Annotated in this window: 53 protein-coding genes, 5 pseudogenes and 1 CRISPR repeat array (1 of these 59 running past the window's edge); of the genes and pseudogenes, 49 read left to right on the top strand and 9 right to left on the bottom strand. The window is 41.9% G+C overall.

The genetic code is table 11. From position 1 onward, the window contains the following. The 11 genes from ODU37_RS06690 to ODU37_RS06640 form a co-directional block, all read left to right on the top strand. Positions 1 to 337, top strand: partial view of a HaeIII family restriction endonuclease gene (locus ODU37_RS06690; RefSeq protein ID WP_024393670.1) — the end only. 647 nt of this gene lie to the left of the window's left edge; 337 of the gene's 984 nt are visible here — the last part of the coding sequence; its start codon lies beyond the left edge, outside the window; the stop codon is at positions 335 to 337. 117 nt (positions 338 to 454) lie between these two features. Then, on the top strand, positions 455 to 940 hold the full coding sequence (locus ODU37_RS06685) for a prolyl-tRNA synthetase associated domain-containing protein (RefSeq protein ID WP_136581222.1): 486 nt from the start codon (positions 455 to 457) through the stop codon (positions 938 to 940). A 5-nt stretch (positions 941 to 945) separates the two neighbouring features. Further along, positions 946 to 1,350 carry a hypothetical protein gene (locus ODU37_RS06680; protein ID WP_248017635.1) on the top strand — a complete coding sequence of 135 codons (405 nt, stop codon included), beginning with the start codon at positions 946 to 948 and terminating at the stop codon, positions 1,348 to 1,350. A 255-nt stretch (positions 1,351 to 1,605) separates the two neighbouring features. Then, positions 1,606 to 3,267: a ribonuclease J gene (locus ODU37_RS06675; RefSeq protein ID WP_002935677.1), complete on the top strand. Its 1,662-nt coding sequence runs from the start codon at positions 1,606 to 1,608 to the stop codon at positions 3,265 to 3,267. 65 nt (positions 3,268 to 3,332) lie between these two features. Beyond that, positions 3,333 to 4,109, top strand: coding sequence for an alpha/beta hydrolase family protein (locus ODU37_RS06670; RefSeq protein WP_249562375.1), 777 nt, complete (start codon positions 3,333 to 3,335; stop codon positions 4,107 to 4,109). Between the two features lie 65 nt (positions 4,110 to 4,174). Next, positions 4,175 to 4,870 carry a M57 family metalloprotease gene (locus ODU37_RS06665; protein ID WP_249562374.1) on the top strand — a complete coding sequence of 232 codons (696 nt, stop codon included), beginning with the start codon at positions 4,175 to 4,177 and terminating at the stop codon, positions 4,868 to 4,870. Positions 4,871 to 4,880: 10 nt separating this feature from the next. Next, positions 4,881 to 5,246 carry a hypothetical protein gene (locus ODU37_RS06660; protein WP_105105617.1) on the top strand — a complete coding sequence of 122 codons (366 nt, stop codon included), beginning with the start codon at positions 4,881 to 4,883 and terminating at the stop codon, positions 5,244 to 5,246. 101 nt (positions 5,247 to 5,347) lie between these two features. Further along, positions 5,348 to 7,246 (top strand): ABC-F family ATP-binding cassette domain-containing protein, encoded by a 1,899-nt coding sequence (locus ODU37_RS06655; protein ID WP_105159018.1) that lies wholly within the window; start codon positions 5,348 to 5,350, stop codon positions 7,244 to 7,246. 8 nt (positions 7,247 to 7,254) lie between these two features. Continuing rightward, positions 7,255 to 7,584: a hypothetical protein gene (locus tag ODU37_RS06650; protein ID WP_002935667.1), complete on the top strand. Its 330-nt coding sequence runs from the start codon at positions 7,255 to 7,257 to the stop codon at positions 7,582 to 7,584. A gap of 6 nt (positions 7,585 to 7,590) precedes the next feature. Next, the gene (locus ODU37_RS06645; RefSeq protein WP_105158992.1) at positions 7,591 to 8,418 is read left to right on the top strand and encodes a putative RNA methyltransferase; all 828 of its coding nucleotides are present in this window, start codon (positions 7,591 to 7,593) and stop codon (positions 8,416 to 8,418) included. Between the two features lie 360 nt (positions 8,419 to 8,778). Beyond that, a complete protein-coding gene (locus ODU37_RS06640; RefSeq protein WP_105158993.1) occupies positions 8,779 to 9,495 on the top strand; it encodes a hypothetical protein in 717 nt (238 codons plus the stop codon). Positions 9,496 to 10,068: 573 nt separating this feature from the next. On the opposite strand, the gene gatD is transcribed toward ODU37_RS06640, so the two are convergent. Both gatD and murT read right to left on the bottom strand, forming a co-directional pair. Then, positions 10,069 to 10,854: a lipid II isoglutaminyl synthase subunit GatD gene (gene gatD / locus ODU37_RS06635; protein ID WP_024413341.1), complete on the bottom strand. Its 786-nt coding sequence runs from the start codon at positions 10,852 to 10,854 to the stop codon at positions 10,069 to 10,071. Then, positions 10,854 to 12,197 (bottom strand): lipid II isoglutaminyl synthase subunit MurT, encoded by a 1,344-nt coding sequence (gene murT, locus ODU37_RS06630; RefSeq protein ID WP_044691648.1) that lies wholly within the window; start codon positions 12,195 to 12,197, stop codon positions 10,854 to 10,856. The genes gatD and murT overlap by 1 nt, the downstream gene beginning before the upstream one ends. 181 nt (positions 12,198 to 12,378) lie before the next feature. Here murT and cdaA point away from each other — a divergent pair, with 181 nt between their 5' ends. The 13 genes and pseudogenes from cdaA to ODU37_RS06565 all read left to right on the top strand — a co-directional run bounded on the left by cdaA (position 12,379) and on the right by ODU37_RS06565 (position 25,540). Then, complete coding sequence (gene cdaA / locus ODU37_RS06625) at positions 12,379 to 13,233, top strand: diadenylate cyclase CdaA (RefSeq protein ID WP_249562373.1); 855 nt, start codon at positions 12,379 to 12,381, stop codon at positions 13,231 to 13,233. Then, positions 13,223 to 13,927, top strand: a complete 705-nt coding sequence (locus ODU37_RS06620; RefSeq protein WP_249562372.1) for a YbbR-like domain-containing protein — start codon at positions 13,223 to 13,225, stop codon at positions 13,925 to 13,927. Before cdaA ends, ODU37_RS06620 begins: the two co-directional genes overlap by 11 nt. 12 nt (positions 13,928 to 13,939) lie before the next feature. After that, the gene (gene glmM / locus ODU37_RS06615; RefSeq protein WP_249562371.1) at positions 13,940 to 15,292 is read left to right on the top strand and encodes a phosphoglucosamine mutase; all 1,353 of its coding nucleotides are present in this window, start codon (positions 13,940 to 13,942) and stop codon (positions 15,290 to 15,292) included. Positions 15,293 to 15,340: 48 nt separating this feature from the next. Next, the gene (locus tag ODU37_RS06610; RefSeq protein ID WP_249562370.1) at positions 15,341 to 16,885 is read left to right on the top strand and encodes an ABC-F family ATP-binding cassette domain-containing protein; all 1,545 of its coding nucleotides are present in this window, start codon (positions 15,341 to 15,343) and stop codon (positions 16,883 to 16,885) included. A gap of 212 nt (positions 16,886 to 17,097) precedes the next feature. After that, positions 17,098 to 17,760, top strand: a pseudogene (locus ODU37_RS06605) (class I SAM-dependent methyltransferase); the annotation flags it as partial. Between the two features lie 162 nt (positions 17,761 to 17,922). Next, positions 17,923 to 19,128 (top strand): serine/threonine transporter SstT, encoded by a 1,206-nt coding sequence (gene sstT / locus ODU37_RS06600; protein WP_024415177.1) that lies wholly within the window; start codon positions 17,923 to 17,925, stop codon positions 19,126 to 19,128. A 100-nt stretch (positions 19,129 to 19,228) separates the two neighbouring features. Further along, on the top strand, positions 19,229 to 20,629 hold the full coding sequence (gene pepV, locus ODU37_RS06595) for a dipeptidase PepV (protein ID WP_249562368.1): 1,401 nt from the start codon (positions 19,229 to 19,231) through the stop codon (positions 20,627 to 20,629). Positions 20,630 to 21,148: 519 nt separating this feature from the next. Continuing rightward, entirely contained in the window at positions 21,149 to 21,607 is a 459-nt protein-coding gene (locus ODU37_RS06590; RefSeq protein WP_105158996.1) for a GNAT family N-acetyltransferase, read from the top strand. Continuing rightward, a complete protein-coding gene (locus ODU37_RS06585; RefSeq protein ID WP_105140365.1) occupies positions 21,594 to 22,172 on the top strand; it encodes a uracil-DNA glycosylase family protein in 579 nt (192 codons plus the stop codon). Before ODU37_RS06590 ends, ODU37_RS06585 begins: the two co-directional genes overlap by 14 nt. Positions 22,173 to 22,243: 71 nt before the next feature. Further along, entirely contained in the window at positions 22,244 to 23,026 is a 783-nt protein-coding gene (locus ODU37_RS06580; RefSeq protein WP_044755340.1) for a YgcG family protein, read from the top strand. 71 nt (positions 23,027 to 23,097) lie between these two features. Then, a complete protein-coding gene (locus tag ODU37_RS06575) occupies positions 23,098 to 23,679 on the top strand; it encodes a LemA family protein (RefSeq protein ID WP_044755338.1) in 582 nt (193 codons plus the stop codon). 11 nt (positions 23,680 to 23,690) lie between these two features. Next, positions 23,691 to 25,160 carry a flotillin family protein gene (locus ODU37_RS06570; protein WP_024410620.1) on the top strand — a complete coding sequence of 490 codons (1,470 nt, stop codon included), beginning with the start codon at positions 23,691 to 23,693 and terminating at the stop codon, positions 25,158 to 25,160. Between the two features lie 71 nt (positions 25,161 to 25,231). Next, positions 25,232 to 25,540 carry a hypothetical protein gene (locus tag ODU37_RS06565; protein ID WP_192872559.1) on the top strand — a complete coding sequence of 103 codons (309 nt, stop codon included), beginning with the start codon at positions 25,232 to 25,234 and terminating at the stop codon, positions 25,538 to 25,540. Between the two features lie 121 nt (positions 25,541 to 25,661). Here the strand turns inward: ODU37_RS06565 and ODU37_RS06560 are convergent, their stop codons facing one another. The 3 genes from ODU37_RS06560 to mnmE all read right to left on the bottom strand — a co-directional run bounded on the left by ODU37_RS06560 (position 25,662) and on the right by mnmE (position 28,312). After that, positions 25,662 to 26,216, bottom strand: a complete 555-nt coding sequence (locus ODU37_RS06560) for a hypothetical protein (protein WP_398580440.1) — start codon at positions 26,214 to 26,216, stop codon at positions 25,662 to 25,664. Between the two features lie 9 nt (positions 26,217 to 26,225). Beyond that, entirely contained in the window at positions 26,226 to 26,735 is a 510-nt protein-coding gene (locus tag ODU37_RS06555; RefSeq protein WP_398580439.1) for a hypothetical protein, read from the bottom strand. 203 nt (positions 26,736 to 26,938) lie between these two features. After that, positions 26,939 to 28,312, bottom strand: coding sequence for a tRNA uridine-5-carboxymethylaminomethyl(34) synthesis GTPase MnmE (gene mnmE / locus ODU37_RS06550; RefSeq protein ID WP_105145306.1), 1,374 nt, complete (start codon positions 28,310 to 28,312; stop codon positions 26,939 to 26,941). A 142-nt stretch (positions 28,313 to 28,454) separates the two neighbouring features. On the opposite strand from mnmE, the gene cas3 reads away from it, so the two are divergent. The 13 genes from cas3 to ODU37_RS06485 all read left to right on the top strand — a co-directional run bounded on the left by cas3 (position 28,455) and on the right by ODU37_RS06485 (position 45,404). Next, on the top strand, positions 28,455 to 30,896 hold the full coding sequence (cas3, locus tag ODU37_RS06545; protein WP_238137144.1) for a CRISPR-associated helicase Cas3': 2,442 nt from the start codon (positions 28,455 to 28,457) through the stop codon (positions 30,894 to 30,896). 470 nt (positions 30,897 to 31,366) lie between these two features. Continuing rightward, positions 31,367 to 32,104, top strand: a complete 738-nt coding sequence (cas5c, locus tag ODU37_RS06540) for a type I-C CRISPR-associated protein Cas5c (protein WP_161942235.1) — start codon at positions 31,367 to 31,369, stop codon at positions 32,102 to 32,104. Continuing rightward, positions 32,104 to 33,996 carry a type I-C CRISPR-associated protein Cas8c/Csd1 gene (gene cas8c / locus ODU37_RS06535; protein WP_105105906.1) on the top strand — a complete coding sequence of 631 codons (1,893 nt, stop codon included), beginning with the start codon at positions 32,104 to 32,106 and terminating at the stop codon, positions 33,994 to 33,996. Before cas5c ends, cas8c begins: the two co-directional genes overlap by 1 nt. 3 nt (positions 33,997 to 33,999) lie before the next feature. Further along, the gene (cas7c, locus tag ODU37_RS06530) at positions 34,000 to 34,848 is read left to right on the top strand and encodes a type I-C CRISPR-associated protein Cas7/Csd2 (protein WP_105159000.1); all 849 of its coding nucleotides are present in this window, start codon (positions 34,000 to 34,002) and stop codon (positions 34,846 to 34,848) included. Between the two features lies 1 nt (position 34,849). Next, complete coding sequence (gene cas4, locus ODU37_RS06525) at positions 34,850 to 35,521, top strand: CRISPR-associated protein Cas4 (protein WP_105159001.1); 672 nt, start codon at positions 34,850 to 34,852, stop codon at positions 35,519 to 35,521. Then, positions 35,518 to 36,543, top strand: a complete 1,026-nt coding sequence (gene cas1c / locus ODU37_RS06520; RefSeq protein WP_105105909.1) for a type I-C CRISPR-associated endonuclease Cas1c — start codon at positions 35,518 to 35,520, stop codon at positions 36,541 to 36,543. Before cas4 ends, cas1c begins: the two co-directional genes overlap by 4 nt. Before the next feature lie 10 nt (positions 36,544 to 36,553). After that, the gene (gene cas2 / locus ODU37_RS06515) at positions 36,554 to 36,847 is read left to right on the top strand and encodes a CRISPR-associated endonuclease Cas2 (RefSeq protein WP_027972720.1); all 294 of its coding nucleotides are present in this window, start codon (positions 36,554 to 36,556) and stop codon (positions 36,845 to 36,847) included. Positions 36,848 to 36,992: 145 nt separating this feature from the next. Continuing rightward, positions 36,993 to 38,675: direct repeats of the CRISPR family, unit length 32 nt; unit sequence GTCGCACTCTTCACGAGTGCGTGGGTTGAAAT. A 148-nt stretch (positions 38,676 to 38,823) separates the two neighbouring features. Continuing rightward, positions 38,824 to 39,498 (top strand): ribose-5-phosphate isomerase RpiA, encoded by a 675-nt coding sequence (gene rpiA / locus ODU37_RS06510; RefSeq protein WP_105159002.1) that lies wholly within the window; start codon positions 38,824 to 38,826, stop codon positions 39,496 to 39,498. A gap of 328 nt (positions 39,499 to 39,826) precedes the next feature. After that, positions 39,827 to 41,038 (top strand): phosphopentomutase, encoded by a 1,212-nt coding sequence (locus tag ODU37_RS06505; RefSeq protein ID WP_012027384.1) that lies wholly within the window; start codon positions 39,827 to 39,829, stop codon positions 41,036 to 41,038. Next, positions 41,038 to 41,394 (top strand): arsenate reductase family protein, encoded by a 357-nt coding sequence (locus ODU37_RS06500; RefSeq protein WP_105159003.1) that lies wholly within the window; start codon positions 41,038 to 41,040, stop codon positions 41,392 to 41,394. The genes ODU37_RS06505 and ODU37_RS06500 overlap by 1 nt, the downstream gene beginning before the upstream one ends. 11 nt (positions 41,395 to 41,405) lie before the next feature. Next, on the top strand, positions 41,406 to 42,215 hold the full coding sequence (locus ODU37_RS06495; protein WP_014638303.1) for a purine-nucleoside phosphorylase: 810 nt from the start codon (positions 41,406 to 41,408) through the stop codon (positions 42,213 to 42,215). A gap of 32 nt (positions 42,216 to 42,247) precedes the next feature. Continuing rightward, entirely contained in the window at positions 42,248 to 42,961 is a 714-nt protein-coding gene (gene deoD / locus ODU37_RS06490; RefSeq protein ID WP_105159004.1) for a purine-nucleoside phosphorylase, read from the top strand. Between the two features lie 175 nt (positions 42,962 to 43,136). Then, positions 43,137 to 45,404: a glycogen/starch/alpha-glucan phosphorylase gene (locus ODU37_RS06485; protein WP_249562362.1), complete on the top strand. Its 2,268-nt coding sequence runs from the start codon at positions 43,137 to 43,139 to the stop codon at positions 45,402 to 45,404. 134 nt (positions 45,405 to 45,538) lie between these two features. Here ODU37_RS06485 and ODU37_RS06480 read toward each other — a convergent pair whose 3' ends face one another. Then, the gene (locus tag ODU37_RS06480) at positions 45,539 to 46,117 is read right to left on the bottom strand and encodes a VanZ family protein (protein WP_079769285.1); all 579 of its coding nucleotides are present in this window, start codon (positions 46,115 to 46,117) and stop codon (positions 45,539 to 45,541) included. 112 nt (positions 46,118 to 46,229) lie between these two features. On the opposite strand from ODU37_RS06480, the gene hemW reads away from it, so the two are divergent. The 7 genes from hemW (at position 46,230) to galE (ending at position 51,511) form a co-directional block, all read left to right on the top strand. Beyond that, on the top strand, positions 46,230 to 47,366 hold the full coding sequence (gene hemW, locus ODU37_RS06475; protein WP_105159006.1) for a radical SAM family heme chaperone HemW: 1,137 nt from the start codon (positions 46,230 to 46,232) through the stop codon (positions 47,364 to 47,366). A 12-nt stretch (positions 47,367 to 47,378) separates the two neighbouring features. After that, positions 47,379 to 48,119: an acyl-ACP thioesterase domain-containing protein gene (locus tag ODU37_RS06470; protein WP_172001659.1), complete on the top strand. Its 741-nt coding sequence runs from the start codon at positions 47,379 to 47,381 to the stop codon at positions 48,117 to 48,119. Next, positions 48,106 to 48,723, top strand: coding sequence for an NUDIX hydrolase (locus tag ODU37_RS06465; RefSeq protein WP_105159008.1), 618 nt, complete (start codon positions 48,106 to 48,108; stop codon positions 48,721 to 48,723). The genes ODU37_RS06470 and ODU37_RS06465 overlap by 14 nt, the downstream gene beginning before the upstream one ends. 9 nt (positions 48,724 to 48,732) lie before the next feature. Then, positions 48,733 to 49,506, top strand: a complete 774-nt coding sequence (locus tag ODU37_RS06460; RefSeq protein WP_015647053.1) for a TIGR01457 family HAD-type hydrolase — start codon at positions 48,733 to 48,735, stop codon at positions 49,504 to 49,506. Beyond that, positions 49,496 to 50,128, top strand: coding sequence for a TIGR01906 family membrane protein (locus tag ODU37_RS06455; protein ID WP_249562361.1), 633 nt, complete (start codon positions 49,496 to 49,498; stop codon positions 50,126 to 50,128). Before ODU37_RS06460 ends, ODU37_RS06455 begins: the two co-directional genes overlap by 11 nt. 89 nt (positions 50,129 to 50,217) lie before the next feature. After that, a complete protein-coding gene (gene rpsU / locus ODU37_RS06450) occupies positions 50,218 to 50,394 on the top strand; it encodes a 30S ribosomal protein S21 (protein ID WP_000048054.1) in 177 nt (58 codons plus the stop codon). Between the two features lie 103 nt (positions 50,395 to 50,497). Continuing rightward, complete coding sequence (gene galE, locus ODU37_RS06445) at positions 50,498 to 51,511, top strand: UDP-glucose 4-epimerase GalE (protein WP_024381458.1); 1,014 nt, start codon at positions 50,498 to 50,500, stop codon at positions 51,509 to 51,511. A 232-nt stretch (positions 51,512 to 51,743) separates the two neighbouring features. Here the strand turns inward: galE and mscL are convergent, their stop codons facing one another. After that, positions 51,744 to 52,109 carry a large conductance mechanosensitive channel protein MscL gene (gene mscL / locus ODU37_RS06440; protein WP_044754859.1) on the bottom strand — a complete coding sequence of 122 codons (366 nt, stop codon included), beginning with the start codon at positions 52,107 to 52,109 and terminating at the stop codon, positions 51,744 to 51,746. A gap of 181 nt (positions 52,110 to 52,290) precedes the next feature. On the opposite strand from mscL, the gene dnaG reads away from it, so the two are divergent. The 4 genes and pseudogenes from dnaG to ODU37_RS06420 form a co-directional block, all read left to right on the top strand. After that, entirely contained in the window at positions 52,291 to 54,081 is a 1,791-nt protein-coding gene (dnaG, locus tag ODU37_RS06435) for a DNA primase (RefSeq protein ID WP_249562360.1), read from the top strand. A gap of 2 nt (positions 54,082 to 54,083) precedes the next feature. Then, entirely contained in the window at positions 54,084 to 55,202 is a 1,119-nt protein-coding gene (gene rpoD, locus ODU37_RS06430) for an RNA polymerase sigma factor RpoD (protein ID WP_002935555.1), read from the top strand. A 129-nt stretch (positions 55,203 to 55,331) separates the two neighbouring features. Beyond that, a complete protein-coding gene (locus tag ODU37_RS06425; protein WP_002935553.1) occupies positions 55,332 to 55,655 on the top strand; it encodes a metal-sulfur cluster assembly factor in 324 nt (107 codons plus the stop codon). Positions 55,656 to 55,856: 201 nt separating this feature from the next. Further along, positions 55,857 to 56,014: pseudogene (locus ODU37_RS06420) on the top strand (transposase); the annotation flags it as partial. Between the two features lie 86 nt (positions 56,015 to 56,100). On the opposite strand, the pseudogene ODU37_RS06415 reads toward ODU37_RS06420, so the two are convergent. Continuing rightward, positions 56,101 to 57,231: pseudogene (locus ODU37_RS06415) on the bottom strand (ISAs1 family transposase). 95 nt (positions 57,232 to 57,326) lie between these two features. On the opposite strand from ODU37_RS06415, the pseudogene tnpA reads away from it, so the two are divergent. Continuing rightward, a pseudogene (gene tnpA, locus ODU37_RS06410) lies at positions 57,327 to 57,479 on the top strand (IS200/IS605 family transposase); the annotation flags it as partial. A gap of 10 nt (positions 57,480 to 57,489) precedes the next feature. On the opposite strand, the pseudogene ODU37_RS06405 reads toward tnpA, so the two are convergent. Beyond that, positions 57,490 to 57,671 (bottom strand): annotated as a pseudogene (locus ODU37_RS06405) (IS982 family transposase); the annotation flags it as partial.

Below are 57,671 nucleotides of genomic sequence, written 5' to 3'. Positions count from 1 at the left end.
GCGAAAAGATTTTTATAAAGTCATCGCAAAGGATAAGGAGCGAAAAACGATTGTTCAAGCATTTAATCTAAATGATGCTCTATCTACAAACTATCAATCCATACGACCAAAGACAAAAGTCAAGGGATTATCGACGGTTTTACCAACAAGAATTTTCTCTTTAGATTATAAGAGAGGTTCTAAAAATACTCTGGAGTTGATTATGGATAATGGTTGGTCCATCAGTTTCCGTATTCATAATGCCTCTTCGAGAGTGGAACCTTCCTTAAAATTTGATATTCAGTTAATTGGTATCCCTCAGAGTGTGACAAATGTTGAAGAGTATTGGGAAGATTGATTATCGACATATGGCAATCTGTCTGACGAAAGTCTGGAGTAATCCAGGCTTTTATTATCCTTTGAATTTTTAGTTAAAAAGCAGTATAATATACTAAATATGTCGAGAGGTGCTGTCATGGATAAATTGGTTTTTGAAAGCTTAGCTGACTTGGGAATGGACTACATCGTTGTAGAGCATCCACCAGCTCTGACAACTGAGGAAGCAGACCGTTACATTGAAGGGGTAGAAGGAGTACGGACCAAGTCCATGTTTCTGACTAATAAGAAAAAGACTGCATTTTATTTACTGATCATGGATGACCAGAAGCAGCTGGATATGGACCAGTTTCGTGATTTGGTGGGAGCCAACCGGATTCGGATGGCCTCGAGTGATAGCTTGATGGAAAAAATGCACTTGCCTGCGGGTGTGGTATCTGTTTTTGGCTTGTTACATAATGTTGATAAGGATATTCAAGTCTTTTTTGATAAAGAAATCCTATCCGAACCCATTCTAACCTTCCACCCCAATGTTAATACGAAAACAATTTTTGTAAAGACAGAGGATGTTTTGCGTTTTGTCGAAGAGATTGGCTTTTCAGCAACGATTGTTGACTTGGGGTAATAAAGATGAGAAAATGTTTAGCTATTTGTAGTCTGTTGTGTTGTCTTTTTTTGGTAGGATGTCGGACAGGAGCAGCTTATCAGGCAGAGATTGAACCGATGGAACAATCAGAATTGTATACGGAAAAAGAGATTGAGGCGGCTATTCTTGTAGTTCAAGATTACTTTGATCACCATTTTAACAGTTGTAAATTGCTGACTATCGGTTATAGTGGTGATAATGAAAAGGAATTTGATGAGTGGGCGGAGCACTATGGTGCAGAGGAAGCTATTATCCTAACTTCGTCTTTTAAGGTAGCAGCTGAGGGGGCAGAGCCCACCTTAGAGCCTAATAGTACCCATACGGATTGGAAATGGATTTTAGTGCGGAATGTTGGTGGTGAGTGGGAACATAAGGGACATGGTTACTAATGTATATGTAGAACTTCGTTGATTTTCAGCGGAGTTTTTTGTAAATTTTCTTGAAAAAATGTATAATAGAAGCGATAGCTATTTAGGTATTTCTATTTAAAAGTTGCGTTGATGGTTGAATATAATTTTGAACCAACGTGTGTCTTTTGCAAATAGAACTCCGACATAGCAGACTGTAATTCGACTTGGAACTCCCAAGGACCGTTGGTAAGAAAAATAAAATGGACACCTGTGGGATGTCCAAAAGGAGTAAAGATGAGTACAATTAAAATTATGGCTCTTGGGGGTGTGCGGGAAAATGGAAAAAACCTGTACATTGCCGAAGTGAATGAACATATTTTTGTTTTGGATGCAGGGGCAAAGTATCCTGAGAATGAACAGTTAGGTGTGGATGTAGTCGTCCCAAATTTCGATTATTTGGAAGAAAATAAGCATCGTGTAGCAGGGGTCTTTTTATCTCACGGGCATGCAGATGCTATCGGAGCGCTTCCTTATCTCTTGGAGAAAGTGAAAGTGCCAGTATTTGGTTCGCACTTGACTATCGAATTGGCTAAGCTACTTGTCAAGGGGAATAATGCTACTAAGAAATTTAATGATTTCCATGTTATCAATGCTGAAACTGAAATTGATTTCGGGGATTCAGTGGTATCTTTCTTTCAGACGACCCACTCTATTCCAGAGAGTTTAGGAATTGTCGTTAAGACGGATGAAGGAAATATTGTCTACACGGGTGACTTTAAGTTTGACCAGGCGGCAGATAAGTTTTATCGTACGGATTTTGGGCGATTAGCTGAAATCGGTAACGAAGGTGTGTTGGCCCTCTTGTCAGACTCAGCAAATGCAGATAGCAATGTTCAAGTAGCTAGCATGCATGAGGCTGGGGAGGAAATTCTCAATACGATTGCTGACTGTGATGGGCGTGTTATTGTGGCAGCAGTTGCCAGCAATATTGTACGTATTCAACAGATTTTTGATGCAGCAGAAGCAACTGGTCGTCGTGTCGTGTTGACAGGACATGATGTGGAAAACATTGTCCGAACAGCGATTCAATTGAAAAAACTTCGTTTGGTCAGCGAACGCTTGTTGGTAAAACCAAAGGATATGAACAAGTATGAAGACCATGAATTGATTATTTTAGAAACTGGTCGTATGGGCGAGCCGTTAAATGGATTGCGTAAAATGTCTATCGGTAGACATCGCTACGTTGAAATCAAAGAAGGTGATCTAGTTTATATTGTTACCACTCCAAGTATTTCAAAAGAAGCGGTTGTTGCTCGTGTGGAGAATTTGATTTACAAGGCTGGTGGTACCGTAAAATCTATCACAAAGAATCTTCGCGTCTCTGGGCATGGGAATGCGCGTGATTTGCAGCTCATGCTCAACATCATGAAGCCTAAATATCTTTTCCCAGTTCAAGGGGAGTATCGTCAATTGGATGCTCACGCTAAGGCTGCGCTTGAAATCGGTATGTATCCAGAAAACATTATCATCGTTAAGCGTGGGGATGTCATGGCTTTTGAAGAGGGGGATTTTGTCCATAGCGGAGCGGTTCCTGCTGGTGATGTCATGATTGACGGAAATGCCATGGGCGATGTTGGAAATATCGTCCTTCGTGACCGTAAAATCCTCTCAGAAGACGGTATCTTTATCGTGGCTATCACTGTCAACCGCCGTGAGAAAAAAATCATTTCTAAAGCCAAGGTCAATACTCGTGGTTTTGTCTACGTGAAAAAGAGCAAGGACATCTTGCGTGAGGCATCAGAATTGGTGAATACAACGGTGGAAAATTATTTTACAAAAGATAGCTTTGACTGGGCAGAGCTTAAGAGTGCTGTTCGCGATGATTTAGCAAAATTCCTCTTTGACCAAACTAAACGTCGCCCAGCTATTTTGCCGGTAATTATGGAAGTCAAGTAAGCTGATTTATAATACATAAGAAGAGCCGAGGGAAACTCAGGCTCTTTACCATAAGGAGAAGATTTATGGCAATAATGAAAATTGAATACCACTCAGAAGCTCTAGATATGTCTAGACAGGTTACGGTTTTATATCCAGATCGCAATCGTGTGGAAAATCCTGATGACAACGACATTCCTGTCCTATATCTTTTGCACGGTATGGGAGGCAATCAGGATTCCTGGCTGAATCGTTCTACAGTGGAACGGTTGGTTCGTTATACCAATCTTATCGTGGTTATGGTCAATACAGATAAAGGTTGGTATACCAATACCACTTACGGTATGAATTACTTCGATGCCATTGCAGTAGAGTTGCCTCAAATTCTCAAACGATTTTTCCCAAATATGTCTGACAAGCGGGAGAAGAATTTTATCACTGGTTTGTCTATGGGTGGTTATGGGACTTTCAAGATTGCCATGATGACCAATCGTTTTTCACATGCAGCTTCGCTTTCAGGGGCATTGTATTTTGATTTTGATAATCCAGCGACAGCAGAATTGGGAAGTCTTTCGTATTGGCGAGGAGTATTTGGTGACATTTCTGATAAACAGAATCCAAATAATTTGTTAGAAATTGCTAAACAATCCGATAAAAAGACCAAATTTTATGCCTGGTGTGGTGAGGAAGATTTTCTCTTTGAAGGGCATCAAAAGGCAGTTGGGGAGTTGAAAGAGCTGGGATGTGATATAGAGGCGAGTTTCGGACCTGGTAAACATGAGTGGTACTACTGGAATCAGCAGATTGAGAAAGTATTGGCTTGGTTGCCAATTGATTTCAAATTGGAAGAAAGACTGTCCTAGTTTTTAAGAAAAGTTTCAGAAATTATGGCTATACTAAAACCTATTTCTAGAAAGAGGTATAGTCTATGAAACTTATTGTAAATATTCTACGGTGGATTTGGCGGACATTTTGGGGTCTGATTTGGTTATCAATGGTGTTATTGGCTTGTGGTCTAGGTCTATTATTCTATTTTCAACAGGAAGCAGCGCCTCAGATGTTACAAACACTAGCTCAAGAAGTGCAATTGATGGTCAAAGGACAGTCTGAAGTGACGATTGAAGAAGGTGTTAATACCATTAAGCACCTGACGACTGATACGGTCAATACAGCTGATCATGGTCGATGGGAAAGCAATACTGCGACTGTTTACATTGAAACTCAGAATCCAACATTTGTAGCTGCCTATGAAATAGCCATTGCAAATTGGAATGCGACAGGGGCCTTCACTTTTGTGATGACAAGTGATCCAAATCAGGCTGATATTATTGCGACTGAGATGAATGATGGAAATACCCAGGCAGCAGGTGAGGCCAATTCAACGACTAACTTATTAACCAATTATTATAGCTCTGTAACAGTGCGTCTGAATAGTTTTTATTTATTAAACGACCAATATGGTTATGATATGGATAGAATTATCCATACAGCTGAGCATGAATTGGGCCATGCTATTGACCTAGATCATGAAGATAGTCAGACCTCTGTTATGGAATCGGCAGGTTCAAATCATGGTATTCAGCAGGCAGATATTGATGCGGTCCTTGCCTTGTATTCAGAATAGAAGGGAAAATATGCTTCGAACAATTACAAACACAATAAAACGTTATCCTGAGCAAGCTCTGCTCTTTCTTTATAATGCTGGGATCTTTGCATGGATGCAGTCTACCAGCCATTCGATTATGGAACAAATTGGTATAGATAGTACTTGGTTTGATAAAATCCCCGAACCTATCAAGGCCTGGACAGGTGCAAGTCTAGAGAGTATGCAAACCTTACTCAATTCTTCCGCTTGGGGATGGCTGATTGTATCTATGATATTGATGTTGGTCATCCGCTTTGTCAAGGGCTTGATTAAGTTTGTCATCATGCTGATTATTATCGGCGGTGGTCTTTATCTACTTTGGCAGAATAAGGAATTGCTTAGCGGTTTGGTCTAAATATTTTTTGAGAAGGACAGTGACGGTAAAGTCGCTGTTTTTTTGCTGAAATCAGAAAAAGGATTCCGCACTGTTACCCTAAATTATGGTACAATATTTTTATGATTATTTTAAGTGGAAACAAGATTGAACGCTCTTTTGCGGGCGAAGTTTTATTTAACAATATCAACATTCAAGTGGACGAGCGGGATCGGATTGCCCTTGTCGGAAAAAATGGAGCAGGCAAGTCTACTCTGCTCAAAATCCTTGTCGGGGAAGAAGCAGCGACAAGCGGAGAGATTTCAACCAAGCGTGATTTGTCCCTCTCCTATCTGGCACAGGACAGCCGTTTTGAGTCGGCAAATACTATTTACGATGAAATGCTCCATGTCTTTGACGATCTGCGGATGACGGAGAAACGCCTGCGGTCTATGGAAGAGCAAATGGGCAGTCTTTCTGGTAATGAACTCGACCAGCTCATGAAGACCTATGATAGTCTGTCGGAGGAATTTCGTCTGGCAGGTGGTTTTAGCTATGAGGCAGACATCCGTGCCATTTTGAATGGTTTTAAGTTTGACCAGACCATGTGGGACATGAAGATCTCCGAACTCTCCGGCGGTCAGAATACTCGACTTGCTCTGGCAAAAATGCTTCTTGAAAGCCCAGAACTCTTGGTCCTGGACGAGCCGACCAACCACCTGGACATCGACACGATTGCTTGGCTGGAAAACTACCTAGTGCATTACAAGGGAGCCTTGATTATCGTCAGCCATGACCGCTATTTCTTGGACAAGGTGGCGACACTGACACTGGACTTGACCAAGCATTCCTTGGATCGCTATGTGGGCAATTATTCTCAGTTTGTTGAGCTTAAAGAGCAGAAGTTGCAAACGGAATTGCAAAACTATGAAAAGCAGCAGAAGGAAATTGCTAAGTTAGAAGACTTTGTCCAGAAAAATATCGTCCGTGCTTCGACCACCAAGCGTGCCCAGGCTCGACGGAAAAAATTGGAAAAGATGGACCGATTGGACAAGCCAACTGCCCATAACAAGTCTGCTAACATGACCTTCCAGTCGGACAAGACTTCAGGAAATATCGTCTTGACAGTGGAAAATGCTGCGGTGGGTTACGATGGGGATATCCTTTCTCAGCCCATTTCTATTGACCAACGCAAGCTAGATGCTATTGCCATTGTCGGTCCCAATGGAATCGGAAAAACTACCCTACTCAAATCCATCATCGGAGCTCTGCCATTTATCAAAGGGGAAACCAAGCTAGGTGCCAATGTGGAAGTGGGTTACTACGACCAGACCCAGTCAGCCCTAACACCTTCCAATACAGTCTTGGAGGAGCTCTGGTCAGCCTTTCCGACTACGCCTGAAGTGGAGATCCGCAACCGCCTTGGAGCGTTCCTCTTCTCAGGAGATGATGTCAAAAAGTCCGTGTCCATGCTGTCTGGTGGGGAAAAAGCCCGCCTGCTCCTCGCTAAGCTGTCCATGGAAAACAACAACTTCCTCATCCTCGACGAGCCGACCAACCACCTGGACATCGACAGCAAGGAGGTCCTGGAAAATGCCCTAATCGACTTTGACGGAACCCTGCTCTTTGTCAGCCACGACCGCTATTTCATCAACCGCGTAGCCACCAAGGTGCTAGAAATCTCGGAAACGGGCTCCACGCTCTACTTGGGCGACTATGATTATTATTTAGAGAAAAAGGCAGAGCTGGAAGTAGAATCCCAGCCTGACCAGCTAGAAAGCACCAGCCAATCAGCCGGAGCCATGGACTACCAAGCCCAAAAGGAAAACCAAAAAGAGCAACGCAAACTGGCCCGCCGCATCGAGCAAATCGAGGCAGAAATTGACAACATCGAAAACCACCTGAGCGAGCTCAACCAAGCCATGCTAGAAACCAACGACATCGGCCAATTGACCGATTACCAGAAAGAAATCGACCAACTGACCAGCCAACAAGAAAGTCTCATGGAAGAATGGGAAGAATTATCTGAGCAGATGGGGTAAGAAATAAGATGATCCAACAGAATACAGAAACACTCGAAGATAACTTACGATTTAATAAATTATCCAAACTGATTCAGACAAAATTGTCCCAATATTTTGAAACCTATCCTTCAGCTGTCCAGTGCCAATTAGTTTGTTTTGATAGAGATGAAACTCGTAGAAAAGTCCTTAGCTATGACATTTATTCCGATTTTGATAAGCTCTTCTGGGTAGAGTCAATAGCAAAGCCTATTTCTAGTTATTCCTACGGACATCAAATTGATAAAAAAGATATAGACAAACTAGATAGGGAGTTTATCTTGGATACTTTTCTTGGAATAGATGAAGAAAGAGGATAGATTTTCATGACCAAACACCAACGTTTTGCCAATAGCGACCAATTTTTTGCCTGTCCACATTGTGGGCAGGCTCTAGACCTTGACCTCAACAGCCTCCGCTGTCCCAACCGCCACACCTTTGACATCGCCAAGCAGGGCTATGTCAATCTGGCACCCCAAGTCAAGCAGTCCGCCAACTACCACAAGTCTAGCTTTGAAAACCGCCAGGCCTTTTTAGAGGCGGGCTATTACGACCATCTCTACGAGGCTTTGGAGGGAAAAATAGCAGAGCTGGGGTTATGTTCTGTCCTAGACATCGGCTGTGGAGAGGGCTTTTATTCCCGTAAGTTAGCTGAGAAAATGGACTTGGACATTCTTGCTTTTGATATTTCCAAGGATTCTATTCTCTTGGCAGCCAAATCTAACAGGACCAAGTCGGTCAAATGGTTTGTCGGTGACTTGACCAAGTTACCTATTCAAGATAAGACCATTGACGGCATCTTGGACATCTTTTCCCCAGCCAATTATCAGGAATTTGCCAGAGTGCTGAAAGCTGGTGGAGCTATTCTAAAATTAGTCCCAGGCCCCAATCACCTCAAGGAGCTCCGCCATTTAGCCAAAGACCAACTCCGCAAGGAATCCTATGACAACCAGGATATCGTGGACCATTTCAAGTCTTACCTGGGGCAGGTGGAGCAAGTGCTAGTCAGTCGGACCCTGCCGATTACAGAAGACCACTCCCAAATTTTGGCAGACATGACACCCCTCTTTTTCCAAGTAGACCAGTCCAAGCTGGATTTGAGTCAGCTGACGGAGATTACGATTGAGGGACTGCTTTTGGTTGGGAGAATATAGATGAAAAAGCCTTTGTTAAATGATTTTGAATTGATTGTTTGAATATATAATTAGTTACTATCAGGTATTTTATTAATAATTAGCGAGTTCGTTATTCAAGTTTATTAGAGTTTTGTAGAGACGAGATTTTCAAGTGCTCAAGTATTTATAATTTTGCCTTTAATCTTGAAAATTGAAATCTTATAGACAATCTTTTCGATTTTTTTCTCGGAATCGTTGGGTAAGCTTTGCCATTTTATTAGTTTGACTTATTAGAGAAATAAATCTCATTATTCATTGAAACTCTTGCAAAAAAAAATGTATAGTATAATGACCAGTATCAGATAGATTTAAATCTATCTTCAGAAAAAGGAGATTCAAATGAAAAAAAGTAGTTTATATTCTAAGCTTTTTATTGGTGGATTATCTATTTCATTTTTGGTAGCTTGTTCATCAAATCAAACAACTTCGAGTTCATCGCAAAGTGTGTCAGAAGGAAATAATTTTGCGTTTGTGCAAAAGGCTAATGAGAATGTTGAAAATATTTGGTATGTTATTGAAGATTCAAATGATGACTATCAACTTTCAAAAGATGATAAAATTGAAACGGTTTATTTAACAAAAAATGGAAAGATGGATGTTTATCATGTTGGTAGTCTGCCTGGAGAGGAACCTCTGACCTTATCATTTCTGAAAGACAAGAGTAACAGTGAGATTAAAGAATTGGTTCGACAAAGTGCTGAAGCCCATTTTAGTGAAATCTTAGAATATAACTCATTATCAACTAAAATATCAATTGATGATCTATTAAATAGACCTGTTAAAGCTACTGTAGAAACGGATTCTACCGGTAATACAGTTGTTGAAGAAACAATTCGATATGCGACTTTCAACGTTGATTCAGATAATAATGTTGTTCCAGATGAAAGTTATAATACATTTAATTCAACTATTTCGGGCTATATATACGATACGTATTATGTTGGATATGCCGGAAATGGTACAACTAAAAGTAGTTTTTTAGTTATCTCAGCCCCTGATGAAAATGTCTCAATTTCATTTGATACATTGGATACTGAGAATGTTTCAGAAGAATAGTGGTACTATAAAAAGATATATAATAATTGTACCTTTTAATTTATAAAATTTGCCATCAATTTGACATTGGATTACTAATAGAATTAGCAACGGCCTTGTCCCTCATTTAAAGAGGTACAAGGCCGTTCTTACTTTCTTGAAAAATTTATAGACGTAACTATATCGAACTCTAGGATGTTTTATAGATCTGAGAAATCTTTCTAATCAATGGATAAACTCGAGCAAGCCATTACAAACTATATCTATTATTACAACAACTAATGAATCAAAACAAAACTAAAAGGACTTAGTGTTATGTAATACAGAACTAAATCCTTCCATTATTTATTTATCTAACTTTTGGGGGTCAGTACATTGCAGGGATGTGTTATTTTATTTTTATGAAATACTGATTAATGAAACATAGCTGCAATCCCCAAAATTTGAGATAAACCAACTTTAGCTATTTCTTCCAATATATATTTGTATATCAAAACTGGCTAAAAAAGTACTTCATAATAAACTTAGTCCTTTTAATAGTTTTATTATGGGATGCAATAAAGGTTGATGGTTAAATTTAGTGCTTTATTATATTTATCCTTCAAATTCTGCCTTGCTTTTCACATCGCCATATTCTTCAGCGACTTCTTTGCTGAGGATGTCAGCGTAGCTGGCAAGTTGGATGTCTTGTCCGTATTTTTTGCGGAGGGCAGTTGTGACTAGGCGGTAGGCTAGGTTGGCATTGCGAGAGAGGATTGGTCCGTGGAAGTAGCTGCCGAAGGTGTTTTTGTAATGTAGGCCTTCGCCACCGTCTTCCTTATTGTTGCCATTGCCATAGACGACCTTGCCCAGCGGTTTTTGGTTGTCAGCTAGGAAGGTACGGCCTTGGTGGTTTTCAAAACCGTAGTAGGTTTCGTTGAATTCATCATTGTGAATTTTGATGTCACCGATGTAACGGTTGTTGGTCTGGTTGAGGGTGTAGTGGCCCATGATTCCTAGACCGTCAATCTTGCGACCGCCAGCTTCAATATAATATTGACCGAGCAACTGGAAGCCACCGCAGATAGCTAGCATGACGCCATCGTTTTCGATAAAATCTGCTAGGCTGTCTTTTTTTGTCGGTAAATCTTTTGCAAGAATGGATTGTTCATAGTCCTGACCACCACCGAAAAAGGCGATGTCGTAGAAATTTTTATCAAATTCATCTGTCAGCGAAACGATGTCCACCTGAACACGAGCCCCCAGCTTTTCAGCCACATACTTGAGCATGAGGATATTGCCATTGTCACCGTAGGTGTTCATCAAATCACCGTAGAGGTGAGCGATGTGGAGATCGTAAGTGTAGTCTTTTTCAGGACTTTTTAATGACGTATAGACCATTATTTCATCTCCTTTCCAACTGCTTGGCGTTGAGCCAGCAGGTCGCGGAATTCCAGCATAGCTGTATAAGTGGCTAAAATATAAGCATGTTGGCTACTCGATTGCTCAATCAAGGTCATGATGTCTTCTAGTTTTGGTGTTTCAGTAATCTGGTTCTCAGGATAGCCAGTCACACGGAGGCGACGGGCAATTTCAGACGAACGAACACCGCCTGCAAAGACTTGTGGAATGTCCATTTGAGTGATTTGTTCAAAGTCAGCGTCCCAAATCCAGCTGGTATCAATTCCGTCAGCGTAGTTGGCATTGAGAAGGACGGACAGGCTAAAATCGTATGGAGCCAGTTTCATCATTTCAATGGCCTGGGTTGCACCGACAGGGTTTTTAATCAAGACCAATGTACAATCTTTATCACCCAACTTAAAGGTTTCTTGGCGACCAAAGACTGCCTTGGATTTGTCAAATCCTGCCTTGATTTTCTCAGGAGATACACCGAAAAATTCTGCTACGCTGACAGCTGCTAGGGCATTGTAGATGTTGTAGAGGCCTCCGATGTTGATTTTGTAATCCTGACCATCAATGGCAAAGGTAGAAGAAGTATTGGTGATTTCTTTCAAGTCTGTCAACTTATAGTCCAGCTCAGGTCGGCTAAAGCCACAGTTGGTACAGATATAGCTACCCAAGTTAGCGTAGGTATTGAGCTTGTACTGGATAATCTGGTGGCAATGTGGGCAGAGAACGCCTTCTGTATTGTAATGGGCCAGGCGAGGCTCATGCTCTTCCGTTGCAAAACCGTAGTATTTTACTGGATTGATAACGTTCGTCGAGTTAAAAAGCGGACTATCACCATTGGCCAAAATAGTTGCCTGCGGAGCTTTTGCAGCCCCGTCCAAAATCATCTGGTAGGTGGTATAAATCTCACCATAGCGGTCCATTTGGTCGCGGAAGATATTGGTGAAGACAATCAGGCTAGGCTTGATAAAGTCGGTGACACGGGCCAGACTGGCTTCATCAATCTCCAAGACGGCAATCTTCTTGCCATTTTTATTTTTCTTGGCAGATAAAAAGGTGGCTGTAATCCCTGTAATCATATTGGCGCCGCTGGTATTGGTCGTAATTTCTCCAAAGGCTTCTTGGAGGATGCCAACTGTCAGGGCGGTGGTCAGGGTCTTACCGTTAGTACCTGTCACAACAACGACTTCATAATCCTTAGCCAAACTATCTAAAATATGTTTATCGAATTTGAGGGCAATTTTTCCAGGCAGGGTAGTACCACGTCCTAGTTTTTTCAAAATGAACTGGGAACTTTTTCCTGCTAGAATACCCAAAGCTGTATTTATTTTCATGGGACTATTTTATCATAAAGGTCACTGATTTTCTAGAATGGAGTGTGTTGGAATGTGATATATTCCTGCAGTAAATCTGTAATATTTTTAACAGGAAGGTCACTATTTTCTAAAGAAAAGGGGAAAAAATATGGTATAATGAGTACATTACTATGTATGAGTTAGAAAGTATGAGAATGATATGTTAAACCTAAACCAGTTACTGGATACAGGGTATTGGTCGAGTTTGATAGCCAGTCCTTGGACCGCACTGTTGCACCTAATTGATATTAGTATAGTTGTTTATTTGATTTATAATTTTAGTAAGGCTATTGCAGGTACTAAAATTATGACATTGATTCGAGGGGTTTTTCTCTTCATTATTGTCCAGATTATAGCTAGTTTATTCGGTCTGCAGACGATTGCTTGGCTGATTAATCAAGTAATCACGTATGGGGTTATTGCAGCAGTAGTTATTTTTGCACCAGAGTTGCGTGCTATGCTTGAAAAACTCGGCAGGACAACTCAGATTTTTGGGACAAATACAGTGAGTGCAGAAGAAAAGCTAATTGTTGCTTTTCTCAAATCTGTTGCTTATATGTCTCCGCGTAAAATTGGTGCACTTGTGGCAGTAGAACAAGCCCAAACATTGCAAGAATATAGAGCAACGGGGATTCCTCTTAATGCGGAGATATCTCAGGAATTGTTAATAAATATTTTCATCCCGAATACACCGTTACACGATGGGGCCGTAATTGTCAAGGAAGACAAAGTAGCGGTTGCTTGTGCTTATTTGCCCCTGTCAGAGAGCGCAGGAATTTCAAAGGAATTTGGAACACGCCACCGTGCAGCCATTGGCTTATCGGAGGTATCTGATGCGTTTGTGTTTATTGTTTCTGAAGAAACTGGCAGTATCTCTATTGCACGAAACGGGATATTCAAACATGACTTGACTTTGGATGAGTTTGAAGCAGAGTTGCGAGCGACTTTTATTTCTGAAAATGTAGAGAAAAAGTCCATCTGGAAGCGATTAGGAGGTGGCAAACATGAACGATAAGTTTAAAGCTGTAGGTCACTTAGCCCTATCTATTTTTCTAGCATTGTTGCTCTTTTTCTATGCAACAACCACCAACTATAAAAATTCAGAATCAGCTGCACAGAACACGGAGTCAGAAACCTATGTTCACACACTGAGTAATGTACCGATTGAAATTGAATATGATACAAACAAGTATTTTATTTCTGGACTTTCTTCGACGGTGGCAGTTGAATTAAGGGGCTCTAATCGTGTTCTCCTACAGAGAGAATCCGATGAGTCAACTCGGACGTTTCAAGTGACTGCGGATTTGAGAGAGTTGAGTGAGGGGACACAGACTGTCAAGCTACAATTGACCAATTTGCCAGCAGGAGTGAGTGCGACACTGGCACCTGATGCGATTACCGTTAAGATTGGTAAAAAAGTTAGCAAGGCATTCCCAGTAGCAGGTCGAGTCTATAGTAATCAATTGGCAGAAGGGTACAGTCTGTCTAAGGTTTCAGTCAACATAGATACCGTTAAAGTGACAACGGATGAAGAAACAATGGCTAAGATTGATCGGGTCGAAGCTGTTGCGATGGATGTGAGCAATCTGTCTGAGAATTATAGTGGTACAGCTAAATTACAGGCTGTAGATAGCGACGGCAATGTCTTGCCAGTTGTACTGTCTCAGACGGAAGCAAATATGCAAATTATACTTACAAAAACAAAATAAGAGGTTATGAAAATGGGTAAATATTTTGGGACAGATGGTGTCCGTGGAGAAGCAAACGTAGAATTAACGCCAGAATTAGCATTCAAATTGGGTCGTTTTGGTGGTTATGTCCTTAGCCAGCATGAGACGGATGTTCCTCGTGTCTTTGTGGCGCGTGACACACGTATCTCAGGTCAAATGTTAGAGGTTGCCTTGATTGCAGGACTTCTATCAGTAGGGATTCATGTGTATAAATTGGGAGTTTTGGCGACACCGGGTGTTGCCCACCTAGTCAAAACTGAAAAAGCAAGTGCAGGTGTCATGATTTCTGCAAGTCATAACCCAGCGCAAGATAACGGTATCAAATTCTTTGCTGGTGATGGTTTCAAATTGGATGATGCATTGGAAGCAGAAATTGAGGCTCTTCTTGACGCTGAGGAAGACACATTGCCACGCCCATCTGCTCAAGGTTTAGGAGATGTGGTAGAATATCCAGAAGGTTTACGTAAGTACCAGCAATTCTTGGTGTCAACTGGTACAGATTTGGACGGTATGAAAGTTGCACTCGATACAGCCAATGGTGCCGCAGCAACATCTGCACGTCAAATTTTTGTAGATTTGGGAGCAGATTTGACAGTAATGGCTGAAAAGCCAGACGGTTTAAATATCAATGAAGGCGTTGGCTCAACCCACCCAGAAAAATTGCAAGAACTGGTCAAGGAAACAGGTAGTCAAATTGGACTTGCCTTTGATGGTGACAGTGACCGCTTGATTGCCGTCGATGAAAATGGTGATTTAGTAGACGGTGACCGCATCATGTACATCGTTGGTAAATACCTTTCTGATCGAGGTCTATTGGCCAAAAATACAATTGTGACCACAGTTATGTCCAACCTTGGTTTCCATAAGGCTTTGGATCGTGAAGGTATTGAAAAAGCTGTGACCGCAGTTGGTGACCGTTATGTGGTTGAAGAAATGCGCAAGGAAGGCTACAATGTCGGTGGTGAGCAGTCAGGACATGTGATTCTAATGGATTATAACACCACAGGCGACGGCCAGTTGACCGCTGTGCAATTGACCAAAATCATGAAAGAAACTGGTAAGAAGTTGTCAGAATTGGCAGCAGAAGTGACCATTTATCCACAAAAATTGGTCAATATCCGTGTGGAAAACAGCATGAAAGACAAGGCTATGGAAGTGCCTGCTATTGCAGCTATCATTGAAAAAATGGAAGCAGAAATGGCTGGCAACGGTCGTATCTTGGTTCGCCCAAGTGGTACTGAGCCCCTCTTGCGTGTCATGGCAGAAGCGCCAACGGATGCTGAAGTCGATTACTATGTGGACACCATTGCCGATGTGGTCCGTGCGGAAATTGGTTTGGATTAAGAAAAAGACAGAGACTGGAAGGATTTCCAGCCTCTTTTGTGAGGAAATATGAGTATTTTAGAAGTAAAGAATTTAAGTCATGGTTTTGGTGACCGCGCAATTTTTGAGAATGTCTCCTTCCGTCTCTTGAAAGGGGAACATATCGGACTTGTCGGTGCCAATGGAGAAGGGAAATCGACCTTCATGTCCATCGTGACAGGTCAATTGCAGCCAGATGAAGGCAAGGTTGAATGGTCACGTTATGTAACGGCAGGTTATTTAGACCAGCATGCTAAATTAGAAAAGGGTCAATCAGTCCGTGATGTCTTGCGGACAGCATTCGATGAACTTTTCAAGACAGAAGCTCGTATCAATGACATTTACATGTCTATGGCAGAAGAGGGTGCCGATATGGATGCCCTCATGGAAGAGGTTGGCGAGCTACAAGACCGTCTGGAAAGCCGTGATTTCTATACGCTTGATGCCAAGATTGACGAAGTGGCGCGTGCGCTTGGTGTCATGGACTATGGCATGGACAAGGATGTGACGGAGTTATCAGGGGGACAACGGACTAAAGTTCTTCTTGCAAAATTGCTCCTGGAAAAGCCTGACATCTTGCTTCTGGATGAGCCGACCAACTACTTGGATGCTGAACACATTGACTGGCTCAAACGCTACTTGCAGAACTATGAAAATGCCTTTGTCTTGATTTCGCATGACATTCCTTTCTTGAATGATGTGATTAACATTGTCTACCATGTGGAAAATCAACTCTTAACCCGTTACACAGGCGATTACTATCAATTCCAAGAAGTCCATGCCATGAAGCGGGCTCAGTTGGAGGCTGCCTATGAGCGCCAGCAGAAGGAAATCGCAGACTTGCAGGACTTCGTTAACCGTAATAAGGCCCGTGTTGCAACTCGAAACATGGCCATGTCTCGTCAGAAGAAATTGGACAAGATGGAGATTATTGAGCTTCAAGCAGAGAAACCAAAGCCATCATTTGATTTCAAAATGGCTCGGACACCAAGTCGCTTTATCTTCCAAACGACTGATTTGGAAATTGGTTATGACCGTGTATTGACACGTAACCCGCTCAATCTGACCTTTGAACGCAACCAGAAGATTGCCATTGTCGGTGCCAACGGTATCGGTAAATCCACTCTTCTTAAAAGTTTGCTGGGGATTATTCCACCGCTCGGTGGTTCTGTGGAGCGTGGAGAGTATCTGGAACTAGGCTATTTCGAGCAAGAAGTAGCTGGTGGCAATCGTCAGACCCCACTGGAAGCCGTTTGGGATGCCTTTCCAGCCCTTAACCAGGCAGAAGTACGAGCAGCCTTGGCTCGTTGCGGTCTGACTTCCAAACATATCGAAAGCCAAATTCAAGTTCTTTCAGGTGGTGAGCAGGCCAAAGTTCGCTTCTGTTTGCTTATGAACCGTGAAAACAATGTCCTAGTTCTTGACGAGCCGACTAACCACTTGGATGTGGATGCCAAGGATGAACTCAAACGTGCCCTTCAAGCCTATAAGGGCTCAATTCTCATGGTCTGCCACGAGCCTGATTTCTATGAAGGCTGGGTTGACGATGTGTGGGACTTCAATGACTTGACTTAGATTGAAAGCTATCGAAAGGTAGCTTTTTCTTTGTGCTTATACTATAATAGAATTAGCATAGTAAAGGAGGTGAAAAATGAAAAGAACAGAACGAGGTCAGATTTGCTAGGCCTCTCTAGAGGAAGTAAAACGGTCTGGGGATAGACCGTTTTAGCTCAACAACTAGAAATAAAGACTTGTTGACGAACTCTTTTTGACCAGTCGAGTTCTTTCCCATTCGCGTTTCTTTGACAGTCGGAAAGACAGTGCCACTTGACTGGTTTGAAAAGGCCCAAGGCAAGAAAGTGCTGGGTTTGGCCTGTGGTGGTGGTCAACAGGGACCAATTTTTGCGGCTCATGGCTATGAGACAACTATTTTGGACTTCTCCAAGGAACAGCTGGACAAGGATCGCTTGGTTGCTGAGCGAGAAAATCTGGATTTGCAAACGGTCCAGGCAGATATGACACAAGCCTTTCCTTTTGAAGACGAGAGTTTTGACATCATCTTTTGTCCGATTTCAAATGTTTATATCGAAGATTTGACCAATATGTGGCAGGAGTCTTATCGCGTTTTGAAAAAGGGAGGGTTGCTCATGGTTGGTTACATGAACCCTTGGATTTATCTCTTTGATGCTGATGATGTTTGGGAGCATCCAGACAGAGCATTGATTCCAATGTACAGCCTACCCTTCAACGCACCACAATTAGAAGAAGCAGGACAAATTACGATTGACCCAGAATATGGCTATGAATTTAGCCACACCTTAGAAGAACAGATTGCTGGGCAATTAAAGGCAGGCTTTGCCATGATTGATTTTTATGAATCCAAAGACAGTCGGAATCGCTTGACTCAATTTGCCTCAGATTACCTAGCGAATTTATCGATAAAGTGGTAGAAACAAGCCACCGAAAGATGGTCTTTTCAACTCAGTAGGTAAAGTTGAAATGATTGTGCAAGATTTTTCAGGCTTCCACTGTATAATATCTCATTTTTTATGCTATTGACCAACCTTCGTTTTTCTGCTATGATTGAAAAATGTTTGTTTGGAGGTAAATGAGTGAATAAAATAATATCTGTATGGAAAAAAATGAATTTAATCCGAAAAATCGGAATTGGTGTTGTTTTGGGAGTGTTACTAGGCTTAATTGCTCCAAAAATAACGGTCATTGCTCTCTTTGGTAGCCTATTTGTAGGAGCATTGAAAGCCATAGCCCCTCTTTTGGTTCTGACACTAGTTGCACATGCTCTATCACAAGCTCCTGCTGGTCAAAAATCGAATATGAGGATAGTTATCTGCTTGTATCTATTTGGTACTTTTGCGGCGGCCTTCATTGCTGTAGGAGCAAGCTATTTATTCCCTATTAAACTGGTTCTTTCTACTACAACGACTACGGACATTACTCCTCCACAAGGGATTGCTGAAGTATTCCAAGACCTCTTGTTGAAGGTCGTTGACAATCCAATCAATGCTCTTGCAACGGCTAATTATATTGGTGTGTTGACATGGGCGGCAGTGTTTGGCTTGGCCTTTCGTCATGCAAGCAAGACAACCAAAGATTTATTGCAATCTGCGGCAGAAGTGACTTCTAAAGTTGTAGGATGGATTATTGGTCTGGCACCATTTGGTATCATGGGCTTGGTTTTCGATACCATTGCAAATAATGGTCTGACAGCTTTAAAAGACTATGGTTTACTGCTCTTACTCTTGGTTGGAAGCATGATTTTTGTCGCGCTTGTTGTCAATCCCTTGATTGCTTTTCTTGTAATGAAGAAAAATCCGTACCCGCTGGTATTTGAATGTCTTCGAGTTAGTGGGGTTACGGCATTTTTTACAAGAAGTTCAGCAGCTAATATCCCTGTCAATATGCAGCTCTGCAAACGCTTAGGAGTGGATCCAGATACATACTCAGTATCCATTCCGCTCGGTGCCACAATTAATATGGCTGGCGCGGCTATTACGATTAATATTTTAACAATGGCAGCTGTTCATACACTTGGCATCAGTGTTGATTTCAGCTCAGCTCTTCTTTTATCCGTTGTTGCATCACTATCAGCAGCAGGAGCATCTGGGGTAGCCGGTGGCTCGCTTCTCCTCATCCCAGTAGCATGTAGTCTTTTTGGTATTCCAAATGAGTTAGCCATGCAAGTAGTTGGAGTCGGATTTGTGGTCGGAGTGATTCAGGACTCTTGTGAAACAGCCCTCAACTCATCAACCGATGTTTTGTTTACAGTTGTGGCAGAACGTTCTGCCTGGAAAAAATAGAAAGAAGTTGGGAGACCAACTTTTTTTCTTCGCTTTACTTGTGAAATCTCTTTCATTTTGTGATAAAATAGACTTACTTTGATACTGAAAAGGAGAACATATGACAGTAAATTTTAGAGCAGAGTTTGACAAACGCAAGGATGAGTTTCTAGCGGACCTCTTTGACCTCCTACGCATCAATTCTGAGCGTGACGACAGCCAGGCAGATGCCCAGCATCCATTTGGACCTGGCCCAGTGCGTGCCTTGGACAAGTTTCTAGAAATTGCTCAGCGTGATGGTTATCCAACCAAGAACGTTGACAACTACGCAGGTCACTTTGAGTTTGGTGAAGGCGACGAAGTCCTTGGTATTTTCGGTCACTTGGACGTGGTGCCAGCAGGAAGCGGTTGGAACACTGACCCATACGAGCCGCAAATCATTGACGGCAAGCTCTTTGCCCGCGGATCCTCTGACGACAAGGGACCGACCATGGCTTGCTACTACGGCTTGAAAATCATCAAGGAGTTGGGCCTTCCGACTTCTAAAAAAGTCCGCTTCATCGTCGGTACTGATGAGGAGTCAGGCTGGGCGGACATGGATTACTACTTTGAGCACGTCGGCCTTCCATTGCCAGACTTCGGATTCTCTCCAGACGCTGAGTTCCCGATTATCAACGGCGAAAAGGGCAATATCACAGCCTATCTTCATTTTACGGGGGAAAATAGCGGAGCTGCTAAACTGCATTCCTTCACAGGCGGTTTGCGTGAGAACATGGTGCCTGAATCTGCGACAGCTATTATCTCTGGCGACCTAGCAGATCTGGACAGCAAGTTGGCAGATTTCACAGCCGCTTACGGCTTAAAAGCTGACGCTGAAACCCTTGAAAACGGTCAAGTTCAAGTCACCGTCATCGGAAAATCAGCCCACGGTTCAACCCCAGAAGAAGGGGTCAACGGAGCAACCTACTTGGCAAAATTCCTCAGCCAATTCGCCTTTGACGAAGCAGCCAAAGCCTATCTTGACTTAGCAGGACAAGTCCTTCTGGAAGACCATGACGCTAAAAAACTCGGCGTAGCCATCTACGATGAGCAAATGGGAGCTCTTTCTATGAACGCTGGTGTCTTTAAGTTTGATGAAACCTCATCTGATAACACCATTGCCCTCAACTTCCGTTATCCAAAAAATACCAACCCTGAAACCATCAAGGCTGGTTTGGAAAAACTGGGTGTGGAAGCTGTTAGCCTGTCTGAGCATGGCCATACCCCACATTACTGCCCTATTGATGACCCAATGGTCGCAACCCTCTTGTCTGTTTATGAAAAACACACAGGCTTGAAAGGTCACGAACAAGTAATCGGTGGTGGAACATTCGGCCGCTTGCTCAAACGAGGTGTTGCCTACGGAGCCATGTTCCCAGGAGATGTCAACACTATGCACCAAGCCAATGAATTTATCGAAGTCGAGCAACTCTACCGTGCAGCTGCCATCTATGCAGAAGCTATTTATGAATTGATCAAATAATACGAACTCATATTTACAGTACAGCACTTTTATCTAAGGCTAGTTTTTCAGCTACTCATCGTTCGTTTTTTGGGAGTGAGAAAGAACTCGATTGGTCTCAAAACGAGTTCGTCAACAAATTTTCGTTTCAAGTTGTTGACCTGAAACAGTCTATCCCCAGACTGTTTCACTCCCACCCCCGCACAGCTCCAACAGTCAGAGTAGTGACTGTTGGAGGTTGGAAATGAAGCGAACTTGTTCGCAACAGTCGTAGAGGTCGGATTTGGAGTGTAAAACACGAAGTGCAGAGATTTGCTTCACAAATCCTATCTCCAACCTTTAACAGTCCACTGGACTGTTAAACCCAATCAACCACTGCGCTGAGATGTTGATACAAACTCTGAGAAGTGGCGCTGGGCTTGAGCCCAGCCCCAAAAAACTGCCTTGATTAGCGAAAAACTATCTCTTATATCAAAGTACTTTACTTGTGAATACGGGTTCATATCAAGACGGGTTCGCCCGTCTTTTTTAGGAGGGAAAATGGAACTGAAAGAACTCACACTTGCAGATATGGAAATGGTCAAAGAGTTGTTCTTATCTGTATTTAGTCAGGAGCCATGGAATGATGATTGGTCTGACGAGGAACAACTGGACCGCTATCTAGGCGATTTGCTGTCACATCCAAGAGCACTCTGTTTTGGATTGCTTGACCAAGGTAAGCTCATTGCCCTTTCTCTAGGGCATATTCGTTACTGGTATGAGGGAACCGAATACCGTATTGAAGAGCTCTGTATTGCTCGCAACTACCAAGGACGAGGAATTGGTAAGGACTTTCTAAAAAGAATTGAGGAGCAGCTGGTCGAGAGAAAGATTGTTCATATTCTCCTGCAAACCGAACGCACTCTTCCAGCCTTTTTCTTTTATAAAAAATGCGGTTTTCGTGCCCTGGAAGAAGATGTGACCATGTTCAAGAAAGTAGGACATCATGGAACTTGCTGATATTCGTCAGGCGATTATGGAGGATTTAACCAATCAAGCTTTTACGAAAAAAGGAATAAAGCCGCTTTTCCAAGCACCATCTACTGCAAAAATTCTCATTATTGGACAGGCGCCGGGATTAAAAACACAAGAAAAAGGTCGCCTCTTTGATGATGCTAGTGGAGAGAATCTGCGGAAATGGTTGGGAGTAGATAGGGAATTCTTCTATGAATCTGGGTATTTTGCTATTCTTCCTATGGATTTCTATTATCCAGGAAAAGGGAAGACTGGGGATTTGCCGCCTCGCAAGGATTTTGCACCCAAATGGCACCCACTCATTATGAAGCAACTCCCACAGATTGAGCTGACCTTGTTGATTGGTAAGTATGCCCAAGACTACTATTTAGGAGAATCCCATAGGACTGTGACCGAGAGAGTGGAGAATGCAGCTGATTACCTACCCACCTATTTTCCCCTACCTCATCCATCGCCAAGGAACAATATCTGGCAAGCTAAACATCCTTGGTTTGTTGAACAGACTCTACCGTTACTGAAAAACAACATAAATATATTGTTGGGAAAATGATAATATGATATAATTGTACATATATACCTAATAAATTTTTCTTATCTTTGTTCATCGAAGGAGGTGTTCTGATGAGAAAATGGAAAAAAATTGTCATTGGCTGTTTCGCTATTCTAACGGTTTGCTTGCTATTTGCACCCACACTAGCTAGAGCAAATCAGATTCCAGACCGACCCACAGGTACAACGGTAGTGGATGAGACGCAGTTACTCTCGAGTGAGACCATTGCAGAAATTGATCAACTCAATCGAAGTTGGGCAAGCACCGAGCAAGCTTTACAGGTTGGTGTTTATGTAACAGAAAGTCTGTCCAGTGATATTGAAAGTTTGGCTAATGAAACCTTTCGTCACTGGCAGGTCGGTTTTGCAGGAACGGACAACGGAGTTCTTTTAGTGGTTGCCATAGCTGACAGGGAATTTCGGATAGAAACCTCAGACAATGCTGCCACAGTCATCACGGATGTAGAGGCCAAGAATATTCTAGAGAATGCAAGGGAATTCTTTCGTCAAGAGGACTACAGTGGAGGAATTTCCTATATCGTCAACTCCATTGGGGATAGATTTTATGGGACAAGCAATGGTAAAAATCAGTTAGCTGCTATAGAAGAAGGTACAAGTGAGGAGGGTGATGGCTTCTGGCTGTTTCTCGTAGTTATTCTGATTGCTATCCTATTTGGTATCATTGACAAATCTAGTCGTGGTGGTGGCGGACCAGGTAATCTACTCTGGATGTTGGTTGATGATCATCATCACTATCACAATCATCACTCGTCTAATTCCTCATCGTCTAGTTTTGGCGGAGGTAGTTGGTCAGGTGGTGGAGGCGGCGGTGGCGGAGCCTCTTCTGGATGGTAAGGCTCGTATAGGGCTTCTGATAGTTGTTTGCTTTTTTACGAATATTTAATCGTAGTTAGAAAGGAAATCTTATGAAAAAGAAATGGTTGGTCATCCTCATACCAGTCCTAGCTCTGCTGTTTTTAGGAATGGGAGCAGTTGGGCAATACAATGGCTTAGTTGACAGTTATGCTGAGATTGAAAATGCACAAGCCAATGTAGACACACAGTTGCAACGTCGCTATGACTTGATACCCAATGTAGTCGCAGCTGTCAAAGGCGCCATGGAACACGAGGAAGAAATATTTACTGCTATTGCAGAAGCGCGTGCTAAAATCGGTTCCAGTCAACAGGGAACGAGTGACTATAATCAAGCTCAAAGTCAGCTAGATTCTGCAGTATCTAGATTGTTGGTAGTGGCTGAGAATTATCCTCAATTGACAGCCAATCAACAGGTATCTGACCTGATTACAGAGCTTGAAGGTACGGAAAATCGGATACTGGTAGCCCGTAAAGACTATAATGCGATGGCAACTACCTACAATAAAAAAATCAAGCGGTTCCCGACCTCCATCTATGCAGGTCTATTCGGATATGAAAAAGTAGAGCTCTTCCAGGCAACAAATGATGCAGCGACGACTGTACCAAGTGTTGATTTGAGTGATAAGGAATAAAGGAGATAAATATGGACTTTGGATTTGATATATTGGCAATTATGATACCAATTATTGTTGTTGTACTATTTGTTTTATTGTTTGTATTTGGTTATGTGTCTGCTAAGCCTAACGAAGCGATTGTCATTACCGGTTTGGGTAAACCTCGGACCTTAATTGGCCGTTCTGGTTTTATGATTCCCTTTATCGAAAAACGCTCCTATATCTCTATTGAGCAGTTTTCAACAGATGTGCAGACCACAGATTTTGTACCGACTCTTGATTTTATCAACGTAAAAGCTGATGCGGTCGTAAAAGTAAAGGTTGGGGTGTCCGATGAATTGCTCAATGCGGCAGCTCAAAACTTCCTTAACTGGAAAACTGCAGATATTTCTGCCTCTATTCAAGATGTCCTGGAAGGAAATCTGCGTGAAATCATTGGTCAGATGGAACTGCGTGACATGGTCAATAACCGCCAGGCTTTTGCAGAAAAAGTCCAATCCAACGCGGCTCCTGACTTGGCTAAAATGGGGCTGGAAATCATTGCCTTTACGGTTCAGTCTTTCACAGATGACAACGATGTCATTAAAAACCTAGGTATTGACAATATTGTTACCATTCAAAAAGATGCGGCCAATGCCCGTGCCAAAGCAGAGCGGGAACAAGCAGAAGTCCGTGCCCGTGAGGATAAGGCGGCTAATGATGCGCGTGTTGCTGCGGACTTAGAAATCGCCAAGAAACAGAATGAACTAGCTATTGAGCAAGCTAATCTAAAACGTCAGTCAGATGTCCAACTGGCACAGGCAAACGCAGCCTATGGCATTGAGGAACAAGCTCAACGGAAAGAAATCGAGCGTGCAACTGCTGAAGCCAATATTGTCAAGCAACAAAAAGAAGCAGAAGTAAAAGCAGAGGAAGTTAAGGTCCGTGAACAAGAGCTCTCAGCTACTATCCGCAAACAGGCAGAGGCAGAAAAATATGCTCGTCAGCAAGCTGCAGAAGCAGATTTGATTGAACGTCAACGCAAGGCAGAAGCAGAACTCTACGAAACGCAGCGTGAAGCGGAAGCTCAAAAAGCGCGTGCAGAAGCTGCTAAGTATGCTGCGGAGCAAGAAGCGGCAGGTATTGAGGCCAAAGGACGTGCTGAAGCAGAAGCCATCCGTTTGAAACTCGAAGCCGAGGCAGAAGGTCTTAGCAAGAAAGCGGATGCCATGGCCAAGTTCAACGATGCAGCCGTGACTGAAATGGTGGTCAATGTCCTTCCAGAAATCGCCAAGAATATTGCAGCACCACTTGGAAATGTTGATAAGATTACCATGTACGGCGAAGGGAATGCCTCAAAAATGGTGGGAGACCTGATGACGACCATGGACAAGACAACAGAAGGTCTAGGCCTCAATGTCCGTGATTTAATCAGCGCAACCCTAACTGGTCGTGCCATGTCAACAGGTTTACTGACTGCACAAGAAACAAAAGAAGCGGAAGAGGACAAAGAAAAATAATAAGCAGTTGGAAGAGATGGGTGACTGAGTAGGTTTACACCACCATTTCCATCGCATGATTGTCTTTAAAAATGAAAATGTTTAGAAACAGTAAAAAAAGTAAGTTGTTTATACAAAAAATAAATGAACTATTATCTGATTCAGAATTAAAGTTGAGCAAAGCATTGAAAGTCCAGTTGTTGGAAGCAATGGAGTTGTGTGAAAAAGGTAGTAAGATTAGTTATCTTTCCTATAAAATATATCCATGTGTATCGGAAGAACTAGCTTTGAATAAGATTCAATCGGATAAATTAAAGATGTTTAAGCGCTATTTAGAGCAAGAAAGGTGGAAATATTATTTTGGTTCTGCTTTGGGAATGGCGTTTACTTCGATTAGATAGTGGTTCCGAGGATTTGTAAGTACATTGATTGTGCTGTGCAACTTCGATAGAATATGCGAAAGTCCCAAGAAAGACTAATCTTGGGACTTTTACAATCTTTATTGAGATTCATTTTTGTTTATCAGTCATTTACCCACACCCCGCTGACATAATCCTCAGATAGAATGGTTTGACTTAAAACTTTTTTTGCTTGCCAGTCATAGATGAGTGCCTTACCAGCCAGAATCAATAATAATCTGTTACCGTCTAGTTGGCGGACATGGTCAATATAATAAGGACGAGGATTAAGCTCGTCTAGACGATGGTAGCTCTCTTGACCTGTTTGGGTATTATAAATGGTGAAAGAGATTGCAGATAGCCAATCGCTTTCGTGCTCAATGAATAATAGGTTATCTTCCTTGAGTGGTTGGATGCTTCCTGGTGTAGGCTGTGATAAGGTTATGGAGGAAAATGTACGTGTCTTTGTATTGAAGGTCAAAATATCATAGGAAGTCTCAATATCCTTGTAATCTAAAGCATGGTGACTAGTGATTGGAAGATAGAGTGTATCCTTTGCAAGGAGTCCTTCATGAGTTACTAGATTTTTGTCATATTCGACTATATCTGATCTTGTAAAGCTTGTTTTATCGATGATATAGAGAACATTTTTTTGAGAATCTGATTGACCAGTGGTCATGATTGCCGTTTAAATAAATGAATGTATCATCTGCATAGACATATGGAAGTGGGAAAAATCATCATCTAGTTTTAATTGATTTTTTAATTTGAACGTATTATCGAACTGTGATAAGGTATGGAAAGGACCTGCTGTATAAAAATGTTGTCCATCAGTTCCGCTGATGTAGGTAGCGTATTTGCTTGGCTTACGAAGAATTTCTCCTGTTTTGAAATCAATAGAAACTAAATTGTCATTGGTAAATTTCTGCTGGTCATTGGCAAAAACTAAATATTGATTGTCTAGAATGTGGTTTTTTCCAGAGCCGAAATAGTTGTCCGAATTCATTTTTTGAGTGTGAATGAGCTTTGGCTGGTCATTAGATAATTGAAAGGCTTCGATTTTACCTGGATAAACTAGATAGAAGTCAGCATTTGAATCGAGTTCTACTTTGGCGTGTTGATAGGTTTCCAATTTCCAAGCGATAAAGGAAAAAATAAGGCAAAAAGCGGCAAGTAAAGCGATTATCATTTTTTTCATAGGGTAAGCCTCCTTTCTATCCATAGTATAGTTTATTTTTTAGAGAAGGACAAGTTTTAATCTGTTAATATACAAAAAGTGTGCAAAAACTGAACCTTTCGTCTTCAATCACAATTTGAATCATTAAAAATAGCTTAGAATCACGGTTTCTTACGACGTAATTCTAAGCTATTTTCTATTTTTAAGACTTGCCTAGCCTCTTTCTATTTTCCAAGACAGAATTGGCTAAAGAGTTGGGTGATGAGTTCGTCTGGAGCTGCATCGCCTGTGATTTCTCCCAAAATCTGCCAACAGCGTGTCAGGTCAACCTGTAACAAGTCAACTGGCATACCCATTTCCAGTCCGTCATTGACAGCTTGTAGGCTTTGGACGGCTTGCTCAATCAGGGAAATATGACGAGAATTGGAGAGGTAGGTGGCATCTTGCTCAACCAAGCCTGCGTTTTCAAAGAAGAGCTGATTGATTTTTTCTTCGATTTGGTCGATATTCTGGTTTTTCAAGACGGAAATGCGAATGACATCCTCAGGCAGCTGGTCTGCCTCAATCTGTTCTTCCAAATCGGTCTTGTTGAGCAGGACGATGCGGTTGGCCAGGTCTGAAATTGCTAGGAGGTTGCGGTCTTGCTCGGTCAGGGGCTCAGATGCGTTGAGGACTAGCAGGATGAGGTCGGCCTCCTCAAGGGCTTTTTTGGACCGTTCAACACCGATTTTTTCAACGATGTCATCTGTTTCACGGATACCTGCTGTATCAATCAGCTTGAGGGGGACGCCTTTGATGTTGACGTATTCTTCGATAACGTCGCGGGTTGTTCCTGCGATGTCTGTAACGATGGCTTTCTCTTCGCGGAGGAGGTTATTGAGCAGGCTTGATTTTCCCACATTGGGACGACCGATAATAGCGGTTGCGATGCCTTCACGCAGGATTTTTCCACGGCGGGCGGTGCGGAGGAGATTTTCCAAAAGAGCTTGGAACTGGAGGGTCTTCTCACGGACCAGCTCTGTCGTCGCCTCCTCGACGTCGTCGTACTCGGGGTAGTCGATGTTGACCTCGACTTGAGCCAGTGTGTTGAGTATCTCCTGGCGGGTGTCGTTGATGAGCTGGGAGAGGGAACCGTCAAGCTGGCGGACGGCATTGTGCATGGCCTTGTCGGTCTTGGCACGGATAACATCCATGACGGCTTCGGCCTGGGTCAAATCCACACGGCCGTTGAGGAAGGCCCGCTTGGTAAATTCACCCGGCTCAGCCATTCGAGCCCCTTGGCGAATCAGGAGCTGGAGAATTTCGTTGGTAACGGCGATGCCTCCGTGGGTATTAATCTCAATGACATCTTCGCGCGTGAAGGTCTTTGGTGAACGCATGGCTCCAATCATGACTTCGTCCAGCACTTGCCCCGTTGCAGGATCAATAATGTGGCCGTAGTTGAGGCTGTGGCTGGGCACAGTCGCCAAATCCTTGCCCTTGAAAACCTTGCTGGCAATAGCAAAGGCATCCGTCCCAGATAGGCGGACAATCCCAATGGCCCCCTCACCGAGAGGGGTGGAAATAGCAGTAATGGTGTCGAATTCTTTGGTGATCATAGAAATGGTCTTTCTGTAGTTTAGTAATAGTACTATTATAGCACTTTGTTTTAAAACCGATGAAAAAATAGAGGCTAAAAAATCAGTAAACGCTTTCTATACATATCAGAAAATGGTAAAATAATACTATAAAACAGGAGGCATGAGAATGAATTTAGCGCATATTGAAAAGAGAGAAAAAGAAAGTCGATTTCAATATCTAGAGGACCACCTGTTCAACGTTGCGATGGGGGCGAAATCGCTCGCAGAAACGATTGGCCAAGGGGATATTTTGTTCTTACTAGGACTTTATCACGACCTTGGAAAGGCGGAAAGACTTTTTCAGAAAAAACTGAAAGAGGAGCCAAGTCTACACGTAGATCATTCGTATGCGGGAGCACGTTACCTATTTCAAGAGATTGTACAAGTCTTCCAACGCTCGGAGAGAAACCCAAACGATGCACAGCTTTTTCGTGAAATAATAGCCTATATTATATCAGCTCACCACGGTGTTTATGACGTCCCTCTACCTGAAGATATGGAAGGAGCAGGTAGATATCGGTATAGTAAGTTATTTTATCGGATTGGCCAGCCACGAGAAGGCTATCATTATGAAGAAGATATAAAGGCCTATGCTAAGTTATTGGAAGAACAACTACCTAGCTTTGGATATCAAAATGTAGATGATTTAGTGATGAAATCATTTGAAAATTTTCAAACCGCTTGGGCAAAGTTATGCATCAATGATGATAGTGAATCGGCTTTTTATAGCTCTTGTTTTGTCCGACTCTACCTGTCTTATTTGAAGAATGCAGATATTTTGGATACGATTAATGCCTATGACCTTGTTATCGAGCCCAAAAATACTGAGGAAAATAGTGAACTTGTTCAGAAGTATTTTCAATCAGTAGAAGAAATTTATGCAGGATTTGGAAATCCAACTACAGAGCTAAACCGTATTCGAACGGTCTTGGGAGAGCGGGTTAAACAACGTGGTACTACGGATTCTGCAGGTATTTATCGCCTTAATCTTCCGACGGGTGCAGGTAAAACCAACCTGTCCCTCCGTTACGCAGTTCATCAACTGACACAGAAAGGTAAAAAACGTTTCTTTTACATGACGCCTTTTTTGTCTATTTTAGAACAAAATGCAGCAGCGATTCAGGAGATTATTGGCACAGAAGGTGTTTTGGAGCACCATTCTAATCTAGTCAGAGAACAACAAGATGCCACACCTCAGAATGAAGAGTATGGAGAGGAAACAGTCAATAGTCTAATGACAGATTACTTGATTGATACCTGGGATAGCCCGGTGGTTTTGACCACCATGGTTCAGTTCTTTCAAACCCTCTTTAAGACCAAGTCAGCCAATATCAGACGTTTCTCCAGCTTAGCAAACAGCATCTTGATTTTAGATGAAGTCCAGTCCCTTCCCATTGAGGTCACCACGCTCTTTAATCTGACCATGAATTTTTTGAGTCGTGTCATGGGGGCTACAGTTGTCCTCTGTACAGCGACTCAACCTGCCTATGATTCGGTTTCCATAAGCCACCGACTTTTATATGGAGGGGAAATAGCAGAGCAGGTAGATATTGTCACCTTAACCGCTGAAGAGCAAGCGGTCTTTAAGAGGACAGAACTCCGCAAGTTCGATGAAAGCAATACAGTTTCCCGATTGTCTGACTTAGCAAGTTTTATCTTGGAAGAAGAAACTTCCACGCTTGTCATTCTCAATACCAAACCAGCAGCAGAAAAACTGTATAGCCTATTAGAATTCCAAACAGACAGACCACTTTATCATCTCTCGACCAATATGTGTGCCCAGCACCGTCTAGATGTCATACAAGAAATCAAAAATCAATTGAAAGACGATGCTCCCCTAATTTGTATTAGTACTCAATTAATTGAAGCAGGAGTGGATGTTGATTTTGAGCGAGTAGTTCGATCTTACGCAGGACTAGATTCAATTGTCCAAGCAGCTGGCCGTTGTAACCGTGAAGGAAAACGTGATGTTGGTCAGGTAACATTGATAAATTTATCCAAGGAAGAAGAAAGCCTCACCTATCTTAAAGAAATCAAGCATAAGAAGGAGGCGACTGAGAGTATTTTGATAAAAGAAAGGTCACCTATTGATGCAGCAGCCTTAAATAGCCTATTTTTTGAACGTTACTATGCCGACAATACAAAGCAATTTGATTATCCACTATCTACCAATGAATCTGTCTATGACTACCTCAGCTTAAGTAGCTTTAAAGGAAGTCCGAACTGCAAAGTCAGACAGTCATTCAAGACGGCAGGACAGAAAATGGATTTAATCAAAGATGATAGTATTGGCGTCCTAGTTCCATATGGTGATGGAGCGGATATAATCGCTGATTTAGAAGAACGTTTGGTAGATAAACCTTATCCAAGAGGCCAGGATTTAGTTGAGATCAAACAAATTCTCAAGACCTTACAGCCTTTCACAGTCAATCTGAGAAAATATGATAATAGACTACAAGCTATCCGATATTATTTAGATGGGCAGGTCTTAATACTGCAAGAAGAGTATTATGATGATGAAAAGCTTGGATTAAAAAAAGAGGCAAACCTTCCTATCTTGTAAGGTAAGATGGGAAGATCTGCCATGCCAGTCTTTGTGCTATAACACTTAACTATATTTCAATCCGCATGGACTCATACCATGATGACTTAATTATACCACAGATAATAGTTCCTTTCAAAAAACAGAACTTTTGTTTTTAAATATCACTTGACTATGAAAAGAAAAGGTGATAGACTATAGATATTACGTTAAGGAGGAACTTTTACAGAAGTATATGATTCAACTAATAGACAAATTGTTGGAGCGATTACCAGCTATTTTAACGGCCGCAGCTTATCTGGTTGTTGCCTTTCAATCGGTAAATAAGAATAAGTAGTTTTTGTCATTAAAAAATTACTTTTACGAGTTAGTCAGCGGTTACTGTAGTTGAAGGCTATAGTGACCACCGCTGGCTATCCTGTTGGTTAGGTTGTACATTTCTGTTGTAGTCTATCTTTGCTATGATAAAAAAGAAAAGGAGGAACTCGATTTTGTATCGTTCACGGAATTTTTACCTGCGGGTGAAGGGTGATCTTGCTCTCTTTACGAATCCTGCGACCAAGGGTGGTGGAGAGAGGTCAAGCTATGCCGTTCCTACTCGACAGGCCTTAAAAGGTGTGGTGGATGCGGTTTACTATAAACCAACTATCACAAATGTTGTGACAGAAGTGAAGGTTGTTAATCAAATTCAAACGGAACTTCACGGAGTCCGAGCCTTGTTGGCTAATTATGGAGCTGACTTAAGTTATGTCTCTTACCTCAGCAATGTGGAATACCTGGTCAAATTTCACTTTATCTGGAATGAAAATCGCCCAGATTTATTACATGATCGCCTGCCCAACAAACATGAGGCGATTATGGAAAGGTCTATCAAAAAAGGAGGACGCCGAGATGTCTTTCTTGGAACCAGGGAATGTCTTGGTTTAGTTGAAGCCATTAGCCAGGAAGAATATGAAACAGCTAAATTAGAATATGCAGATAAGACCATTGACTTTGGAATTATGTTTCATTCATTTGCCTATCCAACCGAGTCTAATCAACCGCTTCGTTCTTATTTTACAAAGACCGTCATGGAAAACAGTGTCATACGGTTTAAGGAGCAAGAAGACTGCGAGATTGTAAACACACTTTCAAATTATGTTTTCAAGACCTCGGGGAACATCAAGTCAGTAGAAGAAGAATTTGAGATATACTCACGAGATCAAGAAAATGAGGAAGGAGGTCGCTAATGGATTTCTTTACAGCACTTTTACGGGCTTATGAAGCAGCTGAGGACACAGGCTGGGTAGACAATGCTCAAAAATCAACCAGCCCCCTCCTACCGATTTACCATACCAGTCGTCGTTCAAATGGGAAGGACACGATAGCTGTTCTACTAGACAATGAAGGAAACTTCATGAAGGCAGATTTTATGGCTGATGGCGAGAGTATCATCTTTCCGGTGACTTCTGACTCGGTGGCTCGTTCGGGGAAAAATCCAGCTCCGCACCCGTTGGTTGATAAATTAACTTACTATCTTTCAGAGATAGACCAAGGACAGTATGATACCTATCATCGTCAATTGGATGAATGGATTTCTCAGTGTCAGGAACCAGAAGTTAAAAGATTTTTGAGTCATATCCAGCATTTTCTGTTACAGGATGATTTTATAGATAATATTGTTCAGTCCCTCTATGGTAGAGTAACCGGTAGAGAGGGATTAAAAGTAACTTTTCTGAACAGTGATGATAGTGAAAAGACTATTGACCTATCGACTGCTTTTCTGGAATTTAAAGTTGATCAATTCATCGGGTATCAAACCGTTTCTGTTACCAACTATTTGGACTTGCATAAGGCTTACATTTCTTATGTGGAATCAAATCAGAAGGCAGATATCATCTGTAATATTAGTGGGAAGCAAGAAGTGCTGGCTGCCAAGCACCGCGGATTGATAGGAAATGCCAAACTGATTTCAGTCAGCAATAACATTGAAACCTATAAAGGACGCTTCAAGGAACGAGAGGATGTCTTTACAGTTGGGAATCAGACTTCAGAGAAGATTCATTTGATGGCAAAATTTTTGTTGGAGAATGAACATACCCACGCATGGTTAGGGTCAGGTCAGCATTTAATCAACTGGTTTAGTGATGATTTGACCAATGAGACTCAGTTAGATATCACCACTCCAAAAGTGGAAGACAATGGAATGTTTGATTTTGGAGAAACTACCTCAGATGATAGTCCAAAATTTCAAGTAACAGAGACCAATAAGAAAATCCGCTCTGCATTTATCCACGGTAAAAAAGAATTTGGTGATGGGGCGACCTACTATATCGCTATCGTTAACAAGACCAATGATGGTCGTGTTGCCCTTAAATACTTTAGACAACTAGCTGTCTCACAATTACTAGATAATCTCAACAAATGGCAGGACAAGTATTCTTGGCCGTTTAAAAAGAAAAACGGGGAGTATGCTGAGTGTCCGCCGAGTTATATAGATATTATTTTGGCAGCCTATGGGGTAGACAGAGGTCGATTCTTGGAACTGGATAACGACAAGTTCAAAAGTGATCAGTTCCAAAAGTTGGCTACTAGTATGATTGACGGGAAAGATGTTCCTGAAACGATTCTTGGTAAATTGAGAGACAATATCAAGCAACGTCAGAGGTATGGTAACACATGGAAAAAGGTATTATTTGTTTCCTTGGCTCTTTTACATAAAAATAATAAGGAGGAATTTACACCAATGTTAGACCACGAGAATAAGAATCGTTCCTATTTGTTTGGACGATTGTTGGCGATTTTTGAATTGTTAGAACTTCAACGGTATCAGTTAGATGGTTCAAAAAATGATCGCATCACCAATGCAGAACGCTACTGGACTGCTTATACCAGTCAGCCAGCTAAGTTGATGATGAATTTGACCAATAAAATCAAACCTTATGAAGAGGCAGTCAAGTTAAACAGTCCTGGCATCTTTAAGAAATTGGACAAAGAGAGGGAAGAAATCATGGATTTACTGAGTCCCTTGATGCAAGACCGTGGTATCAATGATCCATTAGACTATCGCTTTATATTTGGTTATTATGCTGAGAAGCAATACTTCTACACAAAACAAGAAAAAATTGAAAGTGAGGAATAAAGAATGTTGGAACAGAAAATTGATTTTATGGTAACCATTGAGGTGCGTGAGGCCAATGCTAATGGTGATCCTTTATCAGGAAATATGCCACGTACGAATGCAAACAACCAAGGGATTATCAGTGATGTTGCGATTAAGCGGAAAATTCGTAATCGTATGCAAGACATGGGGCATTCTATTTTTGTCCAAGCCAATGATCGGATTGAAGATGAATTCAAATCTTTGGAAAAACGTTTCTCCAATCATTTTACTGCAAAAACTCCTGACAGTGAGATTGAAGAAACTGCTAATAAACTATGGCTAGATGTCCGTTCGTTTGGTCAGGTCTTCACTTACTTGAAAAAATCAATTGGTGTTCGTGGACCGGTGTCTATTAGTATGGCCAAATCGCTAGAACCTATCGTGATTTCAAGTTTGCAGATTACTCGTAGTACTAACGGTATGGAGGCTAAAAATGAGAGTGGTCGCTCTTCTGACACCATGGGAACCAAGCATTTTGTAGACTATGGTGTGTATGTTATAAAGGGGTCTATCAATGCTTATTTTGCAGAGAAGACAGGCTTTACGGCAGAAGATGCTGAGGTCTTGAAAGAAACCCTGATTACCCTATTTGAAAATGATGCGTCATCAGCTCGCCCAGAAGGTTCCATGCGTGTTCGTGAAGTTTTCTGGTTCACTCATTCCAATAAACTGGGCAATGTTTCTAGTGCACGCATCTTCGACTTGTTAGAATTTGATAAGGAAAAACAAGACAAGTCAAGCTATGAAGAGTATGCGATTGGACTGAATCAGAAAGAGCTAGCTGAGTTTCAGGCTAAGGGATTGAAAGTTGAGATTTTAGAAGGATTGTAAGATGGCCTATGCAGAAGATGATTATTTGATGTTGTCTGGTATTCAACATTTTCAGTTCTGCAAACGTCAATGGGCCTTGATCCATATTTATCAAGAATGGGCTGAAAATGAGGCAACCACTCACGGTCAGTTTCTTCATCAAAAAGCTGACAATCCCTATATCAAAGAAAAACGTAAGGATTTCTTGATTTCTAGGGCGATGCAGGTATCGTCTAAGGAGTTAGGTCTTTACGGGATTTTGGATGTTGTGGAATTCCATAAAGATGAGGCAGGCATTTCACTGAGTGGAAAACGTGGCAAATGGATTCCAACTATCGTTGAATACAAGCGTGGTAAACCGAAAAAAGATGAACGGGATATTGTTCAATTGGTCGCACAGACCATGTGTTTGGAGGAAGCACTTGGTTGCAAAATTGATAAGGGCTATCTGTACTATCATAGTGTCAATAAAAAAGTAGAAATTAGCATTAGTGCTGAATTGAGGCATATGGTTGTTGAATTAGCTAGTCAAATGCATGACCTTTATCAGAAAAGAGATTTGCCAAAGGCTGAGTATTTTAAGAATTGCCAACTTTGTTCACTGGTAGATATTTGTATGCCTAGATTGAGTAAAAAATCGCGTAGTGTTGCTCATTATATCCAACAATCCATGGCAAGCGAGGAGAGGTTATGAAGAAGCTACTGAATACACTCTATCTAACTCAGGAAGATTTTTATTTGACTAGAGAGCGAGACAACATTGTCATTAAGCAAAATGGCGTTGCTGTTCACCGCTTTCCCTATCGTATTATAGACGGTATTGTTTGTTTTTCTTATCTAGGAGCTTCTCCGTCATTGATTGAACTGTGTGCGGAACATCAGATTAACCTTTCCTTCCATACACCTCAAGGCCGATTTTGTGGACGGTTTGTCGGTCCGACGAATGGAAATATTCTGTTAAGACGGCAACAGTATCGCTTAGCTGATGATGCTTTATCTCTGGAATTTGCCAAACGTTTTATTCTGTCTAAAATCTCTAATTCCAGAAAATACCTATTGCGATTTCGTAGAGATCATAAAGATAGGGTGGATGGAAACCTATTTGAAGAGGTCAATACAGAGCTGACTTGGGCAGTGGAAATGGTTCAAACCGCTTTGGATAAGGAGACATTACTTGGGATTGAGGGTCAGGCAGCGAATCACTATTTCCGCTTATTCAATGAAATGGTTTTGACTGATAGGGAGACGTTTCAATTCAATGGTCGCAGTAGAAGGCCTCCGTTGGACTGTGTGAATGCCTTACTTTCCTTCGGTTACAGTCTGTTGACCTATGAATGCCAATCAGCACTTGAAGCGGTTGGTCTGGATAGTTATGTTGGATTTTTCCACACAGACCGTCCTGGTCGTGCGAGTCTGGCTTTGGATTTAGTTGAGGAATTTCGTTCCTTCATTGTTGATAGGTTTGTATTTTCCTTAATCAATAGAGGACAGCTAACGAAAAAGCATTTTGATATCAAAGAAAATGGAAGTGTTTTATTGACTGAAAAAGGCAGAGCAGTTTTCATTGAAGCCTGGCAAAAGCGAAAACATACTGAAGTCGAGCATCCATTTACGCAGGAAAAAGTCAAATTGATGTTGCTGCCCTACGTTCAGGCACAATTGCTTGCAAAGGCTATTCGAGGGGAGTTGGACAGTTATCCTCCGTTTATGATATAGGAGCTATATTATGATGGTATTAGTGACCTATGATGTCAATACAGAAACAGCAGCTGGACGAAAGCGGTTGAGAAAAGTAGCCAAGCTGTGCGTTGACTTTGGACAACGTGTGCAACATTCTGTTTTCGAATGCTCAGTCACCCCAGCAGAATTTGTTGAAGTAAAGAATAGATTATTGGAAATCATTGATAAGGAGCAGGATAGTATCCGCTTTTATATGCTAGGAAAAAACTGGCAAAATCGTGTGGAAACGATTGGACGAGATACTAGTTATGATCCTGATCAAGGAGTCCTTCTGTTATAGATTATCTCTGCGAATCGGACTTACTCATTAAATGTGAGGAGATTCGCGTGAAAAGTATATGAAAAAAAGTGAAAATAGAGTGAATTTATGGTATATTCTATATCTGTAGAAACTTTATTTTTACAAAACAGTGTCAAATAGCGCTGTCGCACTCTTCACGAGTGCGTGGGTTGAAATACGGCCTTTGTGTTGGAGTAGATCATATTAAACTGTCGCACTCTTCACGAGTGCGTGGGTTGAAATTTCCATCCCGTTTCCAAACAAAAAACAAGGTTTAGTCGCACTCTTCACGAGTGCGTGGGTTGAAATAAAAGGGAACCATCCATATCTGGTTTAAAGATTGTCGCACTCTTCACGAGTGCGTGGGTTGAAATCTTGTAGCACTTGGATTATTTATCCTTGCCTTACTGTCGCACTCTTCACGAGTGCGTGGGTTGAAATTATTGCTACAATGGCTGGGCTGTTTAAAATGCCAGGTCGCACTCTTCACGAGTGCGTGGGTTGAAATTGATAAGTCGTGGGATGTCATAGGAATACTTGAAGTCGCACTCTTCACGAGTGCGTGGGTTGAAATACTCATCCAACGAATGGACGTTTCAAGATTAATGTCGCACTCTTCACGAGTGCGTGGGTTGAAATATGTTGTCTCCTATCCAATATTATACGTATTATGTCGCACTCTTCACGAGTGCGTGGGTTGAAATAATATTTGCGGATATTGCCCCTTGGTTTGAAATCGTCGCACTCTTCACGAGTGCGTGGGTTGAAATACGGAAAAGGCAGACCGCTATTATCAAACGGTTAGTCGCACTCTTCACGAGTGCGTGGGTTGAAATAAGATTGATTGTCATCTAATACCTCCAAAATTGGTCGCACTCTTCACGAGTGCGTGGGTTGAAATAGAGAATGTCTTGGCTCCGCTGACCTTGTAAGAACGTCGCACTCTTCACGAGTGCGTGGGTTGAAATAAGGTAATTCGTCGAATTGGTTCGACAAGGCATTGTCGCACTCTTCACGAGTGCGTGGGTTGAAATTTGCGCTGGTGTATCTTCTGGCATAACGGCTGGCGTCGCACTCTTCACGAGTGCGTGGGTTGAAATACGAATGGAATTCAAAAGGTCAATGTTTGTTACGGTCGCACTCTTCACGAGTGCGTGGGTTGAAATATGAACCAAGAAAGTAAAGCAAGCACTTTCCAGCGTCGCACTCTTCACGAGTGCGTGGGTTGAAATACGTGGGAAAATCTCCCGAACGAAATTGACGAACGTCGCACTCTTCACGAGTGCGTGGGTTGAAATTATAAAAATAATCAGCATGATACAAAAAAATAAGGTCGCACTCTTCACGAGTGCGTGGGTTGAAATTTAGTGTGGATGAAAACACCGTTCGGTGTAATATGTCGCACTCTTCACGAGTGCGTGGGTTGAAATAACCGAAGAGAAAAGAGTTCGGTTAGTTGCTAGAGTCGCACTCTTCACGAGTGCGTGGGTTGAAATTGTTAGGGTAATCACTATCATAGATGAACGTGTGTCGCACTCTTCACGAGTGCGTGGGTTGAAATATCAGCGCACAAACTAAGACTGATTTTACAGTCAGTCGCACTCTTCACGAGTGCGTGGGTTGAAATAGCACAGGAATAGGCTTCTGTGTCGGATGGATAACGTCGCACTCTTCACGAGTGCGTGGGTTGAAATGACGAAAACAGGTACGCAGTCAACTATCTTCACAGCGTCGCACTCTTCACGAGTGCGTGGGTTGAAGTAACGTATCGACAGACTAGCTGCTCGGACGGACCGGTCGTACTCTTTGCGTATGCGTAGGTTGAAACTGTTTTTGCTTAACACAGTATATCTGGTATGGACGTGTTCGAAGTTTCCCTCCTTTAACTCATCTCCCCACAATTTTCGAAAATTCTTGTTTTGTCTTGCTTGCTTCATGCTATAATAGTTGTATCAGTTTTTTAAAAGGAGACAAAAATGACAAACCTAAAAGAGCAGGTTGGGATTAAGGCGGCGGAATTTGTGACGGACGGGATGATTGTTGGGCTGGGAACTGGTTCGACTGCATACTATTTCGTGCAGGAGATTGGTCGCCGGGTTGCAGAAGAAGGGCTACAGATCACAGGCGTAACGACCTCTCATGCTACGGCAGAACATGCTGCGTCCCTTGGGATTCCCCTAAAAAATATCGACGAAGTCGAATATGTGGACTTGACGGTTGATGGAGCAGATGAGGTTGATGGAGACTTCAATGGGATTAAAGGCGGTGGTGCAGCGCTTCTCATGGAGAAAGTGGTCGCGGTCAACAGTAAGGACTGCATCTGGATTGTGGATGAGTCTAAGGTGGTTCAAACCCTAGGAGCCTTCAAGTTGCCGGTGGAAGTTGTACAGTACGGTGCGGAAAATCTTTTCCGACTATTTGAGAAAAAAGGGTATCGTCCAAGTTTTCGTATGCGTAATGGAGAAAAACATATCACGGATATGCAGAACTTTATCATTGACCTTGATTTGCGCAGAATAGACGACACATATGCATTGGCGGAAGAATTGGATCGGACCGTTGGTGTTGTAGAACACGGTCTCTTTATTGGATTGATTTCCAAGGTAATTGTTGGTACACAAGAAGGATCGAACATCATCGAAAAGAAATAAATTGAAAACGCTTCTCATTTTGGTACAATGAGAGGCTTTTTTATGGTATAATGAAAACACGAACGTTTAGACTCTTCAAAAATCTATCCCCTTACCTCGTAGCAGTCAGACGATAGGTACTGAAAAAGCGATAGCTGAACAGCAGGCAGTGAAGCGAGTAACAGTATCTAGTTTTGATGGTTAGGAAGTTTGATGCCGAGAGCTTTGACTGTATAAGTATTGCACCCCATTAAAATGTTTAGATGTGGTGACGATAATTTCCAGTCTAGCAACTTGGTTGGACGCTGATTTTGGTTGAATCTAACTATATCAAATAAAGGAGACAATTATGCCTAAATTTAAACGTGTTCACTTGGTAGTTATGGACTCTGTCGGAATCGGCGCAGCACCAGACTCAGATAAATTTTTCAATGCGGGTGTAGCAGATACAGAATCTGATACTCTCGGTCACATTTCTGAAAAAGCTGGGCTTGAGGTACCTAATATGACCAAGATTGGTCTTGGAAATATCCCTCGAGATACAGCACTTGCGACAGTTCCTGCTGAAAGCCATCCAACTGGTTACGTGACCAAGTTGGAAGAAGTATCGCTTGGTAAGGATACCATGACTGGACACTGGGAAATTATGGGTCTCAATATTACTGAGCCATTTGATACATTCTGGGATGGTTTCCCTGAAGAGATTTTGACAAAAATCGAAGAATTCTCAGGTCGTAAAATCATCCGCGAAGCAAACAAGCCGTATTCAGGTACAGCTGTCATTGATGACTTTGGCCCTCGCCAAATGGAAACAGGAGAGTTGATCGTCTATACCTCCGCAGACCCTGTGCTTCAGATTGCGGCCCATGAAGACATTATTCCACTTGATGAGTTGTATCGTATCTGTGAATACGCTCGTTCCATTACCCTTGAACGCCCAGCTCTTCTAGGCCGTATCATCGCCCGTCCATACGTTGGTGAGCCAGGCAATTTCTCACGAACTGCCAACCGTCACGACTATGCAGTATCACCGTTTGAAGCAACAGTACTCAACAAACTGGCAGATGCGGGTGTACCAACTTACTCAGTTGGTAAAATCAGTGATATTTTCAATGGTTCAGGTATTACAAATGATATGGGTCACACCAAGTCCAACATGCACGGTGTCGATGTGTTGATTGATACTCTAAAGTTATCAGACTTCGAGGAAGGTTTCTCCTTTACAAACTTAGTTGACTTTGATGCTGTGTATGGTCACCGTCGCAATATCGAAGGCTACCGCGATTGTTTGCAAGAGTTTGATGCACGTATTCCAGAGATTATTGACAATATGCGTGAAGATGACCTGCTCTTGATTACTGCAGACCACGGCAATGATCCATCCTATGCTGGAACAGACCACACACGCGAATATGTGCCACTCTTGGCATACAGCAAGGCTTTCAAAGGTAGCGGTGTCTTGCCAGTAGGTCATTTTGCGGACATTTCAGCAACCGTTGCGGAAAACTTCGGAGTGGATACAGCCATGATTGGCGAAAGCTTCTTATCACAATTGGTTTAATGGAGAAGCTAACGGTCTATTACAATCCTGACTGTAGCAAGTGTAAAAAATTAAGAATATTGCTGTCCAGTCAGGACCTGGACATCAAGTGGGTTAATTATCTAGAAAATCCACTGACAGCAGAGGAATTGACAGCTCTCTTGGAAAAAATGGGCAGTCAACCTTCAGCAGTTACTCGATTGAAGGAAGAAGAACGACTAGCCTTGTCAGAAGAAGAAATCTTTGAGCGTTTAGTTAAAGAGCCTGCTACTCTCAATCGTCCTATTATCGAGCGAGAGCAGACAGCTTTCCTCTGTCGTCCGCTTGAAATCATTAAAGAAAAAATGTCAGAATATGACTGGTCGGATTATTTATAAAAGGAGAAAATATGAGTTTACTTGCAAAAATCAATGAAACAAAAACGTTCTTGGAAGAAAAAGGTTTGGTAAAACCTGAATTCGGTTTGATTTTGGGTTCTGGCTTGGGTGAATTGGCCCAAGAAGTTGAAAACGCCATTGTCATCGACTATGCAGATATTCCAAACTGGGGCAAGTCAACAGTTGTAGGCCACGCTGGTAAGTTGGTTTACGGTGATTTGGCAGGACGTAAGGTCTTAGCTCTTCAAGGTCGTTTCCATTTCTACGAAGGAAATCCGATGGAAGTTGTGACCTTCCCAGTCCGTGTTATGAAAGCCCTTGGTTGTGAAGGCGTGATTGTAACCAATGCCGCAGGTGGTATTGGCTACGGTCCAGGTACCCTTATGGCCATTACAGACCACATCAACATGACTGGTCAAAATCCATTGATTGGCGAAAACTTGGAAGAATTTGGTCCACGTTTCCCAGATATGTCAAATGCTTACACTAAAGAATACCGTGAAAAAGCCCATGCCATTGCGGAAAAATTGGGTATCAAGTTGGACGATGGTGTCTATCTCGGTGTGACAGGTCCTACCTATGAAACACCTGCAGAAATCTTGGCCTTCAAGACTATGGGTGCCCATGCAGTCGGTATGTCAACAGTGCCAGAAGTTATCGTAGCTGCTCACTCAGGTATGAAAGTCTTGGGAATTTCTGCTATCACAAACTTTGCGGCTGGTTTCCAATCTGAACTCAATCACGAAGAAGTTGTAGAAGTAACCGAGCAAATCAAGGGCAACTTCAAAGGCTTGGTCAAAGCTATCTTGGCTGAGTTGTAAGCATTCGAAAATAGAACAAAGAGGTACATTACATGTCTATCCATATTTCCGCAAAACCAGGCGAAATTGCTGATAAGATTTTGCTTCCTGGTGATCCGCTTCGTGCTAAATTTATCGCTGAAAATTTCCTTGAAGATGCAATTTGCTTCAACGAAGTTCGCAATATGTTCGGCTACACAGGTACCTACAAGGGGCATCGTGTCTCTGTCATGGGAACAGGTATGGGGATGCCATCCATCTCTATCTATGCCCATGAATTGATTAACGAATATGGCGTAAAAAAATTGATACGTGTGGGAACAGCCGGTTCTTTAAATAAGGATGTTCATGTCCGTGAATTGGTCTTGGCACAGGCAGCTGCGACCAACTCTCGTATGATCAATATTGACTGGCCAGAGTACGATTTGCCACAAATCGCTGATTTTGATCTTTTAGATAAGGCTTATCATATCGCCAAAGGACTCAACATGACAACGCATGTTGGCAATGTTTTATCATCAGATAGTTTCTATTCTCCAAAATTGTTTAGTCGCAACTTAGAATTAGGTCAACTAGGTGTCAAGGCTGTAGAAATGGAAGCAGCTGCACTTTATTACCTAGGTGCTAAGTTTGGCGTTCAAACGCTTGCCATTATGACGATTTCAGATAGCTTGGTTAATCCAGAGGAAGACACCACAGCAGAAGAGCGTCAAAATACTTTCACGGATATGATGAAAGTTGGTTTGGAAACTCTGATTGCAGAATAATTAAGAATAATTCTGATTGTAGTAAACTGCAATCGTTCAAAAGACGAACCAATTTCTATTTGTACGGAAGTTGGCTTGTCTTTTTTTTATAAATAGGGTATAATTAAGAAAACGTTTACAAAGGTAGAGCGAAACCTTTCTGAATGATTACATTAATATATCCAGGAGTAGCCTTATGATTAATTTACAAAATTTTGTTCAGTCTATGTATGCCAAACGCATTGAAGATTGTACAGACCAAGAACTCTATTACGCCTTGCTTGCTTTTACAAAACAGCAGAGTGAAGCTAAGTATACAAATGACCAAAAGAAAAAGGTCTACTATATTTCAGCAGAGTTCTTAATTGGTAAGCTCTTGTCTAATAACTTGATCAACTTGGGTGTTTATGATGAGGTGAAGAGCCAGCTTGCAGCAGCAGGTATAGACTTAATTGCTATTGAAGATGTGGAGATGGAGCCATCACTAGGAAATGGTGGTTTGGGGCGCTTGGCTGCCTGCTTCCTTGATTCAATTGCTAGTCTAGGTCTTAATGGTGATGGGGTTGGTTTGAATTATCACTTTGGACTGTTTAGACAATTATTTGAATACCATCAGCAGTCTGCTGTGCCAAACGAGTGGATTACACCACGTTCATGGTTAACAGAGTCACCGATTTCTTATCAGGTGCCATTTGCTAACTTTACCTTGACATCTAAGTTGTATGACATCGATGTACCTGGTTATAAAATGGAACGCAAGAATCGACTTCGCTTGTTTGACCTTGGTTCAGTTGATGACAATATCATTTATGACGGAATAGAATTTGATAAGGAAGATATTTTCCGAAACTTGACTCTCTTCCTCTATCCAGATGATTCGACCGATGAAGGAAAAGTTCTCCGCATCTTCCAGCAGTATTTCATGGTGTCTAACGCTGCGCAACTATTGATTGACGAAGCGGTTGCTAAGGGATCAAACTTACATGACCTACCTGATTATGCCGTTGTTCAAATCAACGATACTCACCCATCACTTGTTATTCCAGAATTGATTCGCCTTTTGGAGCTTCGTGGTATTTCGTTTGATGAGGCAGTTGAAATTGTTAAGAAAATGACTGCTTATACCAACCATACCATCTTGTCAGAGGCGCTGGAAAAATGGCCGCTTGATTTTCTGAACTATGTGGTTCCGCACTTGGTACCGTTCATCGTAGAATTGGATCGTCGTGCCAAAGAAGTGAAGGATGAACCTGCTGTCAATATCATCGATGAACATGGCCGTGTTCACATGGCACACATGGATATTCATTATGGTTATTCCATCAATGGGGTGGCGGCACTTCATACAGAGATCTTGAAAACTTCAGAGTTGAAAGCTTTCTATGAGCTATATCCTGAAAAATTCAATAATAAGACAAATGGGATTACCTTCCGTCGCTGGCTCATGCATGCTAATCCAAGTTTGGCAAGCTACCTGGACGGCCTACTTGGACATGGCTACCATCACGATGCAAGTGAGCTCGAAAAGCTGTTGGATTACAAAAATGATAAGGAATTGAAATCTTGGTTGGAAAAGACAAAGCAGCATAATAAACGCAAATTGCAGCGCCATATTGCCAAGACACAAGGTGTTCATGTTAATCCAGAATCCATCTTTGATGTACAAATCAAGCGAATGCACGAGTACAAGCGTCAGCAGATGAATGTTCTTTATGTTATCCATAAGTATCTGGATATTAAAGCAGGCAACATCCCTACCTGCCCATTAACAGTTTTCTTTGGTGGAAAGGCTGCACCTGCTTACACAACCGCACAGGACATCATTCATTTGATTTTGGTATTGTCACAGGTGATTAAAAATGATCCTGATGTGGCGCCACACTTGCAACTCGTTATGATTGAAAACTATAACGTAACCGAGGCGAGTTATATTATTCCAGCGGCAGATATTTCAGAGCAAATTTCCCTTGCATCCAAAGAAGCTTCTGGTACAGGTAACATGAAATTCATGCTCAACGGAGCCTTGACCATCGGTACAGACGACGGTGCCAATGTGGAAATTCATGAGTTGGTAGGTGATGAAAATATTTATATCTTTGGTCAAGATAGCCAAACAGTTATCGAACACTATGCAAATGGGACCTACCATCCATATTCCTTCTACGAACGTGAAGCCATTCGCCCATTGATTGACTTTATTACATCGGATACCATTCGTCATGCTGGTGGAATCGATGAGCGTCTCTGGCGTTTGCAGGACAACCTTAAGCACAATGACCACTTCATGACCTTGCTTGATTTGGAAGATTATATCTCGACTAAAGAGCAGATGTTAGCAGACTACGAAGATCGCGACAGCTGGTTGGAAAAAGTCATCGTCAACATCGCTAAAGCAGGTTTCTTCTCGTCAGACCGTACTATTCAACAGTACAACGAAGACATCTGGCATTTGGAAGTTAAGTAAGCTAATACTCTTCGAAAATCAAAATTATCCGTTGTCAAGAGCCTAGATGAACTTCAGTTCTATCGTCGGTTTCGTTTCCTAGGCTACTTTTGATTTTCATTGAGTATAAATAAACTAAAAATGACCTTGCGGGGTCATTTTTTCTGTATTCTATTTTTGAAAGATTGAGCGATTGCGGATTGTCCCAAGAAGTTTCCAAGGGCAAAGCCAGAGGTGTTAAGCAAGATGTCGCCAAGGTCAAAGAAGCCCAGTGAAAAGAAGAATTGACAAGCTTCAACCAGTAAAATAGCACCTACAAAGAGAGAAAGTTTTTTCCAAGAAAATGAAAAAAGCAACCCAAGTGGTAAAAAGAGTAAGAGGTTAAAAACCAATATAGTAGGATTGAGAAATAGGTCTTGTGAAAAAGTGCTAAGGAGATTCCAGTTGACACCTCTGACGCCTATGCTTTTGAAAAAGAGAAGATAGACTAGCAGAAGCCCGTAGCAAGCGTAGAAAAACCAAAGTGTCAGTCTCGAAATGTGGGGCTTATAGACAAGTCGAAATAGGGTAAAGCAAAATCCGGTCATTAACAGGATTGCGGCAAGTGTCGGCCAAAAATCAACCGTCATGAATATGGCCGTGAACTGGTAAAAAAGAAAGGTCATAAAGAGCCAGCGGCAGAATAAGAATGATAAGATAGCGTTGATGACATCATAGAATCGTTCTTTGTTCATGATTTAATCCCTTTTGTAGATTTTGTAAGTTTACTATATTATATCATTGTTTTGAGGGGGAAGTGATGGCTGTAAAAAATATTTTTATAGACAGTGTGCTATAATAGTTCTTATGAAAAAACGACCGACATCTGCCTATATACACATTCCATTTTGCACCCAGATTTGTTACTACTGTGATTTTTCCAAGGTCTTTATCAAGAATCAGCCTGTTGATGACTATCTGGCAGCCCTCATGGAAGAGGTCAAGTATTACGACCTTCCAGCCCTCCGCACACTTTATATCGGCGGCGGAACACCGTCGGCTCTCTCGGCAGACCAGTTGGACTACCTTTTGACTAATCTGGAGGAACTATTGGACTTGTCACAGGTGGAAGAATTCACTATCGAGGCCAATCCAGGTGACTTGACGGCGGATAAGATTGCGGTTCTGAAAAAGTCCAAGTGCAATCGAGTGTCGCTGGGGGTCCAGACCTTTGATGACCGTATGTTGAAAAAAATTGGTCGTAGCCACAACCAAGCCCAGATTTATGAAACCATTGCTGCCCTCAAGAAAGCGGGCTTCCACAACATTTCCATTGACCTGATTTATGCCCTGCCTGGTCAGACCATGGAGCAGGTGGTGGACAATGTCGCCAAGGCCTTGGAGCTGGACATTCCCCACATGAGCCTCTATAGCTTGATTTTGGAGAACCATACGGTCTTCATGAACCGCCAGCGTCGTGGCAATCTTCATCTACCCAACGAAGATGTGGAGTCCGATATGTTCGACTACATTCTTCAGGAGTTGGAGAAAAACGGCTTCGAACACTACGAGATTTCCAACTTCACCAAGCCAGGCTTTGAAAGCCGCCACAATCTCATGTACTGGGACAACTCGGAGTATTATGGTCTAGGTGCTGGAGCATCTGGCTACATCGACGGCATGCGCTATCGCAACCGCGGCCCCATTCAGCACTACCTCAAGTCCATCCGCGAAAAAGGCCATTCTCGCTTACACGAAGAATTCCTCAGCCAGACCGAGCAGATGGAAGAAGAGATGTTTTTAGGGCTACGGAAAAAAACTGGCGTGTCCATTGAGCGATTCGAGGAAAAGTTTGGTATTTCCTTTGAAGACCGCTACGGTCAGGTGGTCAGAGACTTGAAAAATGAAGGTCTTTTACAAGAAGAAGACCGTTGGCTTCGGATGACCAAAAAAGGGTTGTTTCTTGGCGACACAGTTGCCGAGCGTTTCATTATAGAAGATTAGAAAGAGGACACAATGGGACTAAGCTACCAAGAAGAGTTCACCATTCCCTTTGATATGGTGGATATCAAACAAGAAATCAAACTGCCGGACTTTATTTCCTATTGTCTTGGTGTGTCAGGTCGGCAGTCGGAAGAACTGGGTCGCAGTGACCTCTATGTTTTTCAGGAATTTGGCTTGATTTGGGTGGTGACAGATTATGAACTGACCATTCAAGGCCTACCTAAGTACAATGAAACTATTACCATTAAAACAGAAGCGGTTGCCTATAACAAGTTTTTCTGTCATCGGATGTTTTATATCTATGATGAGGCCGGCAATCTCTTGCTGGATATTCTTTGTTATTTTGTTCTGATTGATTTTGAAACTCGCAAGGTGGCGCCTGTGCCAGAAGCCTTGATTGCACCCTATCAGTCTGAGCAGGTCAAGAAATTGCCTCGGGCTCCCAAGTATCAGCTCTTGGAAAATCCGTCTGTTCAAGAATTTCCTGTTCGCTATTTTGACTTGGATATGAATGGGCATGTCAATAATGGCAAGTATCTGGAATGGATGTATGAAGCACTAGGCTATGATTTTCTGCTCTGCCATGTCCCTAAAAAAATCCAACTCAAGTATCTCAAGGAGGTAGAGGCGACTAGCTTGGTGAGTTCACGCATGGTGGCAGTAGATGGCATCAGCCAGCATGAGATTGTGGTAGATGGGCATATCCATGCGCAAGCTGTCATAGAATGGAGGGAAGATCATGTCACAGGATAAGTGGTTGGAATGGGCTGTACGTTTACAGGCCTTGGCTCAGACAGGCTTGGCCTATGGAAAAGATGTTTATGACATGGAACGATTTGAGGAAATCAGACAGATTGCGGCAGAGATGCTAGTAGAACCATCTGGACAGCCCTTGGAGGTGGTGAAAGACTTGTTTTGCAATGAAACAGGCTATCAGACACCCAAGCTGGATACCCGCGCAGCTATTTTCCAAGAGGATAAAATCCTACTGGTCCAGGAAAACGATGGGCTCTGGTCCTTACCAGGTGGTTGGTGCGATGTGGACCAGTCCGTCAAGGACAATGTTGTCAAGGAAGTAAAGGAAGAAGCGGGTCTGGATGTGGAGGCTCTGAGAGTCGTTGCGATTTTGGACAAACACAAGAACAATCCTGCCAAGTCAGCCCACCGCGTGACCAAGGTCTTCATTCTATGTCGTCTCCTTGGCGGGGAGTTGCAGCCTAATTCGGAAACAGTCGCCAGTGGCTTTTTCAGTCTAGATGACTTACCACCGCTCTATCTTGGGAAAAATACAGCTGAACAGTTAGCACTTTGCTTGGAAGCTAGTCGGTCTGAGCATTGGGAAACACGATTTGATTAAGGAGGAAAAATGACATATACAGGTTATTTGATTGATTTGGATGGTACGATTTATGAAGGGAAAAAGCGGATTCCTGCTGGTGAACGTTTTATTCATCGCTTGCAAGAACGTCAGATTCCCTATTTATTCGTGACCAACAATACCACCCGCCGTCCTGAGATGGTGCAGGCTATGTTGGCTGAAAACTTTAACATTGAGACACCGCTTGAAACAATCTATACAGCCAGTCTGGCGACAGTAGATTATATGAATGACTTGGGCAAGGAAAAGACAGTCTATGTCATTGGAGAAGATGGGCTCAAGTCTGCCATTTTTGAGGCAGGTTATGTGGAAGACACGGAAAATCCAGCCTATGTTGTTGTCGGTTTGGATACTCAGTTGACCTATGAAAAACTGACTATTGCCACCTTGGCTATTCAAAAGGGAGCGACCTTTATCGGTACCAATCCTGATTTGAATATTCCGACTGAAAGAGGTCACTTACCAGGAGCAGGCTCACTTATTGCGCTTTTGAAAGCAGCTACCCGAGTAGAGCCGACCTTTATCGGTAAGCCTGAAGCCATTATCATGGACAAGGCTCTGGAGATTTTGGGGACAGAACGCAGCCAGACAGTTATGGTAGGAGATAACTACCTGACGGATATTCGCGCAGGGATTGACAATGGATTTCCAACTCTTTTAGTCCTGACTGGATTTACCAAGCCAGAAGAAGTAGCAGACTTGCCCCTTGCTCCGACCCATGTCCTCAACAGCCTAGATGAATGGAGTTTTGATGAGAACTAAGTTACAGATTATCGGAACGATTTTATTTGTCTTATCGGCAGCAGTTCTAGGAACCATCTACCTAGCTTGGCTAGTTTATCCGCTTGAGATTTCTTTTTTGGGGTTGGAAAAAGTGGTCTACATGAAGGCGGCAGATATTTCCTACAATTTCAATATCCTGATGAACTATCTAACAAATCCTTTTGCAAGTGTTTTAGACATGCCAAATTTTTCATCCTCAGCTGATGGTCTGAAACATTTTGCGGATGTGAAACATTTATTCCATCTAACTCAGGGGATTTTTATCCTCACCCTCCCTGCCTTTGTGCTTTTTGTAAAAAACATTCTGCTAAAAGGTTATGGAGACTTGGTTAAAAAGGTCATTTTCTGGACCATGCTTACGCCAATGATAATCGGTTTATTAGGAGTTCTTGTTGGCTTTGATCAGTTTTTTGTATTGTTTCATACGGTGCTATTTCCAGGAGATTCTACATGGCTATTTGACCCTGCAAAGGATCCTGTCATATATATTTTGCCACAAGAGTTTTTCTTGCATTGCTTTGTATTATTTTTTGTCCTTTACGAATTCTTCTTTGGGACAATACTGGCGTGGACAGGAAAAAAGAATAGGATAAGAGCGTAAAATTCATATTTTAGAATTAAAAAATATTGACAAATGAGTTGAATCATAGTAAAATGATAAAGACTTTGAAATTGAGGGGAGTGAAAAAAATGTCAAAAACAGTAGTACGCAAGAACGAATCACTTGATGATGCTCTTCGTCGTTTCAAACGTGCGGTTACTAAAGCTGGTACTCTTCAAGAAACACGCAAACGCGAATTCTACGAAAAACCATCTGTAAAACGTAAACGTAAATCAGAAGCAGCTCGCAAGCGTAAAAAATTCTAATTGAATTTGAAAACGGCCGAAAGGCTGTTTTTTGTTTACTTTTTACAATAGGTGACATATAATAGGGATATAGAATTTTGTCCAGGTGAAAAGGAGTAAATAGATGAGTATCTTAGTTACAGGTGGTGCAGGTTATATTGGTAGTCATACGGTTGTCGAATTGTTGAAGTTGGGGAAAGAAGTGGTTATCGTGGATAATCTTTCAAACTCAAGTATTTTGGTTTTAGATCGCATTGAAACCATCACTGGCAAGCGCCCAACTTTCTATGAGTTGGATGTGGCAGATAAGGAAGCCTTGCGCCAAGTTTTTGAAAATGAAAATATTGAGGCAGCCATTCACTTTGCTGGCTACAAGGCAGTAGGAGAATCAGTGGCTAAGCCAATTATGTACTATGAAAACAATATCATGTCAACCCTAGCTTTGGTGGAAGTCATGACAGAATTTAGTGTTAAGAAAATTGTCTTCTCCTCAAGTGCGACTGTTTATGGCCTCAATAATCCATCGCCTTTGGTTGAAACTATGCCAACTAGCGCAACGAATCCGTACGGCTATACCAAAGTTATGTTGGAACAAATCTTGCGTGATGTGGAAGTAGCAGATAAGGAGTGGAGTATTGCATTGCTCCGTTATTTCAATCCAATCGGTGCCCATGAATCTGGCTTGATTGGGGAAGATCCAGCTGGTATTCCTAATAATTTGATGCCGTTTATTGCACAGGTAGCAGTTGGTAAACGTGAGGAGCTCAGCGTTTTTGGTAACGATTATGATACAATTGATGGTACTGGAGTGCGTGATTATATTCATGTGATTGATTTGGCACTCGGTCATATCAAGGCGCTTGAAAAAATTTCAACTACTACAGGTGTACATACTTACAATCTTGGTTCAGGTCAAGGAACAAGTGTATTAGAGTTGGTCAAAGCCTTTGAAAAGGTAAATGGCGTTCCAGTACATTATAAGCTTGTTGACCGTCGTCCAGGTGATGTGGCAACCTGTTACGCTAACGCAGACAAGGCTTGGAAAGAGTTGAACTGGAAAACAGAAAAAACAATTGAAGATATGTGCCGCGACACATGGAACTGGCAATCGAAAAATCCAAATGGATACGAAGGATAAGAAAAGATGTGAGTGGAGGCTCACATCTTATTTTTGTAATTATGGAAGAGAGGCTGGGCAGAAAGTCCATCCTCGCTTCTCAGAGTTCGTGTCAACATCTCAGCGCAGTGGTTGATTGGCAGATTTGTTCGTGTTTCATACTCCAAATCTGACCTAATCAACTGTGCGGGGGTGGGAAGACGAACTCTTTTTAGACTGGTCGAGTTCTTTCCCACTCCCAATATATTATTGATTATTTTTTCAACAAATCTCGGATTTCTGCAAGCAACTCTTCTTGAGTTGGACCAGCAGGAGCTTCCTCTTCAACCTTCTTAGGCATTGCTTTCTCAGCTGCTTTAACAACGAAGAACATTGAAGTTCCAATAATCAAGAAGTTGATAACAGCGCTCAAGAAGCTACCGTATTTAACACCGTTCCAAGCAAGATCAGCGATGTTTTGAACGTTTGCTGCTTTCAATGCAGGAGTTAAAATCAATGGAGTGATGATATCTTCAACAAATGATTTAATAATTGCGCCAAACGCACCACCAATTACCACTGCTACAGCAAGGTCAACAATGTTCCCACGGAACAAAAATGCTTTTAAATCTTTCAACATATCCTAAATATGTCCTTTCATAAATATTTTACTTTACCTATTATACCCATAAAAAAATATTTTACAAGTAATTTGTTTTAGAAATTTTACATTTTCCCGTATTTAGTATACAATAGAGTATGTTAAACTAAGGGAAGAGTGTTCACTTTTTAAATTAGCTAGTATGATATGAGGAGGGAATGTGCTTTCAAAGGATAAAATTACTGAAATAAAACAAGCTCTCAATATCGTTGACGTTATTGGTGAAACGGTTGCTTTGACTAAGGCCGGACGTAATTATGTCGGTCTTTGCCCTTTTCATGGGGAGAAAACCCCGTCTTTCAATGTGATTGAAGATAAGCAGTTCTACCATTGTTTTGGATGTGGTAAGTCCGGAGATGTATTCAAGTTTGTCGAAGAAGTTCGTGGTGTTTCTTTTGCGGATGCGGCAGCTATCTTAGCTGAGAAGGCAGGGTTTCAAGTAGATATAACTCCTTCCTATCATCAAGAGGAGAAAAGGATTAGTCCGCATCAAGTCCTGTATGATATTCATCGGGATGCCGCAAAGTTTTATCATGCCCTTTTGATGACAACCAAAATGGGTGAGGAAGCTAGAGCTTATCTACACCAACGTGGCTTGACAGATGATGTCATAAAAACATTCCAGCTAGGCTTAGCTCCGGCCGAACAGAATATTCTTTACCAAAAACTATCAGGACAATATGACGAAGAAAGTCTATTGAATTCGGGTTTGTTCAATCCAAGTGAGAATAATATTATTTATGACGCCTTTCAAGCGAGGATTATTTTCCCCTTGGCGGATGAATATGGTCGAATTGTAGCTTTTTCAGGTCGGATTTGGACCGAAGAAGATCGAAACAATAAACAATTAGCTAAGTATAAAAATTCTCGTAGTACTGCGATTTTCAATAAAAGCTATGAATTGTATCATTTGGACAAGGCTAAAGCGGTTATTAAGAAGCAACGTGAAACCTATCTCATGGAAGGTTTTCTAGATGTTATTGCTGCTCATCGTGTAGGGATTGATAATGCAGTGGCTTCCATGGGAACAGCTTTGACAAGAGAGCATGTTGCACACCTAGCTAAGTTTTGTAAGAAAATTGTTCTGACTTATGATGGGGATAAGGCTGGACAGGCAGCTACCATGAAGGCGTTGGACGAACTACAAGATTTTCAGGTTGAAATCGTGAGTTTGCCAGATAATATGGACCCAGATGAATTTTTGCAGAAAAATTCGGAAGAAGCCTTGCAACAGGTTTTAACTAAGTCACGAATCAGCGATGTAGAATTTTTGATTCAATACTTGAAACCTGAAAATCCTGACAATCTACAAATGCAGATTGAGTTTGTAGATAAGATTGCACCAATTATTGCCAAAGTATCATCCATTACAGCTCAAAATTCTTATATTTATAAGGTAGCGGATTTACTTTCTGACTTTGATTATAATCAGGTGGAACAGGTAGTAAATGCTGTTCGTCTGAACCAGCGCCAGGAGAGAACACAACAGGTATTTCAATCACAGGCTGGTCAGTCTTATTTGCCACCAGTCCAAACGATTGCTCGTATAACGAGTCTTATTCGAACAGAAAACCATTTACTTTATCGGATGGTTGAACATCCTTATATTCTCAATGAGTTCCGTTTACGAGAAGATTTTTATTTTGCGACGCCAGAATTGCAAGCTATTTATGATATGTTAAAAAAATCTGGGGAAATTACCAGCTTTGAACTATCACAGTTGAACGATTCCGCTCAACAGGCTTGGTATCGTATGCAAGAAGAACGTTTACCTAATGAAGTATCTCCACACGAAATCGAAGAATTAGAAATTCGGCGAGACAAGGAATTATTGAAGAAGGAGAACCAGCACCTAGCACGGAAAATCCGTGAACATTCCCATGTGGGAAATGCAGATATTGCCCTCGATGAGTTGCAAAAACTCCTCGATAGAAGAAGACAAATGGAGTAAATATGACAAATAAAAAAGATAAAAAAACAGAAGTAACTACTTTTGATGTACAAGTTGCCGAATTTATCCGTAACCATAAAAAACAAGGTTCAGCTACAGACGATGAAATCAATGACCAACTGGTTATTCCATTTACGCTTGATGCTGACGGAATCGATGATTTGCTCCAACGTATTCAGGACGCAGGGATTTCGATTGTTGATAAAGAAGGGAACCCTTCTGCTCGTGCTATGCAGGTAGAGGAAGAACCAGAATTATCTGATGAAGAATTGCTAGGTAGCACTTCTGCAAAAGTGAACGACCCAGTCCGCATGTATTTGAAAGAAATTGGTGTTGTACCTCTTTTGACCAACGAGGAAGAGCAAGAATTGGCATTGGCGGTTGAGGCAGGTGACCCAGAAGCGAAACAACGTTTGGCTGAAGCCAACTTGCGTTTGGTTGTATCCATTGCTAAACGCTATGTCGGCCGTGGTATGCAGTTCCTTGATCTTATCCAAGAAGGAAACATGGGCTTGATGAAGGCTGTTGATAAGTTCGACTACTCTAAAGGTTTCAAGTTTTCAACCTATGCAACCTGGTGGATTCGTCAGGCTATCACTCGTGCCATTGCGGACCAAGCGCGTACAATCCGTATCCCTGTTCACATGGTAGAAACCATTAACAAATTGGTCCGTGAACAACGCAATCTCTTGCAGGAATTGGGCCAAGATCCAACTCCAGAGCAAATCGCTGAGCGTATGGATATGACGCCTGAGAAAGTTCGTGAAATCCTCAAGATTGCACAAGAGCCTGTCTCGCTCGAGACCCCAATTGGTGAAGAAGATGATAGTCATCTTGGAGATTTTATCGAAGACGAAGTCATTGAAAATCCAGTTGATTACACAACTCGTGTTGTTCTTCGTGAACAGTTAGATGAGGTATTGGATACTCTTACTGACCGTGAGGAAAACGTACTGCGTCTTCGTTTTGGGTTAGATGATGGTAAAATGCGTACGCTTGAAGATGTTGGTAAAGTCTTTAACGTAACCCGTGAACGCATCCGCCAAATCGAAGCCAAAGCCCTCCGTAAACTCCGCCACCCATCCCGCAGCAAACCACTCAGAGACTTTATTGAGGATTGATTTTGTCTGGGAGACAAAATCAACCACTCGCGGAAAACAGGAAACGAGCGAGGGTCCAGTGGACTTTTTGACACAAACTTGGTTTGTTTCTTTTCTAGTATTGAACTTGTGAAAAAGAAAGAGAGAAAAATGACGTACACAGAAGATCAAATTAAAGACATTCAGGAGCGTATTTTTCATGCTCTTGAAGATGTGATTGACCCTGAGCTAGGTATTGATATTATCAATTTAGGGCTAATTTATGAAATCCGATTTATTGAGGGCAAGGCTGAAATTGATATGACCTTGACGACCATGGGTTGTCCATTAGCTGATCTAATTACCGATCAAATTCATGATGTATTGAAGGATGTTCCAGAAGTAACAGAAGTAGATGTGAGACTGGTTTGGTCACCAGCTTGGACCGTTCAAAAAATGAGTCGTTATGCTCGAATTGCATTAGGAATTAAATAAAAAAACAAAATGGTTTCGAACGTTTGAAGCCGTTTTTTTATTATGGCTTCGAGCCAGTTTTTCTCGTAGAGAAAAACAAGAAAGCCACCAGCTATGCTGGTGGCTGCCAAGGCTTTGAGTTTCCATTTCTTTTTCCTGTTATAATCTAATTGTTCAGGTTAGATCAAGGAGGAGTAAACTAGTCCAGTGGACTAGTTTAGCATGGCTAAAACCAGTTACAGTTTATCACATACTAAATGGATGTGCTCTATCACATAGTTTTCACACCTAAGTACCGTAGAAAATCCATTTACTACAAAATAAGGCAGGACTTAATTGATATTTTCCGTCATCTATGTCGATGCAAAGGCGTGGACATCACGTCATACGCATGAAAAATTTCTTCTCTCCTTTTGTCCCCGGAAATAACTGCTTTAAACTTAGTATCTATCTTTATACAAGCACCTTATCCCCGATTTCCAAATAATTGTGGCAAATAATCCTCCAAATGGACAGAAATATAGCGTTGTTTGCGGCGGTAACTCAATTTCTCCTTAGGGAAGGTCATCATTTGTAAGAGATGAAGACAAGCCTTACGAATAGCATTTAAATTGAAAGCAGCTCGTTTATCTAAGGTTTGGTTCTTATCTTCTCGGTAAACCACATCTAACAACCAATGTAGGCTCTCAACCGACCAATGACCACGAACAACCTGAGAAAAAGTTTGCACATCGCCCTTGAAACTAAGGATAAAGTAACGGACCTCTTCAGTGATGACACCATCTTTATCAATGATATTCTTAGTCATACCAATCCCACGAAGTTTTTTCCATTTCGGATGTCGTTGGCTCAGCCATTTCACATCGTGAGAAACCCAGTAGTCCCTCACCTCAATCTGACTGCGTGCCTTTTCAATGGTCTGATAATGACAGCCTTTCTCTGTCAACGTAGATAACAATTTGGCGTCACTAAAATAGAGGTCAATATCCTCATGGAGATTGCCTTGATTTCCTTTGACTGCCAAGCAATAATCACCCTTACCGCTGATAATCACATCCGCAATGTCTGTCTAGGTGCCCATGGCATCAATCGTGACAACACTCTTACGAAGGTCTAGCTGACACAAGAGGCGAGGAATGGCTGTGATTTCATTACTTTTATCCTCAACAGCTACCTGCCCAAGGCTAATCCGATTACCACCATCATAAGCAGTGACAATATGAGTAGGAGATTGGTGTTTCCCTCGGTTCCCCCGAATCGTTTTTCCGTCAACGGCAATCAATTTTGAAAAATCAGTTGTTTCCGAACTAGCTTCGAAGGACAGTTTCAGTTCCTTTAAGAAATCTGGATTGACCATACTCACAACACGTTCCAAGGTGTCATGAGAAGGACAACCAGCACTCAAGTCAACGTATTCTCTCAAGACAGATTCGTTCATTTCTATGAAATCTTCCATCTCTTTCCACGTTTCAACCCCTGCTAATTGACAAGCGAAAACCAGAAACAGAATGGTAGATAGAGGATATCGGATTTTCCATGCTTGACGGCTATCATACTCTTCTTTGTGCTCTTCTATGGATAAAAGAAAATCAATCAAAGTAGTTCACCTCTATTCTAGTGTACTACTTTGATTGATATTTGGTTATGATTTCCGATTTCTGAAAACGATTTTTTCTTCATGCGTTTGGCGTGGTGGAAATCATTGAGGGACACATGATGCCAGACCATGTTCATATGCTTGTCTTGATATCCCCAAAACTTTCGATTTCCGATTTTATGGGATATTTGAAAAGTAAAAGTGCTCTCATGATATTTGATAAACATGCTAATTTAAAATATAAGTATACCCGTGGTGCTAGTTCATTTCAAAATAGCGTAAATTATGAGCTAGAATAATTTGTTCAATTTGCAACTGTAGTCCGGCTAGACTTCTAGCTAATGTATGTTGGATGTCAAAGAGACGACACAGTTCAGAAAAACGTGTTTCAATAGTTCGTCTCATGGCCATCGCTTTCCAATTGTTCTGTTCTTCAGCTC

Source organism: Streptococcus sp. 2021WUSS109 (assembly GCF_044427305.1).
In the GTDB taxonomy this organism is placed as follows: Bacteria; Bacillota; Bacilli; order Lactobacillales; family Streptococcaceae; genus Streptococcus; species Streptococcus suis.
The sequence above is the reverse complement of the archived record's forward strand: the minus strand, read 5'-3'. Positions and strand labels throughout refer to the sequence as shown.

What these genes read in the sequence shown, in the direction of transcription:
- ODU37_RS06620 (WP_249562372.1), top strand. Translation starts at nt 13,223, where the DNA reads ATGAACGATAAGTTTAAAGCTGTAGGTCACTTAGCCCTATCTATTTTT.
- mscL (WP_044754859.1), bottom strand. Translation starts at nt 52,109, where the DNA reads ATGTTGAAAGATTTAAAAGCATTTTTGTTCCGTGGGAACATTGTTGAC.
- ODU37_RS06465 (WP_105159008.1), top strand. Translation starts at nt 48,106, where the DNA reads ATGTCACAGGATAAGTGGTTGGAATGGGCTGTACGTTTACAGGCCTTG.
- ODU37_RS06655 (WP_105159018.1), top strand. Translation starts at nt 5,348, where the DNA reads ATGATTATTTTAAGTGGAAACAAGATTGAACGCTCTTTTGCGGGCGAA.
- ODU37_RS06500 (WP_105159003.1), top strand. Translation starts at nt 41,038, where the DNA reads ATGGAGAAGCTAACGGTCTATTACAATCCTGACTGTAGCAAGTGTAAA.
- rpoD (WP_002935555.1), top strand. Translation starts at nt 54,084, where the DNA reads ATGACAAATAAAAAAGATAAAAAAACAGAAGTAACTACTTTTGATGTA.
- glmM (WP_249562371.1), top strand. Translation starts at nt 13,940, where the DNA reads ATGGGTAAATATTTTGGGACAGATGGTGTCCGTGGAGAAGCAAACGTA.
- ODU37_RS06505 (WP_012027384.1), top strand. Translation starts at nt 39,827, where the DNA reads ATGCCTAAATTTAAACGTGTTCACTTGGTAGTTATGGACTCTGTCGGA.
- ODU37_RS06580 (WP_044755340.1), top strand. Translation starts at nt 22,244, where the DNA reads ATGAGAAAATGGAAAAAAATTGTCATTGGCTGTTTCGCTATTCTAACG.
- cas3 (WP_238137144.1), top strand. Translation starts at nt 28,455, where the DNA reads ATGAGAATGAATTTAGCGCATATTGAAAAGAGAGAAAAAGAAAGTCGA.
- ODU37_RS06675 (WP_002935677.1), top strand. Translation starts at nt 1,606, where the DNA reads ATGAGTACAATTAAAATTATGGCTCTTGGGGGTGTGCGGGAAAATGGA.
- ODU37_RS06425 (WP_002935553.1), top strand. Translation starts at nt 55,332, where the DNA reads ATGACGTACACAGAAGATCAAATTAAAGACATTCAGGAGCGTATTTTT.
- cas2 (WP_027972720.1), top strand. Translation starts at nt 36,554, where the DNA reads ATGATGGTATTAGTGACCTATGATGTCAATACAGAAACAGCAGCTGGA.
- mnmE (WP_105145306.1), bottom strand. Translation starts at nt 28,312, where the DNA reads ATGATCACCAAAGAATTCGACACCATTACTGCTATTTCCACCCCTCTC.
- cas1c (WP_105105909.1), top strand. Translation starts at nt 35,518, where the DNA reads ATGAAGAAGCTACTGAATACACTCTATCTAACTCAGGAAGATTTTTAT.
- ODU37_RS06665 (WP_249562374.1), top strand. Translation starts at nt 4,175, where the DNA reads ATGAAACTTATTGTAAATATTCTACGGTGGATTTGGCGGACATTTTGG.
- gatD (WP_024413341.1), bottom strand. Translation starts at nt 10,854, where the DNA reads ATGGTCTATACGTCATTAAAAAGTCCTGAAAAAGACTACACTTACGAT.
- ODU37_RS06570 (WP_024410620.1), top strand. Translation starts at nt 23,691, where the DNA reads ATGGACTTTGGATTTGATATATTGGCAATTATGATACCAATTATTGTT.
- murT (WP_044691648.1), bottom strand. Translation starts at nt 12,197, where the DNA reads ATGAAAATAAATACAGCTTTGGGTATTCTAGCAGGAAAAAGTTCCCAG.
- ODU37_RS06470 (WP_172001659.1), top strand. Translation starts at nt 47,379, where the DNA reads ATGGGACTAAGCTACCAAGAAGAGTTCACCATTCCCTTTGATATGGTG.
- ODU37_RS06575 (WP_044755338.1), top strand. Translation starts at nt 23,098, where the DNA reads ATGAAAAAGAAATGGTTGGTCATCCTCATACCAGTCCTAGCTCTGCTG.
- ODU37_RS06610 (WP_249562370.1), top strand. Translation starts at nt 15,341, where the DNA reads ATGAGTATTTTAGAAGTAAAGAATTTAAGTCATGGTTTTGGTGACCGC.
- ODU37_RS06555 (WP_398580439.1), bottom strand. Translation starts at nt 26,735, where the DNA reads ATGAAAAAAATGATAATCGCTTTACTTGCCGCTTTTTGCCTTATTTTT.
- ODU37_RS06680 (WP_248017635.1), top strand. Translation starts at nt 946, where the DNA reads ATGAGAAAATGTTTAGCTATTTGTAGTCTGTTGTGTTGTCTTTTTTTG.
- ODU37_RS06480 (WP_079769285.1), bottom strand. Translation starts at nt 46,117, where the DNA reads ATGAACAAAGAACGATTCTATGATGTCATCAACGCTATCTTATCATTC.
- ODU37_RS06645 (WP_105158992.1), top strand. Translation starts at nt 7,591, where the DNA reads ATGACCAAACACCAACGTTTTGCCAATAGCGACCAATTTTTTGCCTGT.
- ODU37_RS06660 (WP_105105617.1), top strand. Translation starts at nt 4,881, where the DNA reads ATGCTTCGAACAATTACAAACACAATAAAACGTTATCCTGAGCAAGCT.
- ODU37_RS06485 (WP_249562362.1), top strand. Translation starts at nt 43,137, where the DNA reads ATGATTAATTTACAAAATTTTGTTCAGTCTATGTATGCCAAACGCATT.
- ODU37_RS06640 (WP_105158993.1), top strand. Translation starts at nt 8,779, where the DNA reads ATGAAAAAAAGTAGTTTATATTCTAAGCTTTTTATTGGTGGATTATCT.
- ODU37_RS06650 (WP_002935667.1), top strand. Translation starts at nt 7,255, where the DNA reads ATGATCCAACAGAATACAGAAACACTCGAAGATAACTTACGATTTAAT.
- ODU37_RS06585 (WP_105140365.1), top strand. Translation starts at nt 21,594, where the DNA reads ATGGAACTTGCTGATATTCGTCAGGCGATTATGGAGGATTTAACCAAT.
- ODU37_RS06455 (WP_249562361.1), top strand. Translation starts at nt 49,496, where the DNA reads ATGAGAACTAAGTTACAGATTATCGGAACGATTTTATTTGTCTTATCG.
- ODU37_RS06590 (WP_105158996.1), top strand. Translation starts at nt 21,149, where the DNA reads ATGGAACTGAAAGAACTCACACTTGCAGATATGGAAATGGTCAAAGAG.
- ODU37_RS06565 (WP_192872559.1), top strand. Translation starts at nt 25,232, where the DNA reads ATGAAAATGTTTAGAAACAGTAAAAAAAGTAAGTTGTTTATACAAAAA.
- cdaA (WP_249562373.1), top strand. Translation starts at nt 12,379, where the DNA reads ATGTTAAACCTAAACCAGTTACTGGATACAGGGTATTGGTCGAGTTTG.
- ODU37_RS06670 (WP_249562375.1), top strand. Translation starts at nt 3,333, where the DNA reads ATGGCAATAATGAAAATTGAATACCACTCAGAAGCTCTAGATATGTCT.
- ODU37_RS06560 (WP_398580440.1), bottom strand. Translation starts at nt 26,216, where the DNA reads ATGACCACTGGTCAATCAGATTCTCAAAAAAATGTTCTCTATATCATC.
- rpsU (WP_000048054.1), top strand. Translation starts at nt 50,218, where the DNA reads ATGTCAAAAACAGTAGTACGCAAGAACGAATCACTTGATGATGCTCTT.
- deoD (WP_105159004.1), top strand. Translation starts at nt 42,248, where the DNA reads ATGTCTATCCATATTTCCGCAAAACCAGGCGAAATTGCTGATAAGATT.
- ODU37_RS06495 (WP_014638303.1), top strand. Translation starts at nt 41,406, where the DNA reads ATGAGTTTACTTGCAAAAATCAATGAAACAAAAACGTTCTTGGAAGAA.
- cas7c (WP_105159000.1), top strand. Translation starts at nt 34,000, where the DNA reads ATGTTGGAACAGAAAATTGATTTTATGGTAACCATTGAGGTGCGTGAG.
- cas4 (WP_105159001.1), top strand. Translation starts at nt 34,850, where the DNA reads ATGGCCTATGCAGAAGATGATTATTTGATGTTGTCTGGTATTCAACAT.
- ODU37_RS06460 (WP_015647053.1), top strand. Translation starts at nt 48,733, where the DNA reads ATGACATATACAGGTTATTTGATTGATTTGGATGGTACGATTTATGAA.
- hemW (WP_105159006.1), top strand. Translation starts at nt 46,230, where the DNA reads ATGAAAAAACGACCGACATCTGCCTATATACACATTCCATTTTGCACC.
- rpiA (WP_105159002.1), top strand. Translation starts at nt 38,824, where the DNA reads ATGACAAACCTAAAAGAGCAGGTTGGGATTAAGGCGGCGGAATTTGTG.
- cas8c (WP_105105906.1), top strand. Translation starts at nt 32,104, where the DNA reads ATGGATTTCTTTACAGCACTTTTACGGGCTTATGAAGCAGCTGAGGAC.
- pepV (WP_249562368.1), top strand. Translation starts at nt 19,229, where the DNA reads ATGACAGTAAATTTTAGAGCAGAGTTTGACAAACGCAAGGATGAGTTT.
- galE (WP_024381458.1), top strand. Translation starts at nt 50,498, where the DNA reads ATGAGTATCTTAGTTACAGGTGGTGCAGGTTATATTGGTAGTCATACG.
- ODU37_RS06685 (WP_136581222.1), top strand. Translation starts at nt 455, where the DNA reads ATGGATAAATTGGTTTTTGAAAGCTTAGCTGACTTGGGAATGGACTAC.